This window comes from Streptomyces bugieae (assembly GCF_036352915.1).
Classification (GTDB): domain Bacteria; phylum Actinomycetota; class Actinomycetes; order Streptomycetales; family Streptomycetaceae; genus Streptomyces; species Streptomyces endophytica.
Genome location: NZ_JAZBJP010000011.1, coordinates 111,904 through 167,763, shown reverse-complemented (window position 1 = coordinate 167,763; position 55,860 = coordinate 111,904). Strand labels below are relative to the sequence as shown.

Genomic DNA, 55,860 nt, shown 5'->3' with positions numbered 1-55,860 from the left:
GGTCGATACCTAGGTTCTCCAGCATGCCGCCTCCTGATTGGGCATCCCATTCGGTCCAAGGCAAAAACTTTGCCATTCATGGGAACACGGCATCTGGCATGTGCCGTGGGCCGGTTGGCCGGTCAGGTACCCCTGAAAAGGCGTTGTGGCGGGGTGCGTCCGCGGGCCGGTCAGCCCCTGTCGTCCCGCGTGACCCTGCGCTCCCGCACCCGCAACGTGCCGTCCCTGCGTACCAGTACGTCCTCGCACACGCACATGAGATGCAACCGGGGCTGCCCGTTCCGCGGGGTGGCGATGATCTGCGCATAGCTGCGGACGAGCAGCTCGCCATCGGCGCCGACGTCGACCGCATGGGTGCCCAGCAGGTGTCGGTGCCGTTCCCCGGCCTCGGCCAGTTCTGCTGCCGCACGGCGTACACCGGCCGCCAACTGAGCCCGTCCCCGTATGGGTTCGGGCAGCGAGGGCGGCGCGAAGCTGCCGTCCTCGGTGAAGGTGGCTGCCCATGCCTCGGCCTCACCCGCGTCCAGGAGCTGCATGTGCCGTGCGTAGAACTGCTGGATCTCGGCGTAGGCGTCGGCCGACAGCGGTGTCGCCGCCGCGGCGCTCTCCGTGCCCTCCGGCGCTGTTGTCCCTGCCACTGCGCTCTCCTTCCGTCACTGGCCGCACCCTTCCACCGGGGAATCGAGAACGTCTGGAGCGCCCGCACGGCCGGAGAGTTCGAGTGAGCCTCCAATGCTTCTCCCGCGGCCCAGGCCAGGGTTCTCCCACGTCCTTCCCCAGAACGGCCGAAAAGCGGAGGTGGCGATGCGCCTCATCGATCTGTCCGCACCCGTGGATGCGTCAGGCTACGAGCCGGATCCCGTGACCCATCACGTCCTGACCCCGCGGCAGGGTGCCGTGCACATGAGCGAGGAGATGGCCCGGCACTTCGGGATCGACTTCGACCCCGACGACCTGCCGGACGGGGAGTTCCTGTCGCTCGACACACTCACCCTCAGCACCCACACGGGAACGCATGTCGACGCACCGTCCCACTACGGCACCCGGGCCTCCTACTCTGACTGTGCGCCGCGGAACATCGACGAGTTGCCGCTGGAGTGGTTCTTCCGGCCGGGGCTCCTGCTCGACGTGAGCGACGTGGGGACGGGGGTGATCGGTACGGCCCGGCTGGAGAAGGAGTTCGCCCGCATCGGCCGGACGCCCGCTCCGCTGGACATCGTGCTGCTCCGCACCGGAGCGACCCGCCACCTGGGGACGCAGAAGTACTTCACCGACTTCGCGGGGCTGGACGGGCCGGCGGTTCATCTGCTGCTCGACCTGGGCGTGCGGGTGATCGGAACGGACGCCTTCAGCCTGGACGCGCCGTTCGGCGACATCCTGGCGCGATACCGGAGGACGGGTGACCGCTCCGTGCTGTGGCCCGCGCATGTGGCAGGACGCGACCGCGAGTACTGCCAGATCGAGCGGCTGGCCCATCTGGAAGCGCTTCCCGCCCCTCACGGGTTCCGGGTCGCGTGTTTCCCGGTGAAGATCACCGGCGCCGGCGCGGGCTGGGCCCGGGCGGTCGGCATCATCGACGACTGACGGCGACGGGCCGGACAATCCAACTCGTAGGGCAGGGAGAGCCGATGTTCAGCGACGATCTCGCGACCGTCTACGAAATGATCTACCGGAGTCGCGGCAAGGACTGGTCCGCCGAGGCGCGGACCATGGCCCGCATCATCAAGTCCCGTTCCCCCGGCGCCGATTCGCTGCTCGACGTCGCCTGCGGCACCGGAGCCCATCTGGAGACGTTCCGTACGCTCTTCGGGCACGTGGCGGGCCTGGAGTTGGCCGATCCGATGCGGGAGCGGGCCGTCAAGCGGCTGCCGGGCGTGCCCGTGCACGCGGGGGACATGCGCGACTTCGCCCTGGGGCAGTCCTTCGACGCCGTGGTGTGCCTGTTCACCGCGATCGGTTATGCGGGCGGCCTGGAGGACATGCGGGCAGCGGTGCGGTGCATGGCCGGCCACCTGTCGCGGGGCGGTGTGCTGCTCGTGGAACCCTGGTGGTTCCCGGAGACGTTCCTCGACGGTTATGTCGCCGGGGACCTGGCGCGCGGCCCGGACCGTACGGTGGCCCGGGTCTCCCACTCCACACGGCAGGGCCGCACCACCCGCATGGAGGTGCGCTTCGTGGTGGGCAGCGCCCGGGGAATCACCGAATTCACCGAGATCGACGAACTCTCGCTCTTCACAGAGGAGGAGTACCTGGCGGCCTTCGCCGACGCGGGGTGCCGGGCCGAGTTCGTCAAAGGCGGCTCATGGGGCCGGGGACTGTTCATCGGTACCCGGGTCTGACCACCGGGCCGGCGGGTGCACGGGAGGACCGCGCGTGGTCGTCCCGTGCTCAGCCGGCCTCCGACAACTCGTCGGCCATCATCACCACGTACTTCCCGTACTCGGAGTTGGCGCTGCGTGCGCCCAGCCGGCGGCACTGCTCGGCATCGATGAACCCCCTGCGCAAGGCGATTTCCTCTATGCATGCGATGCGTACGCCCTGCCGTTTCTCGAGCGTCCAGATGTACTGACCCGCCGCCAGCAACGATTCCGGGGTTCCGGTGTCGAGCCAGGCGAAGCCGCGGCCCAGATCCACCAGTCGGGCAGTGCCCCGCTCCACATAGGCACGGTTCACATCGGTGATCTCCAATTCCCCACGTGCCGATGTCCGCAGGTTCTTGGCTATGTCGACCGCGTCGCTGTCGTAGAAGTACAGGCCGGTTATGGCACGGTTGGAGCGCGGCCTGGCCGGCTTCTCCTCGATGGACCGGAGCCTTCCGTGCGCATCAACCTCGCCGACGCCATAGCGTTCTGGATCCTGCACGGCATATCCGAACAGGACGCAGCCCTTGAAGTCCCGGCTCTCCCGGGCAAGGACGTCGGAGAACGAGTTGCCGTGGAAAATGTTGTCGCCGAGGATCAGCGCGACCTGGTCCCTGCCGATATGGTCGGCGCCGATGATCAGGGCCTCGGCGATGCCCCGCGGCTCATTCTGCTCCGCGTAGCTGATCCGCAGCCCGAGCTCCGAGCCGTCGCCGAGCAACCGGCGGAACGGGTCGAGGTCGGTCGGGGCGGTGATGACGAGGATGTCCCGGATTCCGGCCAGCATCAGCACGGACAACGGGTAATAGATCATGGGCTTGTCGCCCACCGGCAACAACTGTTTCGAAACGGCCCGGGTTACCGGATGAAGACGGGTGCCGGACCCGCCGGCCAGGATGATCCCCTTCATATTTCCCCACTTCCGAGAATGCGAATGACGACATACTAGGTCGGCCGGCGACGGCCGGGTAAGGGAGTTCAGGCCGGATTGACGGGATTTCGAGGAATTCGCGAGGCCACCGCAGTGTGATGCAACGTAACTTCCATCGACCACTGACCGATCCTCTGGGAGGCGGCCCGACAATGACCACTCGCGTATGGGACTATCTGGCGGAGTACGAAAAAGAACGTCCGGAAATCCTGGATGCGGTCGAGAAGGTGTTCAGCTCCGGGCGGCTCATACTCGGCGAAAGCGTCCGGGGATTCGAGGAGGAATTCGCCGCCTACCACGGCGTGCGGCACTGCGTGGGGGTCGACAACGGTACGAACGCGGTCAAGCTCGCGCTCCAGGCACTGGGGATCGGCCCCGGCGACGAGGTGATCACCGTTTCGAACACCGCGGCGCCCACCGTCGTCGCCATCGACGCGGTGGGAGCGGTCCCGGTCTTCGTCGACGTGAACGAAACCGACTTCCTGATGGACACCACACAGGTCGCGGCAGCCATCACACCGCGCACCCGCTGTCTGCTGCCGGTGCACCTGTACGGGCAATGCGTCGACATGGCACCCATGCGATCACTGGCGAACGAGCACGGCCTGAAGCTGCTGGAGGACTGCGCGCAGGCCCACGGCGCACGGCAGAACGGCCGGCTCGCCGGCACCTGGGGCGATGCCGCCGCCTACTCCTTCTACCCGACCAAGGTGCTCGGCGCCTACGGCGACGGGGGCGCCGTCCTCACCAACGACGACGGTGTCGACCGCGCCCTGCGCCGCCTGCGCTACTACGGCATGGAGGAGCGCTACTACGTGGTCGGGACGCCCGGTCACAACAGCCGCCTCGACGAGGTGCAGGCGGAGATCCTGCGTCGCAAACTCCCGCGACTGGCGAGCTACGTCGACGGCCGTCGCGCCATCGCCCGGCGCTACGAGGAAGGTCTCGCCGACACGGCACTCCGGCTCCCCGCCACCGTGCCGGGCAACGACCACGTCCATTACGTCTACGTGGTGCGTCATCCACGGCGCGACGAGATCATCGAGGCGCTCGCCGCCCAGGACATCTCACTGAACATCAGCTATCCGTGGCCGGTCCACACCATGTCCGGCTTCGCACGCTTCGCCTATCCGACGGGCTCGCTCCCGGTCACCGAGGGCCTGGCCCGGGAGATCTTCTCGCTGCCGATGTACCCGTCGTTGCCCGCCACGGTCCAGGGCAAGGTGATCGGCGCACTGCGCGAGGTGCTCAGCACGCTGTGAACACCGGGTCGGGTCCGCCGGAACCCCGTTGCGGGGACGTCCGGCGCACCCGACCGTGAAACCGTGTACCGGGGCCCTCACACACCCTCGCTGATGGTGCGGTTCACCAACGAGAGCAGTGCCCCGGGCGTCTTCGCCTCGGTCACCGTCTCGTCGCCGAGCCGCACCTGGTATTCCCGCTCGATGCGGGCCGCCGTCTCCAGCAGCGCGAGCGAGTCGTAGCCGAGTGCCGCGAACTCCGTATCCCCGATGTCGCCGCCGGCGTTCGCTCCTTCCTCCTCACCGGCGCACTCCCGCATGATCTCCATGAGTCGGTCCAGCGTCAGCGTTTCCATCGCTCCACCTCCGGTCTTGCCGCTCATCGGCGTTCTCGGCCCACGACCATCGCCGCATTGAACCCACCGTGGCCGCGGGCCAGTACGAGTGCGGCCGACAGCGTCGCCCGCCGCGGCCGCGTCACGAGGTCCAGTCGGTAATCGGGCAGCGGGCGCGTCACGTTCACGGTCGGCGGGATCACACCGTGCCGGATCGCCAGCAGGGCGGTGGCGACGTCGAGGGACGCACCGCCGGCGGCCAGCCGCCCGGTCATGGTCTTGGGCGCCGTGACGGGTACCGCGCACCCGCCGAAGACCTCGGCCAGCGTCTGCGCCTCGGCCCGGTCGAGGTCCGGCAGCCCGGCGGCGTCGGCGAACACCACATCGATGTCCCGCGCCTCGACACCGGCGTCCCGCAGTGCCAGTTCAGCGGCCCGGCGCAGCGTCGACGGGCCGGCGGAGCCGGGGGGCGGGTCGAAGGTGGCCGCATACCCGAGGAGCGCTCCGTACACCTCGGCGCCACGCGCCCGGGCGTCGTCGGCGGACTCCAGCACGAGCAGGGCGCCCCCCTCGCCGGGCACCTGCCCACAGGCCCCCGCGTCGAACGGCAAATAGGCCCGGTCGGGCGCCTGCGCGGTGCTCAGCCTGCCTCCCGTCTGCTGGGCGACCCATCCCCATGCGCAGAGCGAGCCGTCCACCCCACCGCCGATCATGGCCCGAGTGCCCTGGCGCACCTGGCGCCGGGCCTGGGCCAGTGCGTCGAGCCCGCCGGCCTGTTCGGTCACCAGCACGCCGCTGGGGCCGCGCAGGCCGTGGCGGATGGAGATCTGTCCGGTGTTGACGGCGTAGAACCAGGCGAATGACTGGTAGGCGCTGACGTGTTCCGGCCCCTTGCTCCACAGCTTCTCCAGCTCCCGGTGGCCGAAGTCGAAGCCGCCGGCCGAACTCGCCGTCACCACTCCCACACCGAACTCGGGGAGCGAGGGGACATCCAGGTCCGCGTTCTGCAGCGCCTGGTCCGCCGCCACGAGGGCGAGCCGGGTCATGTGGTCGGTCTGCGGTATCAGCCGGCTCGGCAGATGCTCCTCCGGTACAAACCCCGGAACCTCTGCCGCGAGCGTGCTGCGATAGGGCGTCGGATCGAAGCGGCTGACCCGGTCGATGGCGCAGGTCCCCCGCAGGGTGGCGGCCCAGTGCTCGTCCACGCCGATCCCGGTGGGAGCCACCACGCCCATCCCGGTCACCACCACCGTGGAGGTCACCCGGCCACCTCCCCGGCCCCGCACAGCACCATCGCGCTCTGGAAACCGCCGAATCCGCTGCCGATGGTGAGCACCGTGTCCAGCTCCTTCCGCCTGGCACGAAGCGGCACATAGTCCAGATCGCACTCCGGGTCCGGCTCATGCAGATTGGCGGTGGGAGGTATGAGGCCGTTGCGCATGGCGAGGGCGCAGGCGGCAATCTCCAACGATCCGATCGCGCCGAGCGAGTGACCGATCATCGACTTGATTCCGCTCACCGGAACCCGGTGCGCATGCTCGCCCAGGCTGCGTTTGAGCGCCGCCGTCTCGTGCCGGTCGTTCTGTTTGGTGCCGGAGCCGTGCGCATTGACGTAGTCGACGTCCGAGGGCGCCCGGTGCGCCTGCCGGAGAGCGGCGCGGATGGCCTCCGCCTGTTCCCTGCCGTCGGGGCGCAGCCCGGTCATGTGGAACGCGTTGGAGCGGGTTGCGAACCCGGCGACCTCCGCGTAGATGTGTGCGCCTCGCCGACAGGCATGGCGGAGTTCCTCCACGACGAACATCGCGGCACCCTCCCCCAGCACGAAGCCGTTCCTCGTCCGGTCGAACGGCCGGGAGGCGTGTGCGGGGTCGTCGTTGCGCGGGGTGGTCGCCTTGATGGCGTCGAAGCAGGCGACGGTGATGGGCGAGATCGGTGCGTCGGTCGCCCCGGTCACCATCACGTCCGCCGAACCTTCGCGCACCAGGTCCACGGCATGGCCCACGGCGTCCAGCCCGGAGGTGCAGCCGGTGGACACCGTGGCAACGGGCCCGTTGGCCGCGACGTCCCAGGCGACCTCGGCCGCGAAGCTGCTCGGCACAAAGGAGTTGAACAGGTGGGGGACGGCGTACTGCTCGTCCACCAACCGCAGACGACCGCCGTCGCTGACCACCACGTATTCCTCTTCGAGCGACATCGTGCTGCCCACGGCGGTGCCGATGACGACGCCGACCCGCGACCGGTCCAGCCGGTCGAGGTCGAGGCCGCTGTCGCCGAGGCTCTCGCGCGCACTGACCACGGCGAACTGTGCGGCCCGGTCCATCCGGCGGATCTGCTGGGCGGAGAGCCCTTCCCGCGTGGGGTCGAAGTCGCATTCCGCGGCGATCTGCGACCGAAAGGGGGAGGGGTCGAAGAAGCTGATCCGCCTGGTCGCCGTGCGCCCCTCGGACAGCAACTCCCAGTAGCGCTTGAGGCCGATGGCGTCCGGCGCGACCACTCCGATCCCGGTGATGACTGCCCGTCGCGTCATGGACGGTCCTGGCCCGCGCCATGATGCTGCCGTTCCGCCGCAAAGGCGAGCCGTGGCAGGTACAGTCCCGGTTCGCTCGTGGCCAGCTTGCGCATGGCGGCCACATGGTGGTCGAAATCGTCACCGACGGTCGCCCGCCGGAAGGCACCGACATCGCGCCATCGCGCGACATTGAGGAATGCGGTCTCTTCCTCCGCGTGCTGCAACAGAGTGCATTCGAGGAAACCGCTCTTCGCCCGCAGGAATGCGGCCGCCTGCTGAAAGGCCCGCTGGAACTCCCCCGGTTCTCCGTGCACGGTAAATCGATTGACGAAGGTGACTTCGGCGGTCCTGTCCATGCCCTGGTCGTTGGCCGGCACTCGCCACTCTCCCTTCCGCTTGCGTCCCGTCGCGGACACGACGCAAACACGCCGCCGTTCCAAGATCGAAACTAGGCCGCGGGCCTCGCGGCACGCTCTAGAACCGCTGGACGCGGAATTCAGCGGCCCGCCGGACGAACGGCCCCGGCGGAATGGGTGGGCCGGGCCGCTCCCCCGTACCCAGCATTCCTTGAGTCGATTCCGAACCGGTACCGAGACGCTCGACCCGACACCATGCGGTGCCGGGTCCCTTCGGGGCCGGCCGTCGGTGAACTCCCGAACGGAAGTGAGGTGGCAGTGTGGGTAGGGACAACCTGACCGAACGGCTCGTCCACGCCGGAACCGCGCCGGACGCCGAGATCGACGAGCTGATCGAGGCGACGGGCCTCGACACCGTCGTCCAGGCGCTCGTCGCGGAGATCGTCTTCCGCTGCGAGCGGCCCGAGAACGTCAAGCCGGTCAATGTGGCGCTGGAACTGACGCATGGACAGAAGCAGTCCCGGGTCGTCCTTCAGGCCCGGCGCGGGGAGCCCGTCCGGGTGCTCGACGATCCCGACCCGGTGATCTGGTCGCTCCTGCGCATCCGCGTCACGGACATGATCCGGCGTCTGTACGGGCGCACCTCGCACCGCCGCAACGGCGACTTCCACAACGCGTTTCTGCAGGAAGCACCGTCGCCCGAAAGCATGTTCTTCGAGCTTCCGGAGATCATGCGCTCGGCGGCCCTGGCGACCGGCACCGTGATCTCCGGATGTGCCTCGTACCAGGGAGAGTTGGGCGCCTTGTCGCTGCGCCACGACTCCGACAAATGGGCCAGCTTCCACTGGTACACCCCGCACTACGAGCGGCACTTCGCACCCTTCCGTGAGGAAGCCGTGCGGGTGCTGGAAATCGGCATCGGCGGTTACGACGAAGAGATCGGCGGCGGCTCGCTGAAGATGTGGAAGAGGTATTTCCACCGGGGGTTGATCGTGGGCCTCGACATCTTCGACAAGACCGAGCTGACCGAGCCGCGCCTCACCGCGCTGAAGGGCGATCAGAACGACCCCGAGTTCCTGGTCGCCATGGCCAGGGAACACGGCCCGTTCGACATCATCATCGACGACGGCAGCCATATGAACGAGCATGTTCACACCTCGTTCCACACGCTGTTCCCGCTCCTCCGGGACGGCGGTGTCTATGTGATCGAGGATCTGCAGACGTCCTACTTCCCGAGCTTCGGCGGCAGTTCCGGCCGGCAGGCCGCGCCGCACACCTCCGTCGGTCTGGTCAAGGGCCTGCTGGACGACCTGCACCACCAGGAGTTCGACCAGCCGGTTCAGGGTGCACTGAGCCCGACCCAGGCGGCGGTGACGGGAGTTCACGCCTACCACAACGTGGTCTTCATCGAGAAGGGCGTCAACGGGGAGGACGGGCTGCCCGCGTGGATGAACGAGGCCGCCTGGGAGGCGCTGGGAGCGACCGACACCTGATCCCGGCCGCTCGCCCCTCCCCCGCTCCCGGACCGAGGAGACATCCGTGCGCGTACTGCTGACCCTTTCCTCATGGCCGACGCACTACTCCGCGATGGTCCCGCTCGCCTGGGCGCTGCAAGCGGCCGGGCACGAGCTGCGGGTGCTGTGCGCGCCCTCGCAGTCCGGCCCGGTGAGCGCGGCGGGGCTCAATCCGACTCCGGTTCTCGACGGCATGGAGGTGGAGACGCGGCTGCGACTCCAGTACTACGCGGAGGCCCACAGCGGAATCTGGCCCTACCCGTGGCTGCCGCCTCACCCGCTCACCGGTGAACGTCTCCGCGCCCTGGAGGACTTCGACCTCGACCACTTCCGCCGGCACATCGCTCCCGGCCTGGCGGCGCGGACGGCCGCCGGCATGGACGAGGCCGTCCGCTGTGCCCGCGCCTGGCAGCCGCAGCTCGTCCTGCACGACCCGGCCTCCCTGGAAGGGCTGCTGGCGGCGCGGGTGATCGGGGTGCCGTCGGCGATGTGCCTGTGGGGCCCGGTCGGGACGCACGAACCGGAGCACATGCGGATCGTGCCCCCGGACGACAGTGCGTCGTTCCCTCGCTACGGCCTCGGCGAGATGCACCTCGACCTCATCGAGCATGTGGTGGATCCCTGCCCGTCCGCGCTGACGCCGCCCACCCGGGCGGCGCACCTGCCGGTCCGCTTCGTGCCGTACAACGGCAGCACGCCCGCTCCCGCCGTGCTGCCCGAGCCGCGGCAGGGGCGGCCCCGGGTGTGCGTGACCTGGTCGACCGCGCTCTCAAAGGTCTCCGGGCCCGACTCCTACCTGCTCCCGGCGGTGCTTGACGGTCTGGCGGACCTGGACTGTGACGTGCTGGTCACGGCCACCGCCCAGGACGTGGCCACGCTGGGCCGGACGCCGCCGTCGGTACGGGTCATGGAACACGTCCCCTTGCGGCTGCTGCTCCCCACCAGCAGCGTCGTGGTGCACCACGGCGGCAGCGGCAGCATCCTGACCGCACTGTGGGCGGGCGTTCCCCAGCTCCTCCTCACCTTCGCCGCCGAGCAGTCCGCGGCCGGCGAACGCACCGCGGCCGCCGGTGCCGGCATCCACCGGCTGGGCCACCTCGCCGAGCCGTCGGTGATCCGCGAGGACGTGCGCCGGCTGCTGGACGAAGGCTCCTACCGGCGCTCCGCCGCCGCCCTGCGCGAGGAGGTCCTGTCCCGGCCGACTCCTGCCGCGCTGGTCGCCGACCTGGAGGCGCTCGCCGGTGTGTGAGTCACCCCGCCCGCTCGACCGACAGTGCGTGACGGAACACGTCCAGCGGGTCCCACCGCTTCTTGGCCCGCTGGAGCCGTCGGTAGTTGTCCCCGTAGTACAGGGCGTGCCACGGCACCCCTGATGTGTTCCACTGCGGGTCCGCCAGGTCCGTGTCGGGGTAGTTGATGTAGGCGCCGCCGTTGCGGTCGTCGGGCACCGGAACTCCGCCGCTGTCGGAGAAGAGGTCCCGGTAGAAACCGCGGATCCAGGCCAACTGGCCGTCCCGGCCGCGCGGATCGCCCCAGCACGTCTCGTACACCGCGCTGAACAGTGCGTCGCGGTGCGGCATCGCGGTCGCTGTGGAAGGCACCGAGTTCATCCTTCCGCCGACCGACGTCAGCGTCACGGCCGTGCCCCAGCGTTCACCGCCGCTCTGGTTGAGGAAGCGCCAGATGACGTCGACCTGCCCGTCCGTCCAGGGCCTGCGGAGGAAGCCGGCCTTCGTCTTGAACTCCACCCTTTGCAGACTCTGGGGCACCGAGAGCGTGTTCCTCAGCCAGCTGACCGTGGACCTCTCGACGCGGGACGGTATGCCGAGGTCCTGGGTCAGTTCCTCGGCGTAGCGGTCGAGCAGACGGGCGGCCCCGGACCGACCGGCGTCCAGGGACGCGTTCACGGTGATCGGCCCGGCTTCACGGTGTCCCAATGTCAGCCCGCTGGCCAGGTCGGCGTAGGGCGAGTCACTGCCCGCGTGGCTTTGGTGCCACTGCCCGTATCTGCGCACGACGGCGCGGAACGCCTCCTGGGACATCTTGTCCCACTCCCAGGTGATGGCGACGTTGTGCAGGGCCCCGGGCGGACGGGGCAGCAGCGCGGCCGGGTCGGTACCGCGGGCGTGGGGGGACCGGAACCAATAGCGGGTGACGATCCCGAAATTGCCTCCGCCGCCGCCCGTGTGCGCCCACCACAGCTCTCTGTTGGGGTCGTCGACGGCGCCGGTGGCCGTCACCCGGTGGGCGCGCCCGGAGGCGTCCACGACGACGACCTCGACGGCGTGCAGATGGTCGACCGCCAGCCCGTACTGCCGCGACAGCGGCCCGTATCCGCCTCCCGTCACATGCCCGCCGACCCCGACGTCGGGGCACGCGCCACCGGGTACGGTCACGCCCCAGCCGAGGAACAACGTCCGGTAGAGCTGCCCGAGGGTGGCGCCCGACTCCACGGCGAAGGCACTCCGCCGCTCGTCGAAGCGCACCTCCGCCATCTCCGACACGTCCAGCAGTACCTGGACGGCCGGGTCGTCGACGAAGTTCTCGTAGCAGTGCCCCCCACTGCGCACCGCGATCCGCCGGCCGGCCCGTACCGCGTCCTGGACCACCCGCTCCGTCTGCTCGGCCGAGCCGACCACATGGATGACGCCGGGATGCCCGACGAACCGGCTGTTTCGACCTCGGCTCGCCAGATCCTGATAGCGGATGTCGCCTTCGACGACTTCGGCACCACCGAACGGAGAGTCGCATTCCACATTGGCGACCGTCGCCGCGTTTACCGGAAATGTCCCGCTACCCAGAAATAACCCGCCCACAGCGGCAGTTCCACCGACAAAGCCGCGCCGCGTCACCCCGTCCTTCATCATGTCCTCCCCCAAACGGCATGCTGTGAACTCATACGCCGGACAGCGTCAACAGCACCCCTCGGCACGGACTCAAATCTCGGTGGAGGGCGGGCCCGGGAAGGCCCTGGGCTCGGCACCCCTGGCAGCAAGCGGTCAGGACGAAAGCTGCCACACGGTACTAGTGACAAGCGCCGTTAACATTTGGCACCATTTAGGGGCCTATTCGCGACATCATTCCCTGATCGACACCCATCGAGATTCCTTCGATCAGCTGGCAGTTCAGCGCCACTCGGCACGGAAAGGTACGTCGAACCGAAACTACGGGGTGCATGGTAAGTGTCATCCGATTTAGCGTCGTTCCTGGAAGATCACGAAGACGGAATCCTGCATGCCTATCGCACAGCATTGAAGGCCACGGGCCATCCGGCGGCCGAGGATGCGGCGAAAGAAAAGCAACTCACCGTACATTCCCGTAGCGTAATTTCCGACGTCATCGGCGAGCTGCGCTTCTCCCCACCGCGGGGCGACTCCCCACCCGGCCGTCCCCACGACTCCGCGCCCGATCCGGGAACGGCGGAGCGCGAGCGGGGGCCCGAGGTCGTGCCCGCGGAAACCCTGATCTTCGACCTGGTGCTGCACAAGCTGGTCCAGCACGTCGCGCCCCACGGTGAACAGACCCACCACCTGGAGCACGCCGTACGCACCCTCTACCGGAGGCTCACCGACGACCTGCGCGCCGAATCCGCCGCCCGGTACGACAAGTTGCTCGCCGAGCTGTACGACGCCCAGACCGCCGAGCGGGCCCGGCTCGCGCGCGAGCTCCACGACCGTGCGGGCTACTGGCTGAGCGTGGCCCACCGCGGGATGGAGGAGCTGTGCTCCCCGGCCCCCGGTGCGCCGGCACCGCTCCCGGCGCGCGCCGCGGACGCGGTGGAAGGGGCGCACTCCGCCGTCCTCGAAGCCATGCACAGCCTGCGTGCCACCACCACGAGCCTTCGGCTGACCGAACCGGTGACCAGCCTGGAGACGGCGCTGGAGGCCGCATTGGCCGCGCTGTCCACGGAGGTCACCGTGCGGCTGCAGATGACCGGGGACGAAGCCTGGGCACCGCCCGACGTCAAGGACGAGATCTTCCTCATCGTGCGCGAGGCGGTCCGCAACGCCGTGGTGCACGGAAGCCCCGGGCTCGTCGTGGTCGGCGTACAGATCGCGCCGCACGAGCTGCGGGCCCACGTCGACGACGACGGCCGTGGTTTCGCGCACCAGGTCCGGCACAGCACCGACGGGGTCGGACTGGCGACCATGCAGGAACGGGCCGAAGCCCTCAACGGGCGGTGCACGGTGACCTCCGCGGTCGGCCGGGGGACCCGGGTGGAGATCTGCATCCCCCTCCAGGAGCAGACCGATGCATAACGGCAACGAACCGATATCCGTCCTGCTCGCGGACGATCACGCACTGCTGCGCGAGGGCGTCCGGGAGATGCTGGAGGCCCAGGACGACGTGACCGTCGTCGGGGAGGCCAGCGACAGCTGGAGCGCCGTGGAACTCGCCACCGAACTGCGCCCGCGCATCATGCTGCTGGACATCGAGATGCCGGGAGAGGACGCCGCCAGCACGATCACGCGGGTCCGGAAGCTGTCGCCGGGAACCGCCGTCATCATCCTGAGCATGTTCGAAGGACCGCAGCTGCTGCGCAGTCTGATGGCGACCGGCATCCGCGGCTACCTCCTCAAGAGCTCCACCCGGCAGGAGCTGGTCTCCGCCATCCGCAGCATCGCCGGCGACGACAAACGCGTGGTGCTCTCCGTCTCGCACGAGACCCTCGCGCTCGTGCAACGCCCCGGAGACATCGCGCTGTCCCCACGAGAGCGGGAAATCCTGCAGCTCACCGCGGAAGCCCTGAGCAACCGGCAGATAGCGGCCCGACTGCGACTGTCCGAGGCCACGGTGAAACGGAACCTGCGAAGCATCTTCACCAAGCTCGGTGCCGCCTCCCGTATCGACGCGGTCAACAAGGCCGTCAGCGCGTCCCTCATCGCCGTGAACGGCTCGGGTACGGCCGCGGACCCGCCGACGGCCGGCCCGGGATCCCCCGGCGCCTCTCTCCGGGACGGGCATCAGGGGAGTCACGAGGGGCTCCAGCAGTCCTCCAGCAATGGCGCCCGGCGGGCCCTCCGCTGCGCGGGGACGTCCCCTCCGGACGGCGGCTGACACCGGCGCAGCTCCCCTCGGGCCGCCGCCCGGCCAGGTGACCGGGCGGCGGACGGGCACAGCGCGACGGCCCGGACCGGATCCCACCGGATCACCGGGCCATCCCTTTCGATCGGCCTCGTGATCCTTCCGGATCCCGGCACCGGACTTTGGGCTTGGTGGTCTTGGCCGGGCCGGAATCAGCGAGTTAGTTTCAGCTCCGACTACAGCGATCGTTGAGCGGGGGAACACATGGATTTACGCGTCCTCGGCCCGGTGGAAATGATTCACGACGGACGCAATATTGTGCCGACGGCTCCCAAGCCTCGGCAGGTCATATCTCTTCTGCTGCTCCGCAGAAACACGGTGGTCCGCACCGAGGAGCTCATCGACGAACTGTGGGAGGGCGACGGCGGCCCACCCACCAGCGCCATGACCACGCTGCAGACCTACGTTTACAAGCTCCGCAAAATTCTGGTGGCGCACGAGGCGGGAAACGTACTGCGCACGAGACCTGGTGGATACCTGCTCGCAGTGCCGAACTCCGCACTCGACCTGTGCCGATTCGAGCAGGCGGCCTGCGAGGGGCAAGCGCTGCTGGAATCCGACCATCCGGCCCAAGCGTCCGAAAAGCTTGCGGGCGCGCTGGCGCTCTGGCGCGGCCAGGCACTGGCCGATGTGGTGCAGGGCGCGCTGTTGTCGTCGTACGCCACGCGGCTCGAGGAACTCCGCTCCCGTGCCCTGGAATTGCGCATCGAAGCGGACCTCCGGCTCGGCCAGCATCGGGAACTCATCAGCGAGTTGAAGGCGCTGGTGCTCACCAAACCGCTGCACGAACATCTGCACGCCTCGCTGATGATCGCGCTGCATCGCTCCGGCCGGCGGCACGAGGCCCTCGAAACGTACCGCACGCTGCGGCGCAACATGATCGACGAACTCGGCCTGGAGCCGGGTGCCGAACTCCAGGAAGTCCACCAGGCGTTGCTGTCCGACTCCGCCCTCCACCGCACCCCGGGACCCTCGGCGTTCGACCCCGTCGACCGGGAGCGCACGACCCTGCCACCGGTACCCGCTCCCGCCGCGTCCGACGAACCCTTGCCGCAGGCTCCCTCCCCGGTGCCCCTCGTGGCTCCTGAACACATCCCGTCCCAAATCCCCGCCGACACACCGGACTTCTGCGGCCGGCAGGGTGCGATCGAGGAATTGACCAGCCGGCTGGCCCCGCCGGAAACCGGTACGCAGCGCACCGCCACACCCATCGTGACGATCAGCGGATTGCCCGGGGTGGGAAAGACCGCGCTCGCCGTCCACCTCGCGCACCGTATCCGCGCACGATTCGACGGTGGTCAGCTCTACGCCCGGCTGGAGGGCTCCAGCACCGCCCCGCGCGACCCCGCCGACGTGCTCGACGGCTTTCTGCGCGCCCTGGGCATTGCGCCACGGCGGATCCCCGAGGGCCTGGAGGAACGCGGGGCGGCCCTTCGCTCCGCCACTGCGGGGCGGCGCGTGCTGCTGGTCCTGGACGACGTCGCGTCCTGGGCCGATGCGCGGGCACTGCTGCCCGGCGACGCCGGGTGTGCCGTCATCATCACCGGTCGGCGCAGGTTCCACGGACCGGCCGGATCCGCCGGTGTGGATCTCGACCCCATGGGACGGGCGGACAGCGTACGGCTGCTGACCCGGCTGGTGGGACCCGATCGCGCCCAACGCGAACAGCAGGCGATCGACCGGCTGGCCGCGCTGAGCGACGGTCTGCCGCTCGCCCTGCGCTGTCTCGGCGGACGGCTCGCCACCCTCCCGGAGCTCTCCGTCGCAGAGCTGGTGGACCAGCTGGCCGACGCCGAAGCACCACTGGAGCTGATGCGCATCGGCGACCTCGATGTGCGATCGGGCTTCGACACCGGCTACGCAGGTCTCAACCGGTTGCAGCAAGGGGTCTTCCGCCTGCTTGCCATGCTGCCTGCCGAGGGCTTCACCACGGAGGCGGCGAGTGAACTGCTCGGCTGGGAGCCGTCCGACGTGGCCCGGGTGCTCGACCGGCTCGCGGACGAACACCTGGTCAAGGCCGTGCGCCAAGCCGACGGCCACCTGGGCTACGCCTTCCCTCCGCTGGTGCTCGGTTACGCACGGGAGCGGCTGATGTCCGCACTGGCAGGTGGACAGCGGGCCCCGTGGACGGGGGACGGCCCGACCGCCGGTGAGCACCACCCCTGGAGCGGGAACCAGTTGACGATGGCCTGAGGAACGCCGTCCGCGACCGGAGCCGACCCTCGCCCGGGCGCGGCCCAGGGCGACATCCTCGGCACGGACGGCCGCCACGGAATCGCGGCTCGGAGGAGATCTGATGAGAGTGCTGTTCACCTCACCGCCGGCCAAGGCGCACCTCTACGCGCAGGTGCCGCTGGCCTGGGCACTGCGCACGGCCGGTCATGAGGTGGTGATGGCCAATCGGCCCAACATGGCGGCGGAGATCACCCGGACCGGGCTCACGGCAGTACCCGTAGGGCCGGCCTTCGACCCGAGCGCCTACATCCCCCGGGACGGCGAGGCGGAGAAACCGTCGCGCGCCACCGCTCCCTGGGCGTCGTGGGACCAGGACCTGGAATTCGCCGAACTGCGGCCCGAGCGGCTGACACACGACTACATGCAGGCCGTGCACGCCGCCTGGACCGTCATGTTCCAGGGTGTGTCGCCGCTGCCGCTCATCGATGATCTGGTCGGCTTCGCCCGCTGGTGGCGACCAGACCTGGTCATCTGGGACACCATGGCGTTCGCCGCTCCGGTGGCCGCCCGGGTCTGCGGCGCGGCGCACGCCCGCGCACTGTTCGGGCTCGACCTGATCGCCCACATGCGCTCCACCTACCTCCACGAGCAGGCCAGGCGGCCGCGGCAGCTGCGCGACGATCCCCTGGAGGACTGGCTGGAGCCGATTCTCGCGCAGTACGGCCACTCCTTCGACGAGGAAATGGTCGTGGGGCAGTGGACCATCGATCCGCTGCTCCCGTCGATGCGCCTCCCGGTACGCCACCCCTACATGTCGGTCCGCTACGTCCCGTACAACGGCCAGGCGGTCGTTCCGGACCTGCTGCGGAAGCCACCGGCCGGGCGCCGCGTGTGCCTGACGCTCGGGCTGACGGCACGGGAGGTGCTCAACGCCGACCGGGTCCCGGTCGACACCGTGCTCCAGGCGGTGGCCGGGCTCGACGCGGAGGTGATCGCGACCCTCAACGCCGATCAGCTGGCAACGATCTCCCGGGTGCCGGACAACGTACGCACGATCGACTTCGTGCCCATGAACGAACTCCTGCCGAGCTGTTCCGCCGTCATCCACCAAGGTGGCTTCGGCACCCTGCAGACCGCCGTGGCGCACGGCGTGCCCCAGGTCATCCTCCCGCCCCGGGCCGGCGACTGGGACAGCATGGTGTGGGCGCGCAAGGTCGAGGAGTCGGGAGCCGGCGTGTGTGTGCCGAGCACGGAGCGGGTCACTGCCCAGGAGCTGCGCGGCACACTGGACGCCGTACTGGAGCAGCCGTCGTTCCGGCGGGCGGCAGCCGGCCTACGGGCCGAGATGCTGGGTACGCCCTCTCCGCTCGATATCGTCCCCCTGATCGAGGAGAGGGTGGCCGCCCACCGGACCGATGCCCGGTGATCCCGCCTCAGGCCACCACGCGGCGGGTGAACGACCGCATCCCGAACCACCCCACCACCAGGGTCCCCACCACAAGCACGGTGACCGTGAGAGCGGCCGGCATGTGGGCGATCTGCGGGGTCAGTGCCGCGCGCAGGCCTTCGCTGAGATAGACCATCGGGTTGACCAGGACGAGGATCTGCAGCCACGCGATGCTGCTCATGGCACTCCATGAGTAATAGACGCAGCCCAGCATGGTCATGGGCAGCAGCACCACGGTGAAGAGCATCTGGACCTTCTCCGGGGAGATGAGCGTACCCATCAGCAGGCCGGTGGCGGCGGCCAGCAGGGATCCGGCCACCAACACGACAAGGAACAAGGGCCAGTTGGCGATCTCGATATCGGGCGCCTGCCCCTCCGCGTGGATGAACACCACGGCGGGCAGGACCAGCAACCCGCCCAACAGCCCCTGGAGCCCCGCTGCCAGCGTCTTCTGGATCCCCAGCAGCGGAATCGACAGGGGCGCGAGCGCCCGTTCAGTGATCGAGCGCTGCCAGGACAGCTCCATCATCAGGGGCATGACGGCCGCCATCATGGCCTGCATCACCACCGATGACCCGATCAGGCCGGGGACCAACACGGTGGAGTAGGTCGGGCCGTTTCCCCGCCCGGAGAACATCCCGCCGTCGGCGCTCCCCAATTTCGGCAGCACATAGGCGAACACGAAGACGAAGAACAGCGGCTGGCTCAGCACCCGGACGAAGGTGGAAGCAAAGTTCCGCCGCATCACCCGCAGTTCGCGAGCCATCATCGCGAGAAAGGTACGAGCGGTCGTGGGGCGAACGGCCAACTGATCGGTCAGGAGGGAAGAGGTGGTCATTCGCGGAACTCCCGTCCGGTGAGGCTGAGGAAGGCGGTCTCCAGACTGGGCTGGGTCCGGGTGATGTCGGTGATGCCCACCGAGGCGTCGTTGCCGATGGCGACGAGCTCTCCCATCAGCCCATCCGCGGACCGGGTGAACACCCGCGCCTGATTGCCGGTGGTCTCCACCCCTTGAACCCCTGGCCGGTCCTTGAGCCCGTGGACGCCCTCCGGTGCCGGCCCGTCGTAGGTCACCGTGACCACGGTGTCCGCCCCCGACGTCTCCTTCAGCCCGGCCACGGTGCCGCTGGCGAGGACCGCACCGTGGTCGATGATCGCCACCTGCTCACAGAGCTCTTCGGCCTCCTCCATGTAGTGCGTGGTGAGCAGGATCGTCTGCCCACCGGCCTGGAGCTCGCGCAGAACCTTCCACAGGTTGACGCGGGTGTGCGGGTCAAGGCCGGCGGTCGGCTCGTCCAGGAAGAGGACCTCGGGACGGTGTACCAGGGCCCGGCAGATCATGAGGCGCTTGGCCTGGCCGCCCGAGAGTTCGAAGGGATTGGCCTTGCGCCGGTCGGCCAGGTCGAACAGCTCCAGCAGGCTCTCGGCCCGGCGCCGCGCGTCCCGCTTCCCGAGTCCGAAGTACCGGCCGCGGAATTCCAGGTTCTCGATCGCCGTGAGGTCGCTGTCCAGCGAATTGTGCTGCGACACCATACCGATGAGTCGTTTGACGGCGACCGGCTGCCGGACGACGTCGTACCCGCAGACGGTGGCCGCTCCCGCCGTGGGAATGACCAAGGTGGTGAGCATGCCGATCGTCGTCGATTTACCCGCCCCGTTGGGCCCTAATAAACCGAAGAACTCGCCACGTGGCACGGTCAGATCGACACCGCGTACGGCGGACACCTCACCCCCCTTGCTCACATAGGTCTTTCGTAGGTTCGCCGTCCGGACAGCGAACTCAGATTCCGAAGGCACAACTTCCCCTTTCTCGACAACCGAACTCGTCGGACGCACTCAGGCGGAACAGGGGGAGGACAACTCGACGGCCGCCTCCCGGCCCCTGGAACGGCAGCGGGCGCCGCGCCCGACGGCCGTACGACGCATCCCGCCCGACGTCCAGCGTAGGACCGGGCTCGGACGGGCATCCGCAAAGGACCGGAGCCACGCCACTTTCCGCCCGAAGCCGGGGAAATGACGTCCTGTTTGTGACCTGAAAGGTTGGCGTCCCTTCCTATCCCGGGCAGGACGCAGGTGCCTGGATGCCACTCGTGGACGGCACGAGAACCGGTGGAACCGCGCACGAGGGCGGACCACGCCACGGTGCCGAGGTCACTCCATCCGGGCAGCGAACGCCGCGTAGGCACGCTCGTCGAAGAGCACGAACCGGACCTCTTCGACGGCCGTGTCCGCGGCCCGCACCGTTTCCACCGCGATCCGGGCGGCGTCCTCGATCGGCCATCCGTAGACGCCGGTGGAGATGGCCGGGAAGGCGACCGTGCGGGCGCCCAGTTCGTCGGCCACCCGGAGCGATTCACGGTGGCAGGAGGCCAGCAGGTCGCTGCGGTCCTCGGACGCGGAGTGGACCGGGCCGACGGTGTGGATGACCCAGCGGGCGGGCAGTCGGCCGGCGGTGGTGGCGACGGCCTGGCCGGTGGGCAGGCCGCGGCCGTAGTGGGAGGCGCGCAGGGCGCGGCACTCGGCCAGGATGTCCGGGCCGCCGCGCCGGTGGATGGCGCCGTCCACTCCCCCGCCGCCGAGCAGCGAGGAGTTGGCGGCGTTCACCACGGCGTCGACGGCCTGTTCGGTGATGTCGCCCTGGACGAGGGTGAGGCGGGGAGCGCGGGCTGCGGCGCGGTCGGAGCTCATGGGGCGAGCGTACGGCGCGGAGCCGCCCGGGTCAGCGACGGTTCGCGCGGAGGCGGCGCCAGACCGCCTTGGCGGCGTAGTGGCCCGACATGCCGTGGACGCCGGGGCCGGGCGGGGTGGCCTGGGAGCAGAGGAAGACCGCGGGGTGGGCGGTCTCGTAAGGGATGCGGGCGAGCTTGGGGCGGATGAGCAGGCGCAGGCCGGCCGCGGAGCCGGTGGCCGTGTCGCCGCCGACGTAATTGGCGTTGCGGGCGGCGATCTCCGGCGGACCGGCGACCGCCCGGGCCAGCACGAGGTCGCGGAAGCCGGGGGCGAAACGTTCGATCTGCCGCTCGACGAGCTCCGTGGCGTCGCCCTCCCAGCCGTTGGGGACGTGGCCGTACGCCCAGAAGACGTGCTTGCCCTCGGGGGCGCGGGTGTCGTCGATCAAGCTGGGCTGAGCGGTGATCAGGAACGGGACGGACGGGTCCTGGCCGTGGACGGCGGCGCTGAGCGCGGCGCCGATCTCGGCGCTGGTGGGGCCGATGTGGACGGTGCCGGCCCGGCGGGCGGCCGGGGCCGTCCACGGCACCGGCTCCGCCATGGCGTAATCGATCTTGAAGACGCTGGGGCCGTACGTGACGTCGCGGTAGGCGTTGCCCAAGCCGGCGATCCGGGCCAGCGCGGTCGGCGAGGTGTCGAAGACGTACGCGCGGGCCGGCGGCAGGTCGTCCAGCCGCTTGACCTCGAAGTCGGTGTGCACCACCCCGCCGTGCGCCCGCAGCAGCCCGGCCAGCGCGTCGGAGATGGCCTGCGAGCCGCCGCGCGCGACCGGCCAGCCGTTGGCGTGCGCGGCGAGCGCGAACATCAGGGCGATGCCGGAGGTCCCCAGCCCGCCGAGCGGCGAGATGGCGTGCGCCGCGAGGCCGGCCATCAGGGCGCGGGCCTTCTCGCCCTGGAAGCGGCGGTTGAGGAGGGTGACCGGCTGCGCGGCGACCAGGCCGAAGCGGGCGTAGGTCAGCGGGTCGGAGGGGACCCCGAGCCACTGCGTCCGCAGGAAGTCCTGGGCCATGGCGTCCCACCGGCCGATGAACGGCGCCACCAGCCGGCGGTACGCGCCGGCGTCGCGCGGGCCGAACGACATCGCGGTCTCGCCGACGGAGTGCGCGAGCACCGCGGCCGTACCGTCCGGGAACGGGTGCGCCATCGGCAGCTCGGGGTGCACCCATTCCAGGCCGTAGCGGTCCAGCGGCATCTTCGTGAAGGCCGGCGAGCCGGCACCGGTCGGGTGCACCGCCGAGCAGGGGTCGTGGCGGAAACCGGGGAGCGTCAGCTCCTCCGTACGGGCGCCGCCGCCGATGGTGTCGCGGGCCTCGAAGACCTCGACGGACATTCCCCGCCGGGCCAGTTCGACGGCCGCCGTCAGGCCGTTGGGTCCTGCCCCGATCACCACGGCATCGAGCATCCTCGGCACCTGCGCCACTCCCCTCACGTCCGACCCTCGTCGGTGAGGATCAGTTGGCGGCTGCCAGCAGTCCGAGGATACGCCGCGCGGTTTCGGCGTCACGGGCCGCGGTGAAGGGCAGCGCATTGCCGCCGGTTATCCGGAACGGCTGGCCGGTGACCGTACCGCTGGCGCCGCCCGCCTCGTGGACCAGCAGCAGCCCGGCGGCGTGGTCCCAGGCGTTCTCCCAGCTGAAGGCCGTGGCGTCGAGGTCCCCGCGGGCTATGTGCAGATACTCCAGGCCGGCCGAACCGCAGGGCCGGGGGGCGATCCCGCCGGTGTCGAGGGCGGCCAGCACCCGCTTCTGGTCGTTGTCGGTGAAGTCGTAGTGGGACGTCGCCACGTCCAGGATCGCGTCCGGGGCGGGGCTGCCGGTGCGCAGCGGGACGCCGTTCAGCTCGGCGCCGGCGCCGCGGCGGGCGACGGCCATCAGACCGAGCGCGGGGGCGTACGTCCAGGAGGCGAGCACCTCTCCGCGGTGGGCGAGCGCGACGAGGGTGGCGAAGCCGGGGTCGCCGTGGACGAACTGGCGGGTGCCGTCGACCGGGTCGACGATCCAGACGGGGGCGTCGCCGTGCAGGGCGTCGAGCACGCCCGGGTCGGCGTGCACCGCCTCCTCGCCGACCACCCGGGAGCCGGGCAGCAAGGCGGTCAGGGCGGCGGTCAGGTGCTCCTCGGCGCGGCGGTCGGCGATGGTGACGAGGTCGTGCGGGCCGTTCTTCTCGACGATGTCCTCGGCGGCGAGCTGCCGGAAGCGGGGCATGATCTCGTCGGCCGCGGCACGGCGGACGGCGGCGTCGACGGCGGCCAGGTCCAGCCCGGACAGGTCCGGCGAGAGGGTCATGGGGCCGCCCGCCGGATCGGCGACACCGGCGGCGCCGGCATCGGTGACATCGACATCGGTGACATCGGTGACGTTCGCGACGGCAGCGGCATCGGTGATGTTCGTGGTGTCTCCCGGTTCTTGGGTACGAAGTGCTTCGATCATGTGTCCATCGAACCACGAGCCACTGACACAGCAGCCGGCCGCAAGATGAACTCCGGGTGCCGCGGGGTGTACGACCAGGTGCTCAGCGCCCGACCGCGTACCCCTGCATCCCGCGCGGGTTCGCCGCCGCGGACAGCACCCCGGTCTCCGGGTCCCGCGCCACCGCGCACAGCCGCCCCTCGGACCAGGCGTCGCCGACCGTGACCAGATGCCCGCGCCGCCGCAGCGCCTCGACGGTCGCCGTGCCGATCCGGGATTCCACGGTCACGCTCCCCGGCCGCATCCCGCGCGGGAAGAAGGACCCCGGGAAGGAGTCGTTGTGCCAGTTCGGGGCGTCGATGGCGCCCTGCAGGTCGAGGCCGCCGCGGACCTCAGGGCGCAGCGCCACCGCCAGGAAGAAATGCAGCTGCCACTGGTCCTGCTGATCGCCGCCCGGTGTGCCGAAGGCCATCACCGGCACGCCGTCGCGCAGCGCCAGGGAGGGGGTGAGGGTGGTGCGGGGGCGGCGCCCCGGGGTGAGCGAGTTCGGCAGGCCCTCCTCCAGCCAGGCCATCTGCAACCGGGTGCCGAGCGGGAAGCCGAGGGCCGGGACGACGGGGTTGGACTGCAGCCAGCCGCCCGAAGGGGTGGCGGAGACGAGGTTGCCCCAGCGGTCGGCGACGTCGAGATGGCAGGTGTCGCCCCGGGTGGCGCCCCTGCGGTCCACCTCGGGCGCGACGTCCGCGGGCGCCCGGCCTCCTACGGTCGGCTCGCCCGCTCCCCTCACGGAGAGGCCGCTCACGGCCCCGGGAACCGCCGGCCCGCCGTACCCGTCCTCGCCGGCCGCCACCGCCGTCGCGTGCTTGCTGAGCCGCGGCGCACGGCCGTCCGGGCTGCCGGGCCGCAGCTCGTACGAGGCGTGCTCGCCGATGAGGGCCCGGCGGGCGGCGTTGTACCCGTCGCCGAGCAGGGTGCCGAGCGGCACCTCGTCCGCGTCGCCGTACCAGGCTTCCCGGTCCGCCATCGCCAGCTTGCAGCCCTCGATGAGCAGGTGGACGTACTCGGGGCTGCCGTACGCGGGCAACTCGTCCGGAAGCAGGGCGAGTTGCTGCAGGAAGGCGGGCCCCTGCGACCAGCCGCCCGCCTTGGCCACGGTCCAGCCGTTCCAGTCGTGGGTGACCGGCGCCTCGTACGTGGCGGAGAAGGCGGCCAGGTCGTCGCCGGTGAGGGTACCGGCGTGCCGTTCGCCGCTGGTGTCCATGGCCGGGCGGGCCGCGAAATCGGCCAGGGCCGCGCCGATGAAGCCCTCGCGCCAGATACGGCGGGCCGCCTCGATCTGCGCCTCGCGCCCGGCCGAGGCGGCCTCGGCCTCCGCGATGAGCCGCCGCCAGGTGGCGGCCAGCGGCCGGTTCCTGAGCAGACCGCCCGGGGCGGGCGCCTTACCACCGGGCAGGTAGATCTCGGCGGACGACGTCCACTCCGTCTCGAAGAGTTCCCGGACGGTTTCGACGGTGTGGCCGATCCGCTCGACGGCGGGGTGCCCGTGCTCGGCGTAGCCGAGGGCGTACCGCAGGACCTCGGCGAGCGATTTCGTGCCGTGGTCGCGGAGCAGCAGCATCCAGGCGTCGAAGGCCCCGGGGACGGCGGCGGCGAGCGGCCCGGTGCCCGGTACGAGCGCCAGCCCCAGCGAGGTGTAGTGCGCCACGCTCGCCCCGGCCGGTGCCGGTCCCTGCCCGCACAGCACGCGCACCGGCCCGCCGGCGGGCGCCAGCAGAATCGGCACCTCGCCCGCCGGCCCGTTCAGATGCGGCTCGACGACCTGCAGCACGAACCCGGCCGCCACCGCCGCGTCGAAGGCGTTGCCGCCGTCCTCCAGCACCGCCATCGCCGACTGCGAGGCCAGCCAGTGCGTGCTGGAGACCATTCCGAAGGTGCCCTGAAGGGTGGGCCGGGTGCTGAACACGTCGCCGCGACTCCTCTGCTCTCCCACGTCCCGCGGACCCGCTCCGCCCCTGCCCGGCCGGAGCCCGCCCGCACCCACGCCGCCGATCCGTACCCGCCCCACTCTCTCCCCATGCCGGCGCACGGAACAGCCCCGCCCCACCCTCAATTCCCTCGCCGACGGCCGGCCCCCTGCGTACCCTCGGCCCCATGAGCAGCGGTGGTGCAGGGGGCGAGGGCCGGGGGCGGCGGGTGTTGGTCGGGATCTTGAGCGGGGCGGGGATTTCCACGGATTCGGGGATTCCTGACTACCGGGGGCCGAACGGGCTCTGGCGGCGGAATCCGGAGGCCGAGAAGCTCGTGACGTACGACGCGTACATGGGCGATCCGGAGATCCGGCGGCGGTCGTGGCAGATGCGGCGGGAGAGTCCGGCGTTCCGGGCGAAGCCGAATGTGGCGCACGAGGCGGTGGCCCGGCTCGAACGGTCGGGGACGCCGGTGCGGGTGATCACGCAGAACGTGGACGGGCTGCACCAGCTCGCGGGGGTGCCCGAGCGCAAGGTGCTGGAGCTGCACGGCACGGTGCGGGCGGTGACCTGTACGCGGTGTCATGCGCGGTCCTCGATGGCGGACGCGCTGGCGCGGGTGACGGCGGGCGAGCCCGATCCGGACTGTCTGGTGTGCGGCGGGATCCTGAAGTCGGCGACGGTGATGTTCGGCGAGCGGCTCGATCCGCAGGTGCTGGGAACGGCGCTGGGCGTGGCCAAGGCCGCCGAGGTGTTCATCGCCGTCGGGACCACGCTCCAGGTCCAGCCGGCGGCCTCGCTCGCCGGGGTCGCGGCGGAGCACGGGGCGCGGCTGATCATCGTCAACGCCGAGCCGACGCCCTACGACCCGCTCGCGGACGAGGTCATCCGGGAGCCGATCGGGACGGCGCTACCCAGGTTGCTGGCGGGGCTGGCGGAGCCGGCGGGGTAAAGCAGCGGCGGAGCGAGGGCCGGGAGAGGAGTGGCTGTGCGGGGCGCGCATCACGGTGAGTACAAGGTGCCGGGCGGGAAGCTGGTGGTCGTCGACCTGGAGGTGGCCGACGGCACGCTGCGCCGGGTACGGGTGGCCGGGGACTTCTTCCTGGAGCCGGACGAGGCGCTGGACGCCATCAACGGGGCGTTGGAGGGCGCACCGGCCGACACCGACGCCCGCGGGCTCGCGGCCCGGATCGACGCGGCGCTGCCGGCCGGTGCGGTGCTGGTCGGGTTCAGCAGCGAGGCGGTGGGCATCGCGGTCCGGCGGGCGGTGGCGGACGCCGCCGACTGGACGGATTTCGGCTGGCAGATCATCCATGAGGGTCCGCAGTCGCCCGCGCTGCACATGGCGCTGGACGAGGTGCTGACCGATGAGGTCGCGGCGGGACGGCGGCCGCCGACGCTGCGGGTGTGGGAGTGGGACCGGCCGGCCGTGATCATCGGCAGCTTCCAGTCGCTGCGCAACGAGGTCGACGGAGCGGGCGCCGAGCGGCACGGGGTGACCGTGGTGCGGCGGATCAGCGGGGGCGGCGCGATGTTCGTCGAGCCGGGGAACACCATCACCTACTCGCTGTGTGTGCCGCAGTCGCTGGTGCAGGGGCTGACCTTCGCCGAGAGTTACGCGTATCTGGACGACTGGGTGCTGGCGGCGCTGGGCGACATGGGAGTCAGGGCCTGGTACAAGCCGCTGAACGACATCGCGACGGAGGCCGGGAAGATCGCCGGGGCCGCGCAGAAGCGCGTGGTGGCGGGGGCCGGCGCGGTGCTGCACCACGTGACGATGTCGTACGACATCGACGCGCAGAAGATGACCGAGGTGCTGCGGATCGGCAAGGAGAAGCTCTCCGACAAGGGCATCCGCAGCGCGAAGAAGCGGGTGGACCCCTTGCGGCGGCAGACCGGGCTGTCCCGCGCCGAGGTCATCACCCGGATGATCGCCTCCTTCCGGTCCCGCTACGGCGGGACGGACGGCACGGTCAGCGAGCAGGAGCTGGTCCGGGCGCGGGAGTTGGCGGAGGGGAAGTTCAGCTCGGCACGGTGGCTGGCACGGGTGCCCTGAGGCACGCCGCTACGACTCGGTGAACGCCGGGATGATGTCCGTCCCGTAGGCGTCGAGGGTGGCTTCCTTGGCGTCGTGCATGGCGTAGACGGCGAACTGGTCGACGCCCAGGGCCTTGAGCGCCCGGAGCTTCTCGCGGTGGGCGGCGGGCGGGCCGAGGAGGCAGAAGCGGTCGACGATGGTGTCGGGCACGAAGGCGGTGTCGGGGTTGTCGGCGCGGCCGTGGTGCGCGTAGTCGTAGCCCGTGCGGGCCTTGATGTAGTCGGTCAGTTCGTCGGGGACCATGCCGGAGTGCTCGCCGTAGCGGGCGACGAGGTCGGCGACGTGGTTGCCGACCATGCCGCCGAACCAGCGGCACTGCTCGCGGGCGTGGTCGAGGTCCTCGCCCACGTACGCGGGGGCGGCGACGCAGATCGTCACGGCGGCCGGGTCGCGGCCGGCGTCCACCGCGGCCTGGCGCACCGCCTTGATCATCCACTCGGTGAGGAAGGGGTCGGCGAGCTGGAGGATGAAGCCGTCGGCCAGCCGCCCCGCCATGGCCAGGGCCTTCGGGCCGTACGCGGCCATCCACACCGGGAGGCGGCCGCCCCGGATCCACGGGATGCGGACGCGGTGGCCGCCCCCCAGGTCCGCCTCGCGGCCCTCGGCCAGGTCGCGGATGATGCCGATCGATTCACCCAGCCGGGCCAGCGTGTTGGGCCGCCGGCCCGCCACCCGCATCGCGGAGTCGCCGCGCCCGATGCCACAGACGGTGCGGTTGCCGTACATCTCGTTGAGGGTGGCGAAGGTGGAGGCGGTGACCTCGGGGGCGCGGGTGGAGGGGTTGGTGACCATCGGGCCGACGATCAGTCGGTCGGTGTGTTCCAGGATGCGGCTGTAGAGCACGAACGGTTCCTGCCACAGGACGACCGAGTCGAAGGTCCAGCCGTAGCGGAAGCCGTTGCGCTCGGCGCGCCGCATCAGGGACACGACGGCGGAGGAGGGCGGGTCGGCCTGCAGGACAACTCCGAAGTCCACGGCGGCGCTCCTTAGATGAGGTACTGGCACGTGCCACGCGGGATGTACTGGCCGTGTCCCGCGTGTCCGGTGAACTCCCGGCGGTCAATGACGAGTTCGCCGCGCGAGAGGGCCGTCTCGACCCGTCCGGTGAGCTGCTTGCCCTCGTAGGCCGAGTAGTCGACGTTCATGTGGTGGGTCCGGGCGGAGACCGTCTGCTCGGCCGCGGGGTCGTAGATGACGAGGTCGGCGTCGGCGCCGGGGGCGATGGTGCCCTTCTTCGGGTAGCGGCCGAACATCCCGGCCGGGGTGGCGCAGGCGATCTCGATCCAGCGGCGGCGGCTGATCCGGCCCTCGACGACGCCCTGGTGGAGGAGGTCCATCCGGTTCTCGATGCCCGGCATACCGTTGGGGATCTTGGTGAAGTCGCCGCGGCCGAGTTCCTGCTGGCCCTTGAAGACGTGGACGACGTAGAGCAGGGCGCCGGCGACGCGGGCGAGCTGGATGGTGCGGTGGGTGGCGGTGAAGAGCTTGAAAAACGTGCAGCTGTGCCGCCGCGTGTCGTCTGGTGACCCACTCCTGTGGTGTCGAATCCTTTGGTGTCGGATTCGTTCCCCAGAGGCTCCGGCGGGGTGCACAGGCGCGGGTCGAAGGTGCCCGTGAGGTGGAGATCCGGCAGCTTGTAGAGCGGTGGGACAGGGGTACCTGCACAGTCGCCCCGTGCGCTTACCGCCCTCTCCCATGCCCCCATCTTGAGGTACACCAGGGCACGTTGGTAGATGGCCTGCGGGCGCTGCCCCTGTGTGATGCTCTCCGGTGTGTGATGCTCTCCGGCAGGTCCGCCCACGGCAAGCCGTGTCGAACCTTGTGCAGCGAAGCCGCGAAGGCGAGGCGCGGTGGAACAACTCTCGACTTCTTCGGCTCGGTCTTCCCGCTGCTGAGCCTCAAGGAGCCACTCCATGGTGCCGTCGTGCATCACACGGAGGTGCTGCTCCTTCTCCCTGATCTCGTCCTTCACCTCTGCGATAGCCGCTTGGAGGTCCGCTTCCGTTGCGGTGTCGTCGCCTTCATCGGCAGCCACCACAGCTGCGAGTACGACGAGCTTCTTCTTGCGCATGCGAGGGTTCTCTTCGATCTGGGAATCCAAATCAGCGATGCGCTCACGATACGCCTCGCCCCTGTTCGGGACGTCGCCCAGCCATTCTTCGGCGAGCCCCTTGAGCCCCTTGAGTTTCTCCTGGGCTCCGAGAATCTTCGTGATCTCCGCCCATACCGAGTCTTCGAGCGGTCCGACCAAGACCTCCTGGCAGCTGCACGGGTTCGCGGCGCGGTGACCGGTACAGCGATAGGTGGCTCGATCGCGAGTCTCACGGTACGTGCCCACAGAGTGGTGTCCGCGCAGCCCGTGGACACGGTGGGTCACTGTTGGCCGTCAGGGTCGGAGGCGGTGACGGGAGTGTTGTTGGCGTAGGCGTAGGCGTTGGACTGCTGGGGGTCGTCGGGGTCGAGGAGCGGGTCGACGGAGAGGAAGGTCCCTAAGGGTTGTCCCGTAACGTCATGCAGGACGGTGTCGCAGCCGGTTGTCGACCAGCTGTGGAATCAGCCAAGGTCGGTTGCCCATGCCGTCAGGGCGACAAAGTCTTCCGCGGTTAGGCCACGTCGTGGGTCGACCCGGTGCAGTAGGGCAGGACCGTCGTGGTGGTTCTTCACCCAGGTGCGGTCCGCCTCCGTGATTTCATCGTCCACCCAGGCGAACGCACGGCCTTTCGCCCACGCGACGATCTCAGGTGTCTTCCAGAAAACGCCGTCCCCGGGTTCGGGTCGCGGCGAGGGCCAGGGAATGAAGGGCAGCTCGGGCAAACCCAGGACTGGGGCGACGAAGGCGTTGGCTTCTTCCTCCCACGTCGTCGCCCATACGAGGTCGAAGGGAAGCGCGTCCAGCGCCGGGCCGTGATTCGGGTTGAGCCACACCCGCAGCGGCTTCACGGGCTTGTTCGGCAACCCCCACTCAGTCAGCCGGCGCCGCTCGGCGGTCTCCCAGCGAGGGGGCAGCAGGCGGTGCGTCTGATAGCCCTCGGGACGACGGTGCGGCTTCGCGGCATACGGGTTCAGCGGTCCGTCCACATCCACCAACAGCACTGGGCGCACCAGCTCAGCCCCCTCGGTCCGTATCGCACGGTACCGGCCGGTGACGAGGCCGCCCAGCGAAATTCAGGCAGGTACTGATCTGCGTAAGTCTGCGCTCCGGGGGTGGTGGGACGATCTCGATGTGGCAACAGTGATCACGGCGTCACAGCCGTCCTGGACAGGCCCGTTCACGGGGCTGAGCCCGCGTTGCTTCGGCAAGCTGGTGAACGCCCTGCGCCGTGAGTCGCGCTCGCCGGATAACCGGCTCGAGACGGCCACCCCGACGCCGACGTGTCGACTCCGTTGATCCTTACGGGACAGCCCTTAGACCGCTTTCGGCCACGGTGCAAGCACGAGAGGGGGCGATTACGGCTCAGCCGACATGGGACTGCAGCCGGCCGGGTGGGGAGACCGTCATTCGGCCGGATCGACCGGATGCTTGCCCTTCGCACGGGTGTAGTTCGCTGAGGAGGCGGCGTATGTAATGCCGCCAAGCGCGCTCAACAGCGAGAATTTGCCGCCCAGTTCACCGCGAACCAGCTCATAGAAGGTGCCGCACACAAGCACGAGCATCAGCACGTTCGCGGTTGTCGCCCCCGCCCTCCAGTTGATCAAACGGCGACGTTCGTCCTCGTCGTGCCCGCTGAGCTGTGCGGCGACGTCGCTGCGCTCCGCGGAAAAGGTGACGGCCAGCCCGTACCCGATGATGATCACCGGCAACACGATGGCCAGGGCGACCTCACCCCGCACTGCCATGATGACCGCCATCGCTGCACCCCCGACCAGGGTCACTGCGAGAACGGCCCACCGGTTCGCCGCGCGGCTGATGCTATGCATCGTCAACATGGAAGATCTCCTCAACGGTGAGTCCGAAGTGCCGGGCGATTCGTATGGCCAGCGGTAGCGACGGGTCGTAGCGGTCCTGCTCGATTGCGTTCACTGTCTGCCGGGAAACTCCCAGTGCCACACCCAGTGCTTGCTGGGAGAGGCCTCGGGCGGCGCGCAGGCGGCGAACCTCATTTCGCATGGATGTAAAGTAAGCTTTACATCTCCAACTGTCAAAGGTGACTTGCGTGTTCAGGTAACCGACATGCAACTGGGTGTTGGCCGGTCACTTTCAGGCAGCGGCTCAGGCCGGCCGTATGCCTGTCCTTGACGGGATGAGCGGCGCGTCGAGGCCGCTGGCTGCGCGACCCCGCGTGGCCTGGCCACGGCAGGTGCGGCCACGATGACCGAGTCGGCAACTGAGCCGTGTTGCGCATAGCCCCCAGCGGGACCGGAATGCTTGGACGATCGCCGCACTACCAGCCCCGGGTGCCGGGCGACAGCAACGAGAGCTGCCATTGATGAGCATGGCCAGTGACCTTTAGCAGGCCGATCCCACGGAAGAACTGTGAGGCCGCAGCCAGCCGGTGCACCGCTGCATAGATGCCATGGACTACATCGCCGTCGAAGAGCGGTTGCTGCGCAACCCTCCGCCGATACCTCCTGGCCTCATATTGCTCGACGCACAGCCCGGCGCGGGCCAAGTTCCCTGCGGCCGCCGGGCCGTTGGCCCTGTGCGCACAAGCGCCGCATCGGAGCGACTCAAGGATGCCTTGCACCTTCCCTCAGAGCTCGGCGGCGATGACGAGCAGGAGAAGCGACAGAAGGACGACTCCGTATCGGGCTGCCGACAGAGCCGTTCTGACATCCAGCCGTTGATCGCGGTGTGGTGCGGGACATCGGTGGATGCCAACGAGGGAGCCAACGGACAAAAGTGCGCTACCCAATGCCCACGCCAATGGCGGAACAGAGAGCCAGTCGCCGATGCGCTGCAAGAGGACAAGAAGCATGGCCCCGAAAGCGACACTGAAGCCGAAATATACGTAGTAGATCTTCCTTGAAAATCCACGCCAGGCTACGTAGAAGACTGGGCCTGCTGCCCCCACGCTGCACAGTACCGTCAGCGCTATTTGAAATAGGTCAGGCTCAGGTCCCTCCCTTTCGGGAGTAAGGCCCAGCAAACTTTTCCCGATAGCGTCGACAGGCTGATCCGTATTGGAGAGGATAACTACGCCCCGACGACCAGATCGGTCGAAACCCATATAGGAAGTGAATCCCCCGGTTGAGCCGTCGTGCCAGGTGATTTCTCGGCCCTGAGCATGGGTGGTGTACCAACCCAACCCGATCTTCCCAGCACCCGCGGCATCGAACCGTGGTACAGCCGCTTCGGCACCTGGAGCCGTGCCGTGCAGCTCGGCCAGTACGAGGCGTGCAAGATCTTCACTTGTCGACCAGATATCGCCGGCCGGTGTATAGCCTGATGCCAGCCAGTGTTGCATGACAGGGCCGGTGGCTCTATAACCCGTCGCACTGTTACGTGGCACAGCCGTGTCCGAGTGGACAAATCGAGTACTTCTCATTGTCAACGGCTCAAGCACGTACTGCCGTAGGAGCGCTTCATATTTCTTTCCTGCGACCCGAGCAGCCGTCTGGCCTGCAAGCGCCATACCAAGATTTGAGTACCGAAATCTTCCCGTTCCACTGGACGCAGCATTCCGCCCGGCCGTAAAGACGTCCTCTTCAGTCATCCCACGGTAGGGGTCCTGCCCCATAATTCGCAGCTCCGCGCCACGCATGAACATATGAAGGTTCGACGGCATCAGGTCGAGTCCGGCCCGATGGCTGGCCAGATCCCGGAGCGTGGCCGAGCCCAATGCAGGATCGCCAAAGCGCATGTCGGGCAGGAGCCGCTGCAGGGGCATGTCAAGGCGTAGGGCATTTCGGGAGGCGAGTTCTGCGAGCAGCATCCCCGTCATCGGCTTTCCGAGCGAGCCGGCCTCAAAAACTGTGGTCTTGTCGACATTGGGGTGCTCGGGGTTGCCTGATTCGCCCAGTCCCGCAAAACGAATCCGGTTGCGGTCGATGACGGCTACGGCGAGCCCCCTATATCCGTGGGCGTTGCCCGCCGCCGCGCGTACTTGATTGGCGAGCGTGCGGTCGCCGGTCGTCGCGCTGCTGAGAGTGGGCGGACGCGGTATGAAGAAGATCCAGGAGGCCAGCACGGCCATGACTGCAATGCACAACAGAAGGGGACCGCGACGCTGGTACCGCCATGTGCGTGCCAATGCTATGCCAGCCTGCCTGGAAGCCTTGCCTACCTCAGCCGGCATGAGCCGCTGGTTCAAGGTTGCCACGCTTACCGAATAGCTTTTGCGCCTGGTCGACAAGACGATGATAGTGCTCATCTCCCATGATGAGCAGCTCCAATGCAATCATAGTCGCCGAGAATGTAAGGAGCCCGCTCATGAAAACGGCTATTCCCAGATGCAGGAGAACTCCACAGGTGACAGCGAAGGGTCGCAAGGAGCGCTTCAACAGAAGGAATGCGAAGGCAATCTGGAAAAATACGGTCGCGTATGTCATCGCCACCACCAGGGTGGCGTGCTCGTAGACGAAGTGGTTGACGCCCGGCCACCCGAACTCGCCCACCCGGAGGATGTAATAGAGCGCGGTCCCGTTCTGCCAGCGTTCACCCTGAACCTTGTACATTCCCGAAACAAGGTAGATCGTGCACACCTGAAGAATGACGGCCAGTACGCCAGCGTGGTGCAGAAGCGATCCGATCCGGTACCGCATTGAGCCGGCATCCGGCTTCACTTGCTTCCGCCGGCGCGACCGGGCGTCGAGTGAGAAGCGGGAACCGGAATCAATGAACACGAAGAAGAAAAGCGCGATGGCGGTTGCGTTGTCGCCACCGTCCAGAAGCAGGGGATTCCTTTGCTGAAGGGACCACAGGAAGATGTAGTGCAGCACTGTCATCGCCCTGGTCTTCCATCCCAGCATGAACAGCAGGGCTATCACTGCGCCGGCGTGAAAAACCAGCTGGAACCATGTTTCGGACTTGCTGAGCGAGTACAGGGAGAGCGCGTCGTTGTCCGGTCCGGTGATGTTCTGCCAGGGCCACACTCCTTCCGGGCCCCACAGAAAGCTTCGGTGGAGATAGTCCCGCAGGTAGTAGTAGAGCCCGATGGCCCCCAACATAATTCTGGTGAGAGCTGCTCCAACAAGTGCATGGCGTCTGCCACTGAAGCTCTCAAGCCAGGAGTACGCCAGCGCCTTCATATTGGCCAGCACGGTGTTGCTCCTGGTTCCGATTCGGAGACCTTTTTCCGTCATCGTTCAACCTTTACCGGCTTCATCCACGCCAGGTCGTAGTAAGAAACCTTGCCCTTGGCGTCTCGTGCGTAGCGTTGCGAGAACCTGGGAAATATGTTGGTCACGATCCGCACCTGCACGTATTCGATGTCTGACCCCCACAACTTGCCGGCCTGAGCGGTCGCGAATGACTGGGCGAATCGGATCGCTGCGTCCCGGGAGTCTTTTTCGCCCTGACTGAGGGGAGGATTCTCAACTTCCTTCTTCCCTTTTCGCACCCCTTTACCTGGAGTGTCGGCGACCTGATTCTTCTTTCTCATCTTTTCGAGTTCAGGGTCGCGCCAGGTTTCGAGCAACTGCGGCAATCCGGAGGTGACGCGGAATCCTCTCGAAGGCCAGAGCCGCTCTCCATAGAGTTGCTGCAGGGACGGCGATGTCACATCAGTCCACTTCGTGGTAATTACCGAGCCGTCCGGCTGGCGCTTTTTAGCTCGCACAAGGACGCCATTGTCCCTATCTATAGGGTCGGGTGCAAACAGATGCCAATCCTGTACGAAATACGGCAACATGTAGGAAGTGATTTCCTCGCCATACTTCTCCTTGACCGGGTTGAACGGCATTTCATAAAGTGCCGTCATGCCGAAGTGAAAGGACAATGCCAGGGGGATGACAGCTCCGACTGCCAGCAGAATACGTCTCCTGGTTCTACTCCATTGCGCGAGCGGCGCACTTTCGGGACTCGTATCTTCCACCGTTCAAGGTGCCTTTCGGTCGAGGCTGTGCGGCGGGCCCGGCATACGGGCCCGCCGCACAGGACTAATTAAGGTGATCTTCTACCGTTAGTCGAAAGCGCGAGACATTCCAGACGCGCCGACCTCCGAAGGAGCAGGAATTCCGCCCCGCCGGAACATCTTCTCCTGAGCCTTTACAGGGTGATTCGCCGCATACTTCAGGCCTTCATAGGCGGCATTACCCACGACGCCCTGGGCAATGCCCTTGGCGAAACTGGCCCAGCCACAACGCGGTTCCACACGGCCTTCGCCGCCGACAACCTTCTCCGGCTTGGTGGACGCCTCCTGGAAGGCGACTGCAGTGGTTTCGGACTTGACGGAAGATTCCGCAGATGCGCTGGTCGCCGTAACGGCGGTGGCGCAAACGGCCACAGCGGCTCCCGCGATAACGAGCTTGACTCTGTTCATTTTTGTTCCCCTCTTTGAATGATGCACTTACGGTCAGGGGTTGAGAATTCATCCCCGTGGTCGTAAGCGGCGCTCATGACTTTATAAGAGGGAGCGATCTTGGCAAGTGTTCGAAATCACAAATCAATCGAAGTTCACGGCAAAAGCTCGTTAAAGTGCCGTGCTCATTCGCGATTTTATTTGAGCATTAATCCATCAACGAGTCGGCGCTGATTCTCCGGATAAGCGCTGACTGAATGAGGGATGATTTCGTGCGCTCAACGAAAGGTTCGTCGGCGATGCGCTGTAGCACCTGCTCGAAGTGCCTGGTTCCTGACACGGCGACATGCACCAGGGCGTCGGCATCCCCGGTGACAGTGGACGCAGATACCACTTCGGGATGGTTCGAAATTCCGCGTCGGATCATCTCGGGTGTCGTGTTGCGGTGGCAGTAGAGCTCGATGATCCCCTCGGTCTGCCGGCTGGCCGAGTTTGGATCGGTCCGGATGGTGAAGCCCAGGATCGCGCCTTCCGCGCACAGCTTGTCCACACGGCGCTTGATGGCTGGGGCGGAGCGGCCGACCTCGAGGCCGATGTCCGCATAGGATCGACGAGCATCCCCGGACAACGCCCGCACTATGCACTCGTCAATGTCGTTCTGCTTGCGCATGATTGGTGGGTTGTTATCCCGCTGCAGCCAGCCTGGAGCGACGTCTGCCGTACGCGAAATAGAAGGCGAGCCCCGCTGCCATCCACATCCCGAAGACCTTCCAGGTCACGGCGTCAAGGTCGAACATCCTCCAGATGCACAGGATGAAGCCAACGGCCGGGACGAAGGGGAACAGGGGGGCGCGAAAGGCGCGCGGCATATCGGGGCGGGTCCGCCGCAGGACGATCACAGCGACGTTGACGAGGGTGAAGGCAAACAGGGTGCCGATGCTCGTGGCCTCGGCGAGTTGCCCCAGAGGGACTGCTGCGGCGAGGAGGCCGCAGAAGAGCGACACGATCACCGTATTCGCGCGTAGGGCACCCGTGCGTGGGTGAACCCGGGCGAACGCCCTGGGGACCAAGCCGTCCCTCGACATCGCGAAGAGGATGCGGGTCTGTCCGTACAACACTGTCAGGACCACGCTTGCGATGGCTACGACAGCTCCGGCTGCCAGCAGCACGGCCCAGAAACTCTGGCCGGTGACGCTCTTCATGATCCCGGCAAGCGCGGCTTCAGAGCCCTTGAAGCCTTGCCAGGGCATCGCGCCTACAGCGGCCGCGGCCACGAGGCAGTACAGCAACGTGACGATCGCCAGGGAGAGCATGATGGCGCGTGGAAGGTCCCGTTGCGCGTTGCGTGCTTCCTCACCCGCCGTGGACGCGGCGTCGAAGCCGACGTACGAGAAGAAGAGCGTGGTGCTTGCGGCACTGACGCCGGCCATGCCAAGCGGCATGAACGGCGCATAGTTGCCGGCCCGGACGCCCAGGAAGGCCACGGCACAGAAGAGCGCGAGCGTCGCGATCTTCACGACGACCATGACGGTGTTCGCGCGGGCGCTTTCCTTCGCGCCGCCCAGCAGGAAGCCCATGGCGAGCAGCACAACCAGCAAGGCAGGAAGGTTGAAGTAGCCGCCGTCACCTGGCGATGAGGCCAGGGCCGCAGGGATCGTCACCCCAAGGGTTCCGTCCAGCAGCTCGTTCAGATACTGACCCCAGCCCACGGCTACGGCCGCGACCGACACCCCGTATTCGAGGATCAGGCACCATCCGCAGACCCAGGCGACGAGCTCCCCGAGGGTGACGTACGCGTACGAGTAGGAGGACCCGGACACCGGCACGGCGCCGGCCAGCTCCGCATAGGAGAGCGCCGAGAACAAGGCCGTGAGTCCCGCGATGACAAAGGAAATGACGACCGCAGGGCCTGCCTCGGGTACGGCTTGCCCGAGCACGACGAATATTCCGGTGCCCAGCGTCGCGCCGACGCTGAGCATCGTCAGTTGCCACACGCCCAACGAGCGGTGCAGCGAGCCCCCTTGGCCTTGGCCGCCTTCCGAGATGAGTTGTTCGACTTGCTTGCGCCGAAAGAGCGCAGAGCTTCTTGACGTAGTGGCCAGAGTGGTCAGCTCTGAACCTGGTTCTGACACGGAAGTGCCCCCGTTAACGCCGCGCCATCAAAGATCAACAGCGCTCAGCCTAAGAGCGTCCCGAGGGCGGCGTAACGCGCCTTCGTTGCAAACATGTGGCTGATCGTTGCGTCTCGCGAAGAATGAAGCATAATTGATGCAAATTTCAACATGATTCAACGTGGGCGTTTGGTGCGAAGTCGGGACGTATTGCGCATAAGGGCCCGATGGGCCCTGCTCCGCCTGCGCCGACCTGCGGCAACCGCAACAAGGGGCGTCCTGCCGGGTTCGCCTGCAGTGATGTGGACGTTTGTGAACGGACCTGGCTATCGCGTCGGCATCCCCGCGCTGCACGACGCTCATCCGGAGATCCCCTGGACCGGCTTCGCCGACTGGGCGCACGGCGCGTTCGTGGCGGCCCGCTGACGAAGCCACGGGGCTGCGGGCGCCATGGTGGTGGTTCTTCCGCTCGACGGTCGACCGCTGCCCGAGCCGAGCGCTCAGTCGAAGCGCAGGTCGGAGAGTTGCCTCTTGGACACCGTGGGGTCGTCCTCGGGCACAGGACGAGTTGCTCTGGCAGCCAGGATCGAGGCCATCTCCCGGCCTGCCCGGCGTATGCGCGCCGGCAGACCGTCCGTGTGCGCGTCGCTGCCTGCTCCCCAGTCCTCCGACGCCGCGTACACGCCGGTCGGGAGGACCATGGTCCGCAGGTAGACGAAGAGCGGGCGCAGCGCGTGTCCTGGTCGGCTTCTCGATGGGCACCGGTGAGGTCGCCCGCTACGTGTCCGCCTACGGCTCCGCCCGGGTCTCCAAGGTCGCTTTCCTGGCCTCGCTGGAACCCTGCCTGCTCAAGACGGACGACAACCCCGACGGGGTCGCCCCGAAGGAGTTCTTCGACGGCATCGTCGCGGCTGTCAAGGCGGACCGCTACGCGTATTACACGGCCTTCTACAAGGACTTCTACAACCTGGACGAGAACCTCGGTACCAAGATCAGCGAGGAAGCGGTCCGCAACAGCTGGAAGGTGTCGGCGGGTGGCGGTTTCTTCGGCGCCGCGGCCGCGCCGTCGACCTGGTACACCGATTTCCGGGCCGACATCCCGGCCATCGACGTGCCGGCCCTGATCCTGCACGGCACAGCCGACCGGATCCTGCCCATCGAGGGAACCGCGCGGCCGTTCCACAAGGCGCTCCCGTCCGCCGACTACGTGGAGATCGAGGGCGCCCCGCACGGCCTGCTGTGGACCCACGCGGAAGAGGTCAACACCGCGCTCCTCGCCTTCCTGGGGAAGTGACCCTGCCGCAGGCCCGCCCGACGGGCCTGCGGCCCGAGGCTGCGTGCCGCGCCTTCACAGGAGTGGCGGTCTCGCAATCATGTCTGTCCATCCATGACACCCCTGACGTGCGGCGCGCTGACAGGAGTGCCCCCGGGCGGGGTTATGGCGCCCATCCGCCCGGGGGAGGCAGCAGGCGCCTTTGTGCCGGCGCAGGCTCGGTATCCCCCGTAACCGGGTCTGCGCCCCCTGCATGCAATGCCCCGCAATGGCACGCGACGTGTTCGCCGACCATGCCGCCGAACCAGCGGCACTGCTCGCGCGCGTGAACGAGCGCGGCGGGCGAGGTGTCGTCGGTCAGGTACGCAGGTGCCGCATCAGGTCGACGACCGTCGACGCGGGCGGGTCCGTCCGCAGGACCAGTCCCAAATCCACGGTGGAGCCTCCTAGCTCAGGTACTGGCAGGTGGCGCGCGGCATGTACTGGCCATGGCCGGCACGCCCGACGAACTCCCGCTGCTCGATGACGAGTTCGCCGCGTGACAGAACCGTTTCCACCCGGCCCGTGACGCGCTTGCCCTCGTACGCCGAGTAGTCGACGTTCATGTGGTGCGTCGCTGCCGACATGACCTGCTCGGCGGTCGGGTCGTAGATGACCACGTCCGCGTCCGCGCCCGGCGCGATCGTGCCCTTCTTGCCGTACAGCCCGAACATGCGGGCCGGGCTGGCGCAGGCGATCTCGATCCAGCGGCGGCGGCTGATGTTCCCGTCCACGACCGCCTGGTGGAGCAGGTCCATACGGTTCTCCACTCCGGGCAGACCGTTGGGGATCTTGGAGAAGTCATCGCGGCCCAGCTCCTTTTGGCCCGCGAAACAGAACGGGCAGTGGTCGGTGGAGACCACTTGGAGGTCGTTGGTGCGCAGGGCTCGCCACAGAGCGGCCTGGTGCTCACGGGGCCGCAAAGGCGTGCTGCACACGTACTTCGCACCCTCGAAGTCGGGCTCGGCCAGGTTGTCGGTGGACAGGTACAGGTACTGCGGGCAGGTCTCCCCGAAGACCGGCAGCCCCATGTCCCTGGCCGTCGTCAGCTCCGCGACGGCCTCCTGAGCCGCCACATGCACCACGTACAAGGGGGAACCCGCGACCCGGGCGAGCTGGATCGTTCGGTGCGTCGCCTCCGCCTCCAGCAACGCCCTGCGCACCTCACCGTGGTACCGCGGCTCTGTGTCGCCCCGCTCCAGCGCCTGTCGCACCAGCACGTCGATCGCGATGCCGTTCTCCGCGTGCATCATGATCAGTCCGCCGTTGTCCGCGGCCTGCTGCATCGCCCGCAGAATCTGCCCGTCGTCGCTGTAGAAGACTCCCGGGTACGCGGTGAAGAGCTTGAACGAGCTCACTCCTTCACCCACGAGCCGGTCCATCTCCCTCAGCGTTGATTCGTTCACGTCGGAGAGAATCATGTGGAAGCCGTAGTCGATCGCGCACTGGGCGTCGGCCTTCGCGTGCCAGAGATCCAGCCCCTGCCGCAGCGACTGGCCGACCGACTGGATCGCGAAGTCGATGATCGTGGTGGTGCCGCCCCACGCGGCCGCCCGCGTCCCCGATTCGAACGTATCGGAAGCGGTCGTGCCGCCGAACGGCATTTGCATGTGCGTGTGGGCGTCGACACCGCCCGGGATGACGTACTTGCCGGAAGCGTCGATGACCCGCTCGGCGGTCCACTCCTGCGTTCCGGTGGAAGCGATGGCCACGATACGGCTGTCTTCGATCAAGACATCCGCGTGGATCTCTTCGGCGGACGTGATGACGAGGCCACCGGTGATCAGAGTGCGGGTCATCCTTCGCGCCTCCCTGCGCTCACCGGGCACTTCCGTGATCCCGGTGCGGTCGTCGAGTCGAACGTGGCCCCACGCGCCCGGAGCTGGCGGCGCAGTAAGGGCAAGGGTGGTGGAGCCGGTCGTGCCCCGGGCTCGTAGGTGCGAGTCGGGACCGGACGGCGAAGTCGACGAGGGTGGTGGTGCCGCCCCAGGCCGCCGCGCGGGTGCCGGTCTCGAAGGTGTCGGAGGAGGCCGTCCCGCCGAACGGGAAGTCCAGATGGGTATGGGCGTCGACACCGCCCGGGATGACGTACTTGCCGGTGGCGTCCGGCGTGCGGTCGGCGGTCGGACTGCCCTGGGCGGCGAGGGCGGCGATCCGCCCGTCCTCCACCAGGACATCGGCGTGGACCTCATCGGCGGCGGTGATCACCAGCCCGCCCCGGACGACCGTACGGCTCACCATGTCGGCTCCCTGCCTGTCTACCCGTGCCTGCCTGACGCCATGTCATGACCGGTCTACACCCGTAGATTCCGCTCGAGAAGGAGACACCGTAGAAGCATGTCACCATCCGTGGCAATACCGTGACGCTCGATCAGTGCGCCGGGTGCGTGTTGCGCCGGCGATCAGCCGGTCGGTTCACCACGGGCCGCGGCGGTCCCGGAGGGGTGCGGGACTGGCGCGATGGGCAGGTATCCGCCGACGCCGGCGGGCAACCCTCGCGAGCGGCACGACCTCATGGCGGACGACACAGAGAGGGCGGCAGGTCATGGAGCAGCGCACACCGTGGGAGTTCTCCGACGACCGAGGGCGCCTGGTGGTGGCCGGACAGCGGCCGGAACGGCTCGTGACGTACATACAGGCCGGAGCGACCCTGTGGGACCACGGCATACGCCCGGTGGGCCTGTTCGGGTCGCAGCACGACGGCACCGCCCCCGACCCCGCCAAGGGCGGTGAGCTGCCGCTGACTGAGATCCCCTACCTGGGCGCGGGCGCCGCGCTGCACCCCGACGCCCTGCTGGAGGCCGAGCCGGACCTCGTGGTGGCGGTGACGTACAACGGCGAGCAGCTCTACGGCCTGGAGCAGAAGACCGCGCTGGAGCTGGAGGCGCACGTACCGGTCGCCACCGTCGCGGTGGGCCCGGGCCGGAGCCTGGCCGAGGTCCGCGAACGGTTCGCGGCGCTGGCCGGCTCCCTCGGACGCGGCGAACCGCAGGGCCTGGCACGGGAGTTGGACGCCGCGGAGGACGCCCTGCGGCAGGCGGCCGGCGGCCCGTCCCGGCCCCGGGTCCTGGCCCTGTCACCCGCCGGCCCCGACCGCGTGCATCTGGCCCGCCCCAGCTCCTGGCCGGACCTGCGGGCACTCGCCGAGCACGGCGTGAACCTGGTGGAGCCGCCCGCCGGCGCGGGCATCAACTGGTCCACGGTCGGCTGGGCGGAGGCGGCCGGGCTGACCCCCGACATCCTCCTCATCGACGTCCGGGCCAACGCGACCCGCCCCGAGGCACTGCGCGCCGACGCGCACTGGCGCGCGCTGGAGACACACGTACGCCTCCTCCCGTGGAACCCGGAGGCACCGTGCAGCCGCCGCGCGCACAGCCGCTTCTTCTCCCAACTGGCGGTGACCCTGCGGGCCGTTTGACTCCCACGTACCCGTCTGTCCCGCCGCGGGTCTTGCTCACCGTTGCGCGCTTTGCGGCGCCCCCACGTACCTGTCTGCGGCGCCGCGGGGCGTCTCGCCGTTGCGCCTGGCGGCGGGCGTTTGTGTGTCGGGTGCGGTGCCGGCCCTCCAGACTTCGTCCTCCGGTCCAGCCCCTCCCGTGAGTGGGAGTTTCCAAGCTGGTTGGGGGCGGGCGTAATCCGTTGCCTGCGGGCGCGTGGGCACTACGTGCACCCCCACCGTCCTTCACTTCCCCTCTCACGGGAGGGGACGGGCCGGAGGGGCCGGTTGTGTGGACGTAAAGCGTCAGCAGTCCACACAACCGGCCCCGGAGGCCCGTCACCGCACCCGACACCCACCCAGCCCGCCGCAGGCGCAACGGCGAGCGAGCCCCGCGGCGGGACAGCCAAGTACGTGGGGGGCGCCGCAAAGCGCGCAACGACGAGCAACAACCACGGCGGGACAGCCAAAAACGTGGGGCGTCAAACAGCCCGTAGCGCCGCCGCGAGGGCTTCCGCCCCCGCCTCCGCCTCCGCCACCGTCAAAGACATCGGCGGGGCGATCCGCAGCGCCGCGCCGCCCTGGCCGCCCTTGCCGACCAGGAGGCCGCGTTCGCGGGCGGCCTCCAGGACCTGGGTGGCGGCTTCCGGGGACGGGACGTCCGTGCCGGGGTGGACCAGCTCGACGCCGATCATCAGGCCCCGGCCGCGTACCTCACGGACCACGTCGAGGCCGGCCGCGACCGCCCGTAGGCGCTCGATGAGCAGGCCGCCGACCCGTCGGGCGTTGCCCTGGAGGTCGTGTTCGAGGAGGTAGGTGAGGTTGGCCAGGCCGGCGGCCATCGTGACGGGGCTGCCGCCGAAGGTGGAGATGGAGTTGGCGGGCATCGCGTTCATGACGTCGGCGCGGGCCACCACCCCGCCGATGGACATGCCGTTGCCGATGCCCTTGGCGAACGTGAGCAGGTCCGGCGGGCCGTTGTCCGCGTGGGCCTGCCAGCCCCAGAAGTGGTCGCCGGTGCGGCCCCAGCCGGTCTGCACCTCGTCGCTGATCCAGAGGATGCCGTGCCGGTCGAGGACCTCGCGGAAGGCGGCGTAGAGGCCGTCCGGCGGCAGGGTGAAGCCGCCGACGCCCTGGACCGGTTCGGCGATCAGCGCGGCGACGCCGCCGGCCGCCTGCTGGAGCATGTCCTCCAGGTCGGCGACGCAGGCCGCGATGTACGCCCGGTCGTCCAGGCCGGCGTACGGGCCGCGGCTGCGCACCCCGCCGTGGACGTAGAGCGTCTGGAGGGGCGAGAGGCTGGTCGGCGACCAGCTGGTGTTCCCGGTGACGCCGACGGTCGAGAAGGACCGGCCGTGGTAGCTGTTGCGCATCGCCAGGATCTGGTTGGAGCGGCGGTGATTGGTGGCCAGCAGGAGGGCCGCGTCGTTGGCCTCGGTCCCCGAGGTGGTGAAGAAGACCCGGGCGTCGGGGATGCCGGAGAGCGCCGCGATCCGCTCGGCCAGCTCGATCATGGGCCGGGAGAGGTAGAGCGTCGAGGTGTGGATGATGCGGCCGGCCTGTTCGCCGACGGCCTTGGTGACCTCGGGCAGCGCGTGGGCCGTCATGGTGGTGAGGATGCCGCCGAAGAAGTCGAGGTAGCGGTTGCCCTCGGCGTCCCAGACGTACCGGCCCTCGCCGTGGGTGAGCTCCAGGGGCCGCTCGTAGTAGAGGCTGAGCCAGGAGGGCAGCACGGCCTGGTGGCGGGCGTGCAGCTCCGCCGCGTCATGGGGGTGGTGGGTCACGGCTGCACCAGCCCGTCGTAGGCGTCGGGGCGGCGGTCGCGGTAGAACGCCCACTGCTGGCGGACCTCGTCGATCAGCGCGAAGTCCAGGTCGCGGACGACCAGTTCCTCCTTGGAGTCGCTGGCGACCTCGCCGACGAACTGGCCGCGGGGGTCGACGAAGTAGCTGGTGCCGTAGAAGTCGTTGTCGCCGTACTCCTCGACGCCGACCCGGTTGATCGCCGCGATGAAGTACTCGTTGGCGACCGCGGCCGCGGGCTGCTCCAGCTTCCACAGGTAGGCGGACAGGCCGCGGGAGGTGGCGGAGGGGTTGTAGACCAGCTGGGCGCCGTTCAGGCCCAGCTGCCTCCAGCCCTCCGGGAAGTGGCGGTCGTAGCAGATGTAGACCCCGACCTTGCCGACGGCGGTGTCGAAGACCGGCCAGCCGGTGTTGCCCGGTTTGAAGTAGTACTTCTCCCAGAATCCCTTGACCTGCGGGATGTGGTGCTTGCGGTAGCTGCCCAGGACCGTGCCGTCGGCGTCGATGACGGCTGCGGTGTTGTAGTAGAAGCCGGACTGCTCGACCTCGAAGACCGGGACGACGATGACCATGCCGGTTTCGCGGGCGAGTTCCCGCATGCGCCGTACGGTCGGGCCGTCGGGCACCGGCTCGGCCCAGCGGTAGTGCTCCGGCTCCTGGACCTGGCAGAAGTACGGAGCGTTGAAGACCTCCTGGAAGCCGATCACCTTCGCGCCCTGCGCGGCCGCCGCCCTGGCGTATTCCTCGTGCTTCGCGATCATCGATTCGGTGTCGCCGGTCCAGGTCGCCTGGACCAGTGCGGCACGCACAACATCGGCCATGAGCTGCTCCCTCGTCCGTAAGTCAGCCTGCAGCCCACGCGGGATCTACGCGTGTGGAGGTGACCGTAGGCCCCGCCATGGGCGCTGGCAAGACCATCTCCAGCGTGGCGCGTCCGCGGCGGAACGGCGATTTCGACAGGCAATCTTGCAAGTTTGCCTGTCGATCTCGTACGGTGGCGGCATGCCGGACAAAGAACAGGAGCGGCTCGCGACGGACCTGCGGGCGGCCCTCTCCCAGCTGATGCGCCATCTGCGTGTGGCTTCGTCGGACGGCGAGTTCACGCCCTCCCAGCGCGCCGCGCTCTCCCGGATCGAGACCGACGGTCCGGCCACGATCGCGGCGCTGGCCCGCGCCGAGCTGGTGCGGCCGCAGTCGATGCGGCTGACCGTCGGCGCGCTGGAGGAGCGGGGCATCCTCGCCCGCAGCCCGCATCCGACGGACGGCCGTCAGGTGGTCTTCTCGCTCACCGAGGAGGGCCGCCGGCTGATCCACGCGGTACGCCAGGCCAAGCACAACTGGCTCGCCGTGGCGATCGCCGACCGGCTGACCCCCGAGGAGCAGCAGACCCTGACCGAGGCGACCGGGCTGATACGGCGGCTGACGCAGGAATGACCGATTCCGCGTCCAGGGAAGGGGCCGGCGCCCGCGCGGCGGACGCCTCGCCGGCCCGCTCCGCCCGGCCCGCGCGCCCCGACGACCGGGCCTTCGGCGCGCGGCTGATGGCGCCGCTGCTGCTCGGCTCGCTGCTCAATCCCGTCAACTCGACGATGATCGCCACCTCGTTGGTGGCCATCGGCCGGGACTTCCGCGTCGGCGCCGCGGACACCGCCTGGCTGGTCTCCGCGCTCTACCTCTCCAGCGCGGTGGGCCAGCCCTGCATGGGGCGGCTGGCCGACCGGATCGGGCCGCGCCGGGTGTTCCTCGCCGGAACGCTCACCGTCTGCGCGGCGGGGCTCATCGGGGCGCTGGCGACCGGCTTCACCCTGCTGGTCGTCTCCCGGGCCGTGCTCGGCATCGGTACCGCGGCGGCCTATCCCGCCGCGATGGCCCTGCTGCGCGCCGAGTCCCGCCGGCTGGGCCGGCCCACGCCCCGGTACGTCCTGGGCCGGCTGTCGCTGGCCGCACTGGGCAGCGCGGCGGTCGGGCCCACGCTCGGCGGGCTACTGGTCGCGACGGCGGGCTGGCGCGCGGTGTTCGCGGTCAACGTCCCGCTGGCGCTGCTGGCCGGGGCGGGGGCGCTGGCCTGGCTGCCGGGGGACGGCCGGCGCGGTGGTGCACGTGATGGTGAACGGGGCGGTGGACGGAGCGCCGCCGTCGGGAGCGCCGGGTCCGGCGGCGGTTCGCTCGACCCGCTGGGCATCGGGCTGTTCGCCGGCGCGCTGACCTGCGCGATGTTCTTCCTGCTGCGGTTGCGGGACCCGCAGTGGCTGCTGCTGGCGCCGACCGCCGTGCTGGGCGCCGTCCTGGTGTGGTGGCAGTTGCGCCATCCGGAGCCGTTCATCGATCTGCGGATGCTCGCCCGCAACCGCCCGCTGGTGCTGACGTATCTGCGGCAGGGCCTGACGTACCTGGTCATCTACTGCGTGCTCTACGGCTTCAGCCAGTGGCTGGAGGAGGCGCACGGCTACTCGTCCTTCCACGCCGGACTGGTCATGCTGCCGATGTCCGGCGCGGCCGCCCTCTGCTCGATCGTGGGCGCCCGGACGAAGGGCATCCGCGCGCCGCTGACCGTCGCCGCGGGCTGTCTCACCGCCGGCAGCGCGGTCTTCTCGCTGCTCCACGGGACCAGTCCGCTGCTGGTGCTGCTGTGCGCGGGGGCGCTCTTCGGCATCCCGCAGGGCCTGGCCTCGACCGGCAACCAGGCGGCGGTCTACGCCCAGGCCCCGGCCGACGGCGTGGGCGCGGCGGCCGGGCTGCAGCGCACCGCCCAGTACCTCGGCGCGATCACCGCCTCCAGCCTGATCGGGCTGCTCTACGGGCAGCAGGCCGCGGACCCCGGGCTGCACCGGATCGCCCTGATCGGCGTCGTCCTGGGCCTGTTGCTGATCGTCCTGACCGCCGCCGACCGGACGCTGCGCCGCGGCGGCACCACCCCGACCGACGGCTAGATCCGGCCACCGGTCACTCGTCTCACCCGTGCCACACCAACCTCACCGATGTCCTCAACCCCTCTACGTACAAGGAGTGTTCATGTCCGTCACCACCCTCGACCCGCAGACCGCCCTGGTCCTGATCGACCTGCAGAAGGGGATCACCGGGCTGCCCGTCGTCCCGGTGCCCGCCGCCGACGTCGTCGGGCGGGCCGCCCGGCTGGCCGCCGCGTTCCGCGCCCGGGACCTGCCGGTCGTCCTGGTGAACGTCACCGGCGGCGCACCCGGCCGTACGGAGTTCCCGTCGGGTGGCGGCACGCCGCCGGCCGACTGGGCGGAGCTGGTGCCCGAACTGGACCGGCAGCCCGGCGACCTGACCGTCAGCAAGCGGCGGTGGGGCGCCTTCCACGGCACCGGGCTGGACCGGGAGCTGCGCGACCGCGGGGTGACCCAGATCGTGCTGGCCGGCATCGCCACCAGCATCGGCGTGGAGTCCACCGCCCGCGCCGCGCACGAGCACGGCTACCACGTCACCCTGGTCACCGACGCCATGGCGGACCTGGACGAGGCGGCGCACCGCAACAGCCTGGAGAAGGTCTTCCCGCGGCTGGGCGAGACCGGCACCACCGAGGCGGTCCTCACTCTCCTCGGCTGACCACGGCGCCGTCGACCCGGGCCGGGTGGGCGGGCGGCCGGTGCTCGTACCAGCGGAGTTCGGCTTCGAGCTGGGCGGCCAGCGAGATCAGGCGCGGTTCGCCGTGGGCCGGGCCGAGGAGCTGGGCGCCCAGCGGCAGGCCGTCCGCGCTGAACCCGGCCGGCACGCTCACGCCCGGCCAGCCGAGGACGTTCCACGGCCAGGCGTACGGGCAGGCCGCGATCATGGCCTGATCCGTGCGCCAGCCGCTCATCTTGGCGAGGGTGCCGATGCGCGGCGGCGGGGTCGCGGTGGTGGGAGTGAGCAGGACGTCGTAGGGGCCGAACAGGGCGCCGACGCGCTGCTGTTGGCGCCTCTCGGCGGCGCGGGCGCGGCGCAGCACGGGCCCGCTCAGCAGCCGGCCCAGCCGCGCCGACCCCCGCGTCCGGCGGTCCAGCAGGGAGCGGTCGGGGACCCGGGCGGCCCACTCCCCCACCCCGACCGTGGCCCGCGGGACGAAGGCCAGCCCCACCAGCCCGTAGTCCGGCTCGGCCTCCTCGACGAAGTGGCCGAGCCGGACCAGGGTGCGGGCCACGTCGGTGACCGCGGCCCGGACGTCGGGGTGCAGTGGTTTGCGGGTGAAGGTGGTGGCCGCCTTCCAGGACAGCGCGATCCGCAGCCGGCCCGGGTCGCGGCGGACCGCTTCGTGGGCCGCGATGGCGGGCGGGCGGTGCAGGTCGCCGGCGTGGTTGCCGGCGGCCACGTCCAGCAGCAGCGCCGCGTCCTCGACCGTACGGGCGAGCGGGCCGATGCCGGTGATCCCCTGGAACGCCTCGGGGTCCGGCCAGGTGGAGATGCGGCCGCGCTGGGGTTTGATGCCGACCAGGTGGGACCAGGCGGCGGGGATCCTTACCGAGCCGGCGCCGTCGGTGCCGAGGGCCGCGGCCACCAGGCCGGCGGCGACCGCGGCGGCCGAGCCGCCGGAGGATCCGCCCGGGGTGTGCGCGAGGTTCCAGGGGTTGCAGGTGTTGCCGAAGGCCGGGCCCTCGGTGAACGGCCACTGGCCCAGTTCGCAGGCGTTGGTCTTGCCGACGATGACCGCGCCGGCCGCGCGCAGCCGCCGGACCACCTCCGAGTCGCGCTCCTTCGGCGGGAATTCACCGGCGCAGCCGAACGCGGTGGGCTCGCCGGCCACGTCGGTGTCGTCCTTGACGGCGACCGGCACGCCGAGCAGCGGCAGCCGCTCGCCGGCGGCGAGTCTGCGGTCGGCCTCGGCGGCCTCCGTGAGCGCCGCCTCCGGGCGTACCCGCCGGAAGGCGTTGACGGTGCCCTGGGTGGCCTCGATGCGCTCCAGCGAGCGCCGGACCAGCGCGGTGGAGGTCACGCTGCCGGCGGCCAGCGCCCGGGACTGCTCGGCGAGCCCCTCCAGTTCCCCGGCCGCGGTCCCGGTGCGCCGGGCCGGGGCCCCGGTCGCACTGTCCTGGCTCTCGTCAACGCTCACGCTGCGTGCCCTCCCTGGGACCGCTCATTCGAACGAACGGTCCCAGGAGGCTAATCGGCGCCGCCGCGCCCATCAACGACGCCGCGCGGGACGGTACATCGACGACACACGGACGGCACACAGCGGCCGCGGGACGGCGGTGGCGTGACGTTCCGGACATCCGGCGGACATCCCGGGCGGTGGTGTACGACGGGCCGACGGCGGGCCGGCGGAGCCGCTTTCCGCGGGCGTCCGGTGCCCCGCCCTCGAACACGCGGGCGGGCAGCCGCTACGCTCCCCGGCCATGGATGACACCCTGCTGCTCCTGACCGTGGCGGCCGCGGCCCTCGTCGTGGGGCTGGTGGCGGGCTGGGCCGGCCAAGCGGCCGCGGCGCGCCGGAAGCTGGCCCGCGAACAGAGCTTCTTCGGGCTGCCGGGCGGTTCGGAGTGCGTGCTGGTCACCCACCGCGACAGCTCCTCGCCGCACTGGTCGATCCCGCGCCATGACGCGCTGGCGCTGCTGGGGCTGGCCGCGGTGGTCGAGAACTGCGGTGCGCACCCGGAGGTGGCCCCGCACGACACCGGGCTCCAGGGGTTCGGGGCGCGCACCGAGTTCTGCGTCGGCGACCCCACCGCGCACCGCCGGCTGGCGGCCCATGTGGCCAGTCTGCTGCCGGGGGTCGCGGTGCACCCGGGCGACGAGTCCGGGGCCGGCCGCGGCACCTTCACCATCGGCGGTACGGCGTACCGGATGGAGCCGGGGGCGGTGGAGTACGTGCTGCTGGCCCGGCTGACGGCGGGCGAGGGCGGCCGTCCGGTGTTCCTGGCGGCCGGGCAGCGTCCGGTCACCCACCGGGCCGCGGTCCGCCATCTCGTCCGCAACCGGGCCCGGCTGGCGCGCCGGCACGGTGCCGACGGCCAGTTCTGCCTGCTGCTGAAGGTGGTCAACTCGCAGGCGTACGGGCCGGACGTGGTCGAGCTGGTCGCGGACGTCACCAAGGCCGCGACCGCGCCGGCGGAGCCGAAGGGGCATCGGGCGGCGGTCTGAGCGCGGTGCCGCGGCGGGCTTGAGAGCGGTGCCGCGGCGGGCCTGAGAGCGGTGCTTTTGCCGGGATATGTCCGGCTGATCTGCGAAGCTCGTCGGCATGATCGCATCTCTCCGTTCGCCCCTCCTGCACTGGACGACGGTGGTGCCGGTGCTGGCGGCGGTGCTGCTGGTCCTGACGTGGGGGCGGTCGCTCCCGCCCCCACTGATCGGGCTGGTGTCGTACTTCCTGGCCGGGGCGGTGCTGTCCGCGGTGCACCACGCGGAGGTGATCGCGCACCGGGTGGGCGAGCCGTTCGGGTCGCTGGTGCTGGCGGTCGCGGTGACCGTCATCGAGGTGGCGCTGATCGTCACGTTGATGGCGGACGGCGGGGAGAAGAGCGCCGCGCTGGCCCGGGACACCGTCTTCGCGGCGGTGATGATCACCTGCAACGGGATCGTCGGGCTGTGTCTGCTGGTCGGCGCGCTCAAGCGGAAGGTGGCCGTCTTCAACGCCGAGGGGACCGGGGCCGCGTTGGCGTCGGTCGCGACGGTGGCCGGGCTGAGCCTGGTGCTGCCGACGTTCACCACGTCCACGCCGGGCCCGCGGTTCTCCACCCCGCAGCTGGTCTTCGCGGCGCTGGCCGCGCTGGTGCTCTACGGCCTGTTCGTGACCACCCAGACGGTCCGGCACCGGGACTACTTCCTGCCGGTGACCTCGTCCGGCGAGGTGATCGACACCGAGGACCATGCCGACCCGCCGACCGCGCGGGCCGCGCTGCTCAGCCTGGGGCTGCTGGCGCTGGCGCTGATCGCGGTGGTCGGGCTGGCCAAGGGGGTGTCGCCGGCCATCGAGTCCGGGGTGGCCGCGGCCGGTCTTCCGTCGTCGGTCGTGGGCATCGTGATCGCGCTGCTGGTGCTGCTGCCGGAGACCATCGCGGCGGTCCGCGCGGCCCGCCGCGACCGCGTGCAGACCAGTCTGAACCTCGGTCTCGGCTCGGCGATGGCCAGCATCGGCCTGACCATCCCCGCGGTCGCGCTGGCCACGATCTGGCTGCCGGTGCCGCTGGTCCTGGGCCTGGGGGCCAGCCATATGGTGCTGCTCGCGCTGACCGTGATCGTGGGAACCCTGACGGTGATCCCCGGCCGGGCCACCCCGCTGCAGGGCGGCATCCACCTCACCCTGCTGGCCGCGTACATCGTGCTGGCGGTCAGCCCGTAGGCCCGTCGGGCGCCCCGCGTTCGGTGGTACCGCGCCCGCATCGAGCCGTGAGCCACGCGGACCGCAGGCGCGAGGCGGCGGCCGGCTTCGACCCCGTCACCGAACGATCACAAAAAGGTACCAATGGGTGAGAACGGTCACTTCGCAGCGCGTTGCTCTCCCCTATGGTTTACCGTTCAATTGGAAGCGGCGCCGAGCGCCCTCCCCCAAGCTGCCCCGGCCGAATTCCCCCGTTCGGCCGGGGCTTCCCCGTTCCCGGGCTCACCTCAGATGCGAGGCACCGTTCACGTCCAGTACGGCCCCCGAGGACCAGACCGCCTCCGGTGAGGCGAGGTAGTGGACGGCCGACGCCACGTCCAGGGGCGCGGCGACCCGCCCGAACGGACTCTGCTGCCGCACCTCCTCCGTCAGCCGGTCCGCGACCCGCTCGGTGGTCACGAAGCCCGGCGCCACCGACGCCACCGCGATCCCGTACGGCGCGAGGTGCACCGCCAGCGACTGGCCCATCGCGTGCAGCGCCGCCTTCGTCGCGCCGTACGCCGGATGGTCCGGCTCGCCGCGGAACGCGCCGCGCGAGCCGATGTTGACGATCCGGCCCTCCACCTCGCGCTCGATCATGTTCCGCGCCGCGCAGTAGCTCACGTGCGCCGCACCGAGCAGGTTGACGTCCACGATCCGCCGCCAGGCCCGCTGCCAGTCCTCGAACGGGGTGCGGTCCAGCGGGTGCGGCTCGTTCGCCGCGGCGTTGTTGACCAGCACGTCGACGCCGCCCAGCCCCTCCACGGCGGCCGCGACCACCGCCTCGGCCCCCTCCGGCGTGCTCACGTCCCCGTGCACCAGCACGTGTCCGCTCCCCGCGAGCCCGGCGAAGGCCTCCTCCGCCGCCTCGCGCCGGGTCGCGTAATGCAGCGCGACCCGGTCCCCGTCCGCGGCGAACCGCTCGGCAACCGCCCGCCCGATCCCCCGCGAGGCCCCCGTGACCAGCACTCCCCGACTCATCGGCACCCCTCCGTCGCTTCCGTCGCTCGCTCGGTCCACGCCTCTCGGCATACCGCAAACGATCTTAGGGAACAGGGCGGGGGCCGGCTGCGCCCGGGGGCACCCGCACCTCGGGGCGACATCCCTGCCGTGGGGGCCCCGTACAGTCACCCCATGCCGTTCGATCACAACGACCACTACCACCGACTGCTGTTACGGCAGCTGCCCCCGGGCTGTCGTACGGCCCTCGACGTGGGGTGCGGCACCGGGCGGTTCGCGCGGCGGCTGGCGGCGCGGGGCATCGACGTCCATGCGGTCGATCCGTCGGCCGAGGCGCTCGACCGGGCCCGCGCGGCGACCGCGGGAACGCCCGGCGGACCGCCGGTGCGCTACCAGCAGGCGGACGCGGCCCGGCTCCAACTCCCGCCGGGGCACTACGACTTCATCTCCTGCCTGGCGAGCCTGCACCACATGCCCTTCGAGACGGTGAGCACACTGCGGGCGTCGCTCGCGCCCGGTGGTGTGCTGGCCGTCCTCGGTTGCTATCCGGAGCGGACGACGGCCGACTACGCCTGGAGCCTGGCCGCCGTACCGGCGAACGCCGCCGCCCGGCTCGCGGTCGGCGCGGCGGAGGCGCTCCGGCCGTCCGGCGCGGCGGACCCGGTACGGGCGCCGACCGCCCCGCCGACCGTGCCGCTCTCCCGGATCCGTCGGCAGGCCGCGGAGCTGCTCCCCGGGTGCCGCATCCGCCGGCTGCTCTTCTGGCGCTATCTGCTGGTCTTCCGGCGGCCCGACGACTGATCCGGCCGGCGGACGAGGGCCCCGCTCAGGCGGTCCGGCGTCGTTCTGCGAACCCCTGCCCGTCGGCCGATGATCGAACCATGGCCCCCACCACCGGGCGCGGCCCGGCCCCGTACCCCGTGATCGAGCCGATGCTGGCCTCGGTCGGGCCGCTGCCCGCCCCGCACGAGGAGGCGGCCTGGGCGTTCGAGGCCAAATGGGACGGCGCGCGGTGCATCGTCAACACCGCGGGCGACGGCACGATCCGGCTGGTCACCCGGGCGGGCAACGACGCCACGACCACGTATCCGGAGCTGGCGCCGCTCGGGGAGCAGCTGCGGGGCCGGATCGCGGTGCTGGACGGCGAGGTCGTGGTCCTCGATCCGCGCGGCCGGCCGGACTTCGGGCTGCTGCAGCGCCGGATGGGCGTGGTGAATCCGCGCCGCACCGCCCGGCTGGCCATGGAGCACCCGGTCCACCTGGTCCTGTTCGACCTCATGTTTCTGGAGGGGCCGCTGCTGGGCGCGCCGTACTTCGAGCGGCGCACCGCACTGGCCGGGCTGGGACTGCGCGGCCCCAACTGGTCGGTGCCCGGCTTCGTGGAGGGTCACGGTCAGCAGGCCTGGGAGGCCTCGCTGCAGGGCGGCCTCGAAGGCGTGGTGGCCAAGCGGCTCACCTCCGTGTACCTGCCCGGGGTCCGGTCACCCGAGTGGCGCAAGACCAAGCATCTGGAGACCCTCGACGTGGTCATCGGCGGCTGGCTGGAGGGGCACGGCACGCTGGCCGGACTGCCCGGTTCCGTGCTCGCGGGGGTGGCGGAACCGTCCGGGCTGCGGTACGTCGGTTCGGTCGGCTCGGGGCTGTCCGAACGGGAGCGCCGCGAACTGGCGCAGTACCTGGGGGTGATCCCGCTCGACCGCTCCCCGTTCGTCAACCCGGTGGACGCGTCGGACGCCCACTGGGCCGAGCCCCGGCTCGTCGCCGAGATCGCCTTCAGCGGCTGGACCTCGGCCGGCCGCCTGCGCCACCCGATCTGGCACCGACTGCGGCCGGACCTGACCCACTTGGGGTGAGGCGGGGGGAGAGAGGGGCGGGGGCACGAGGTGGGGCGGGGTGGGGCGGGATGGGGGGTGGGGCAGGGACGGCTGCCCCGTAACGCCCACTACGGACGGCGGAACTCCGTCACGGACGGCAGGAGGCGCCCGTCACGGACGGCAGAAGGCCACCGTCACCGACGACAAGTGGCGCCCCTCACGGACGGCAGAAGGCCACCGTCACCGACGACAAGAGGCGCCCGTCACGGACGGCAGAAGGACGCCTCGGTGATCGAGCCGCCGGCGTTCTCGTCGTCCGAGCCGAGGACGCCCTTGTGGGACTTCGGCAGACAGGCCAGCGCCTCTATCTTGTGCCCGGAGAAGGTGGCGAGCCGCTTCGGTGCGTCGGACACCTTCAGCCGGACGGCGCCGTGCTTGCCGACGGAGAGGTGCCCGGCGGCGTAGAGCGCGGAGTCGAACGGCCCGTCGTCGCCCGGATCCGAGGTGGACGACACGGTGAGCGCGCCGTCGGCGGAGAGCTTCACGTCGGAGATCTGCCGGACGTCCTTCTTGGGGTACGGTGCCCGGAATTTCGCGGAATCCCGGGAACCGAATGCATTGGTGGCCGAGTTCCATTCCGCCGCGGTGAGCTTCCCGGGGTGATCATCGCTTCCCCGGTCCGCCCAGACCGCGGCTATTTTCCGGTGCCCGACGGCGGCCAGCGCAAATCCTTCGTAGTTTCCGTCAGACGAAACACCGGGCAGCCGGAAGGTACGCAGTACCTGGACGGTGGTGTTCTCGCGGCGAATGCGGTACGCCGTTCCGTCGCTCGCCAGGGCCACGTACTCATGGGCCCGGCCCGGTACGGCGTCGATCGCCTCGAGGTCGACGGGCAGGGTGCCGCGCCAGGTCACGGGGGTCACCCGGGGTGCCGCGCCGGGACGGTAGGCGACCGCGACCAGGCGGTTCTCGCCGGGCTTCTTGTTGTCGCGGACGGCGAGGGTGTCCACCGTGTCGCCGTGCCGGCCGTCGACCACGATGCCGCTGAGACCGGCCGTGATGCCGTCCCCGACGCGCTGCCAGCCCTGCGCCGCGCCGGCGGTCGCGGACGGTGTCAGGAGTGCGGCGCCCACCAGGGCGACGCTGAATGCTTTCTTGATCATCGGGCGATGGTAGGCAGTGCCCCGGGTCGCTGAACAGGTCCGGTAGGACACCTCTCTCACATTCCATCCCGCATTTTTCAGGAATTCCACCGCAAGGCACCCGACCTTTCGTGAGCGCGCGGCTTGGTGCAAGGAACGCGACCTGCGGCAAGGGGCGCGAAATGCGGAATTCCGGCGCGGCCGCGGACGCGGGTGCGGGTGCGGCCGCGGGTGCGGGTGCGGCCGCGGGTGCGGGTGCGGGTGCCCACCGGAATCACCGCACGGGCCCCGGATCCCCGCCATGAGGTCCGGGCCCGGAGGGCACACGATGGAGAACACGAGGGGCACGCAATGGCCCGGGGGTCCGCGCCACCGCAGACGGAAGGAGCCGACGATGCCCGGCAACGGCAGGGGAAGTGGCAACGACAGCGGGAACGG

At 69.7% G+C, this 55,860-nt stretch carries 53 protein-coding genes and 5 pseudogenes (2 of these 58 cut by a window edge); 24 read left to right on the top strand and 34 right to left on the bottom strand.

The window, feature by feature from the left end:
- Together V2J85_RS20035 and V2J85_RS20030 are read right to left on the bottom strand one after the other, a co-directional pair.
- Positions 1–25, bottom strand: partial view of a helix-turn-helix transcriptional regulator gene (locus V2J85_RS20035; RefSeq protein ID WP_261954881.1) — the start only. The gene continues 1,031 nt to the left of window position 1, outside the view; only the first 25 of its 1,056 coding nucleotides appear in the window; its start codon is at positions 23–25; its stop codon lies off the left edge, out of view.
- 145 nt (positions 26–170) lie between these two features.
- Positions 171–638 (bottom strand): nuclear transport factor 2 family protein, encoded by a 468-nt coding sequence (locus V2J85_RS20030; RefSeq protein WP_419836809.1) that lies wholly within the window; start codon positions 636–638, stop codon positions 171–173.
- A gap of 166 nt (positions 639–804) precedes the next feature.
- Here V2J85_RS20030 and V2J85_RS20025 point away from each other — a divergent pair, with 166 nt between their 5' ends.
- Positions 805–1,584 (top strand): cyclase family protein, encoded by a 780-nt coding sequence (locus V2J85_RS20025; RefSeq protein WP_261954882.1) that lies wholly within the window; start codon positions 805–807, stop codon positions 1,582–1,584.
- 44 nt (positions 1,585–1,628) lie between these two features.
- Positions 1,629–2,339 (top strand): class I SAM-dependent methyltransferase, encoded by a 711-nt coding sequence (locus tag V2J85_RS20020; RefSeq protein ID WP_261954883.1) that lies wholly within the window; start codon positions 1,629–1,631, stop codon positions 2,337–2,339.
- Between the two features lie 49 nt (positions 2,340–2,388).
- On the opposite strand, the gene rfbA is transcribed toward V2J85_RS20020, so the two are convergent.
- Positions 2,389–3,270: a glucose-1-phosphate thymidylyltransferase RfbA gene (gene rfbA / locus V2J85_RS20015; RefSeq protein WP_330822369.1), complete on the bottom strand. Its 882-nt coding sequence runs from the start codon at positions 3,268–3,270 to the stop codon at positions 2,389–2,391.
- A 173-nt stretch (positions 3,271–3,443) separates the two neighbouring features.
- On the opposite strand from rfbA, the gene V2J85_RS20010 reads away from it, so the two are divergent.
- Positions 3,444–4,553 (top strand): DegT/DnrJ/EryC1/StrS family aminotransferase, encoded by a 1,110-nt coding sequence (locus V2J85_RS20010; RefSeq protein WP_261954885.1) that lies wholly within the window; start codon positions 3,444–3,446, stop codon positions 4,551–4,553.
- A gap of 77 nt (positions 4,554–4,630) precedes the next feature.
- On the opposite strand, the gene V2J85_RS20005 is transcribed toward V2J85_RS20010, so the two are convergent.
- From V2J85_RS20005 to V2J85_RS19990, 4 genes are read right to left on the bottom strand one after another with little or no spacing between them, the layout of a single operon-like run.
- On the bottom strand, positions 4,631–4,888 hold the full coding sequence (locus tag V2J85_RS20005; RefSeq protein WP_330822368.1) for an acyl carrier protein: 258 nt from the start codon (positions 4,886–4,888) through the stop codon (positions 4,631–4,633).
- Positions 4,889–4,911: 23 nt separating this feature from the next.
- On the bottom strand, positions 4,912–6,129 hold the full coding sequence (locus V2J85_RS20000; protein WP_261954887.1) for a ketosynthase chain-length factor: 1,218 nt from the start codon (positions 6,127–6,129) through the stop codon (positions 4,912–4,914).
- Positions 6,126–7,394: a beta-ketoacyl-[acyl-carrier-protein] synthase family protein gene (locus tag V2J85_RS19995; protein WP_330822367.1), complete on the bottom strand. Its 1,269-nt coding sequence runs from the start codon at positions 7,392–7,394 to the stop codon at positions 6,126–6,128. Before V2J85_RS19995 ends, V2J85_RS20000 begins: the two co-directional genes overlap by 4 nt.
- The gene (locus V2J85_RS19990) at positions 7,391–7,753 is read right to left on the bottom strand and encodes an antibiotic biosynthesis monooxygenase family protein (RefSeq protein ID WP_261954889.1); all 363 of its coding nucleotides are present in this window, start codon (positions 7,751–7,753) and stop codon (positions 7,391–7,393) included. Before V2J85_RS19990 ends, V2J85_RS19995 begins: the two co-directional genes overlap by 4 nt.
- Positions 7,754–8,052: 299 nt before the next feature.
- Here V2J85_RS19990 and V2J85_RS19985 point away from each other — a divergent pair, with 299 nt between their 5' ends.
- Positions 8,053–9,225 carry a class I SAM-dependent methyltransferase gene (locus V2J85_RS19985; protein ID WP_261954890.1) on the top strand — a complete coding sequence of 391 codons (1,173 nt, stop codon included), beginning with the start codon at positions 8,053–8,055 and terminating at the stop codon, positions 9,223–9,225.
- Between the two features lie 46 nt (positions 9,226–9,271).
- Entirely contained in the window at positions 9,272–10,495 is a 1,224-nt protein-coding gene (locus V2J85_RS19980) for a nucleotide disphospho-sugar-binding domain-containing protein (protein ID WP_330822366.1), read from the top strand.
- A gap of 1 nt (position 10,496) precedes the next feature.
- Here V2J85_RS19980 and V2J85_RS19975 read toward each other — a convergent pair whose 3' ends face one another.
- Positions 10,497–12,002 (bottom strand): FAD-binding oxidoreductase, encoded by a 1,506-nt coding sequence (locus V2J85_RS19975; protein ID WP_261954892.1) that lies wholly within the window; start codon positions 12,000–12,002, stop codon positions 10,497–10,499.
- A 690-nt stretch (positions 12,003–12,692) separates the two neighbouring features.
- On the opposite strand from V2J85_RS19975, the gene V2J85_RS19970 reads away from it, so the two are divergent.
- From V2J85_RS19970 to V2J85_RS19955, 4 genes are all read left to right on the top strand, one after another.
- A complete protein-coding gene (locus tag V2J85_RS19970) occupies positions 12,693–13,505 on the top strand; it encodes a sensor histidine kinase (RefSeq protein ID WP_261954893.1) in 813 nt (270 codons plus the stop codon).
- On the top strand, positions 13,498–14,304 hold the full coding sequence (locus tag V2J85_RS19965; protein ID WP_261954894.1) for a response regulator transcription factor: 807 nt from the start codon (positions 13,498–13,500) through the stop codon (positions 14,302–14,304). Before V2J85_RS19970 ends, V2J85_RS19965 begins: the two co-directional genes overlap by 8 nt.
- A gap of 231 nt (positions 14,305–14,535) precedes the next feature.
- Entirely contained in the window at positions 14,536–16,524 is a 1,989-nt protein-coding gene (locus V2J85_RS19960) for an AfsR/SARP family transcriptional regulator (protein WP_330822363.1), read from the top strand.
- A gap of 103 nt (positions 16,525–16,627) precedes the next feature.
- Complete coding sequence (locus tag V2J85_RS19955) at positions 16,628–17,932, top strand: activator-dependent family glycosyltransferase (RefSeq protein WP_330822361.1); 1,305 nt, start codon at positions 16,628–16,630, stop codon at positions 17,930–17,932.
- Positions 17,933–17,939: 7 nt separating this feature from the next.
- Here the strand turns inward: V2J85_RS19955 and V2J85_RS19950 are convergent, their stop codons facing one another.
- The 6 genes from V2J85_RS19950 to V2J85_RS19925 form a co-directional block, all read right to left on the bottom strand.
- Positions 17,940–18,791 (bottom strand): ABC transporter permease, encoded by an 852-nt coding sequence (locus V2J85_RS19950; protein WP_261954896.1) that lies wholly within the window; start codon positions 18,789–18,791, stop codon positions 17,940–17,942.
- Positions 18,788–19,696 carry an ABC transporter ATP-binding protein gene (locus V2J85_RS19945; protein ID WP_261954897.1) on the bottom strand — a complete coding sequence of 303 codons (909 nt, stop codon included), beginning with the start codon at positions 19,694–19,696 and terminating at the stop codon, positions 18,788–18,790. Before V2J85_RS19945 ends, V2J85_RS19950 begins: the two co-directional genes overlap by 4 nt.
- 408 nt (positions 19,697–20,104) lie before the next feature.
- Complete coding sequence (locus tag V2J85_RS19940) at positions 20,105–20,641, bottom strand: O-acetyl-ADP-ribose deacetylase (protein ID WP_330822358.1); 537 nt, start codon at positions 20,639–20,641, stop codon at positions 20,105–20,107.
- Positions 20,642–20,672: 31 nt separating this feature from the next.
- Positions 20,673–22,094 (bottom strand): phytoene desaturase family protein, encoded by a 1,422-nt coding sequence (locus V2J85_RS19935; protein ID WP_261954899.1) that lies wholly within the window; start codon positions 22,092–22,094, stop codon positions 20,673–20,675.
- Between the two features lie 40 nt (positions 22,095–22,134).
- On the bottom strand, positions 22,135–22,968 hold the full coding sequence (locus V2J85_RS19930; RefSeq protein WP_410011352.1) for an inositol monophosphatase family protein: 834 nt from the start codon (positions 22,966–22,968) through the stop codon (positions 22,135–22,137).
- Between the two features lie 226 nt (positions 22,969–23,194).
- Complete coding sequence (locus tag V2J85_RS19925; protein WP_330822356.1) at positions 23,195–25,054, bottom strand: gamma-glutamyltransferase family protein; 1,860 nt, start codon at positions 25,052–25,054, stop codon at positions 23,195–23,197.
- Between the two features lie 188 nt (positions 25,055–25,242).
- Between V2J85_RS19925 and V2J85_RS19920 the strand changes: the two genes are divergently transcribed.
- Together V2J85_RS19920 and V2J85_RS19915 are read left to right on the top strand one after the other, a co-directional pair.
- Positions 25,243–26,010, top strand: coding sequence for an SIR2 family NAD-dependent protein deacylase (locus V2J85_RS19920; protein ID WP_330822355.1), 768 nt, complete (start codon positions 25,243–25,245; stop codon positions 26,008–26,010).
- Positions 26,011–26,046: 36 nt separating this feature from the next.
- Entirely contained in the window at positions 26,047–27,114 is a 1,068-nt protein-coding gene (locus V2J85_RS19915) for a lipoate-protein ligase LplAB (protein ID WP_330822354.1), read from the top strand.
- 9 nt (positions 27,115–27,123) lie between these two features.
- Here the strand turns inward: V2J85_RS19915 and V2J85_RS19910 are convergent, their stop codons facing one another.
- A complete protein-coding gene (locus V2J85_RS19910) occupies positions 27,124–28,131 on the bottom strand; it encodes a TIGR03842 family LLM class F420-dependent oxidoreductase (RefSeq protein ID WP_261954904.1) in 1,008 nt (335 codons plus the stop codon).
- 11 nt (positions 28,132–28,142) lie between these two features.
- Positions 28,143–28,568, bottom strand: a pseudogene (locus V2J85_RS19905) (amidohydrolase family protein); the annotation flags it as partial.
- Here V2J85_RS19905 and V2J85_RS19900 point away from each other — a divergent pair.
- Positions 28,479–28,682 carry a hypothetical protein gene (locus V2J85_RS19900; RefSeq protein WP_330822383.1) on the top strand — a complete coding sequence of 68 codons (204 nt, stop codon included), beginning with the start codon at positions 28,479–28,481 and terminating at the stop codon, positions 28,680–28,682. The pseudogene V2J85_RS19905 and the gene V2J85_RS19900 sit on opposite strands and share 90 nt — an antisense overlap.
- A gap of 248 nt (positions 28,683–28,930) precedes the next feature.
- On the top strand, positions 28,931–29,581 hold the full coding sequence (locus V2J85_RS19895) for a hypothetical protein (protein WP_330822353.1): 651 nt from the start codon (positions 28,931–28,933) through the stop codon (positions 29,579–29,581).
- 128 nt (positions 29,582–29,709) lie between these two features.
- Here V2J85_RS19895 and V2J85_RS19890 read toward each other — a convergent pair whose 3' ends face one another.
- The gene (locus tag V2J85_RS19890; protein ID WP_315975490.1) at positions 29,710–30,261 is read right to left on the bottom strand and encodes an HAD domain-containing protein; all 552 of its coding nucleotides are present in this window, start codon (positions 30,259–30,261) and stop codon (positions 29,710–29,712) included.
- Positions 30,262–30,379: 118 nt separating this feature from the next.
- Between V2J85_RS19890 and V2J85_RS19885 the strand changes: the two are divergent.
- Positions 30,380–30,481, top strand: a pseudogene (locus V2J85_RS19885) (IS5/IS1182 family transposase); the annotation flags it as partial.
- 170 nt (positions 30,482–30,651) lie between these two features.
- On the opposite strand, the gene V2J85_RS19880 reads toward V2J85_RS19885, so the two are convergent.
- The 9 genes from V2J85_RS19880 to V2J85_RS19840 form a co-directional block, all read right to left on the bottom strand.
- Positions 30,652–31,083 carry a hypothetical protein gene (locus V2J85_RS19880; RefSeq protein WP_261954907.1) on the bottom strand — a complete coding sequence of 144 codons (432 nt, stop codon included), beginning with the start codon at positions 31,081–31,083 and terminating at the stop codon, positions 30,652–30,654.
- Positions 31,067–31,264 carry a helix-turn-helix transcriptional regulator gene (locus V2J85_RS19875; protein WP_261954908.1) on the bottom strand — a complete coding sequence of 66 codons (198 nt, stop codon included), beginning with the start codon at positions 31,262–31,264 and terminating at the stop codon, positions 31,067–31,069. The genes V2J85_RS19880 and V2J85_RS19875 overlap by 17 nt, the downstream gene beginning before the upstream one ends.
- Before the next feature lie 583 nt (positions 31,265–31,847).
- Positions 31,848–33,290 (bottom strand): serine hydrolase domain-containing protein, encoded by a 1,443-nt coding sequence (locus V2J85_RS19870; protein WP_330822352.1) that lies wholly within the window; start codon positions 33,288–33,290, stop codon positions 31,848–31,850.
- A gap of 91 nt (positions 33,291–33,381) precedes the next feature.
- Positions 33,382–34,356, bottom strand: a complete 975-nt coding sequence (locus V2J85_RS19865) for an HTTM domain-containing protein (RefSeq protein WP_261954910.1) — start codon at positions 34,354–34,356, stop codon at positions 33,382–33,384.
- Between the two features lie 38 nt (positions 34,357–34,394).
- Positions 34,395–35,129 (bottom strand): DUF5819 family protein, encoded by a 735-nt coding sequence (locus V2J85_RS19860; protein WP_330822351.1) that lies wholly within the window; start codon positions 35,127–35,129, stop codon positions 34,395–34,397.
- A gap of 87 nt (positions 35,130–35,216) precedes the next feature.
- Positions 35,217–35,576: a hypothetical protein gene (locus V2J85_RS19855; protein ID WP_261954912.1), complete on the bottom strand. Its 360-nt coding sequence runs from the start codon at positions 35,574–35,576 to the stop codon at positions 35,217–35,219.
- Positions 35,577–35,763: 187 nt separating this feature from the next.
- Positions 35,764–36,225, bottom strand: coding sequence for an Lrp/AsnC family transcriptional regulator (locus V2J85_RS19850; RefSeq protein ID WP_330822350.1), 462 nt, complete (start codon positions 36,223–36,225; stop codon positions 35,764–35,766).
- Between the two features lie 13 nt (positions 36,226–36,238).
- On the bottom strand, positions 36,239–37,666 hold the full coding sequence (locus V2J85_RS19845) for an amino acid permease (RefSeq protein ID WP_330822381.1): 1,428 nt from the start codon (positions 37,664–37,666) through the stop codon (positions 36,239–36,241).
- Positions 37,667–38,166: 500 nt separating this feature from the next.
- Positions 38,167–38,367, bottom strand: a complete 201-nt coding sequence (locus V2J85_RS19840; protein WP_315975505.1) for an NADPH-dependent FMN reductase family protein — start codon at positions 38,365–38,367, stop codon at positions 38,167–38,169.
- A 35-nt stretch (positions 38,368–38,402) separates the two neighbouring features.
- On the opposite strand from V2J85_RS19840, the pseudogene V2J85_RS19835 reads away from it, so the two are divergent.
- Positions 38,403–38,960: pseudogene (locus tag V2J85_RS19835) on the top strand (alpha/beta hydrolase); the annotation flags it as partial.
- A gap of 253 nt (positions 38,961–39,213) precedes the next feature.
- Here the strand turns inward: V2J85_RS19835 and V2J85_RS19830 are convergent.
- From V2J85_RS19830 to V2J85_RS19820, 3 genes and pseudogenes are all read right to left on the bottom strand, one after another.
- Positions 39,214–39,330, bottom strand: a pseudogene (locus V2J85_RS19830) (TIGR03842 family LLM class F420-dependent oxidoreductase); the annotation flags it as partial.
- A gap of 55 nt (positions 39,331–39,385) precedes the next feature.
- Positions 39,386–40,777 (bottom strand): dihydropyrimidinase, encoded by a 1,392-nt coding sequence (gene hydA, locus V2J85_RS19825; RefSeq protein WP_330822349.1) that lies wholly within the window; start codon positions 40,775–40,777, stop codon positions 39,386–39,388.
- Positions 40,778–40,922: 145 nt separating this feature from the next.
- A pseudogene (locus V2J85_RS19820) lies at positions 40,923–41,219 on the bottom strand (dihydropyrimidinase); the annotation flags it as partial.
- Between the two features lie 304 nt (positions 41,220–41,523).
- Here V2J85_RS19820 and V2J85_RS19815 point away from each other — a divergent pair.
- Entirely contained in the window at positions 41,524–42,396 is an 873-nt protein-coding gene (locus V2J85_RS19815; RefSeq protein WP_330822348.1) for a substrate-binding domain-containing protein, read from the top strand.
- A gap of 500 nt (positions 42,397–42,896) precedes the next feature.
- On the opposite strand, the gene V2J85_RS19810 is transcribed toward V2J85_RS19815, so the two are convergent.
- Positions 42,897–44,198: an aspartate aminotransferase family protein gene (locus tag V2J85_RS19810; RefSeq protein WP_261954915.1), complete on the bottom strand. Its 1,302-nt coding sequence runs from the start codon at positions 44,196–44,198 to the stop codon at positions 42,897–42,899.
- Complete coding sequence (locus V2J85_RS19805; protein ID WP_261954916.1) at positions 44,195–45,037, bottom strand: nitrilase-related carbon-nitrogen hydrolase; 843 nt, start codon at positions 45,035–45,037, stop codon at positions 44,195–44,197. Before V2J85_RS19805 ends, V2J85_RS19810 begins: the two co-directional genes overlap by 4 nt.
- Positions 45,038–45,218: 181 nt before the next feature.
- On the opposite strand from V2J85_RS19805, the gene V2J85_RS19800 reads away from it, so the two are divergent.
- The 3 genes from V2J85_RS19800 (at position 45,219) to V2J85_RS19790 (ending at position 47,783) form a co-directional block, all read left to right on the top strand.
- Positions 45,219–45,650 carry a MarR family winged helix-turn-helix transcriptional regulator gene (locus V2J85_RS19800; RefSeq protein ID WP_261954917.1) on the top strand — a complete coding sequence of 144 codons (432 nt, stop codon included), beginning with the start codon at positions 45,219–45,221 and terminating at the stop codon, positions 45,648–45,650.
- Complete coding sequence (locus V2J85_RS19795) at positions 45,647–47,146, top strand: MFS transporter (RefSeq protein WP_330822347.1); 1,500 nt, start codon at positions 45,647–45,649, stop codon at positions 47,144–47,146. Before V2J85_RS19800 ends, V2J85_RS19795 begins: the two co-directional genes overlap by 4 nt.
- 82 nt (positions 47,147–47,228) lie before the next feature.
- On the top strand, positions 47,229–47,783 hold the full coding sequence (locus V2J85_RS19790; RefSeq protein WP_330822346.1) for an isochorismatase family protein: 555 nt from the start codon (positions 47,229–47,231) through the stop codon (positions 47,781–47,783).
- Here the strand turns inward: V2J85_RS19790 and V2J85_RS19785 are convergent.
- Positions 47,767–49,263 (bottom strand): amidase, encoded by a 1,497-nt coding sequence (locus V2J85_RS19785; protein WP_261954920.1) that lies wholly within the window; start codon positions 49,261–49,263, stop codon positions 47,767–47,769. The genes V2J85_RS19790 and V2J85_RS19785 overlap by 17 nt on opposite strands.
- Positions 49,264–49,546: 283 nt before the next feature.
- Here V2J85_RS19785 and V2J85_RS19780 point away from each other — a divergent pair, with 283 nt between their 5' ends.
- Positions 49,547–50,290, top strand: coding sequence for a hypothetical protein (locus tag V2J85_RS19780; protein ID WP_261954921.1), 744 nt, complete (start codon positions 49,547–49,549; stop codon positions 50,288–50,290).
- A gap of 97 nt (positions 50,291–50,387) precedes the next feature.
- The gene (locus tag V2J85_RS19775; protein WP_330822345.1) at positions 50,388–51,488 is read left to right on the top strand and encodes a calcium:cation antiporter; all 1,101 of its coding nucleotides are present in this window, start codon (positions 50,388–50,390) and stop codon (positions 51,486–51,488) included.
- Between the two features lie 261 nt (positions 51,489–51,749).
- Here the strand turns inward: V2J85_RS19775 and V2J85_RS19770 are convergent, their stop codons facing one another.
- Positions 51,750–52,487 (bottom strand): SDR family NAD(P)-dependent oxidoreductase, encoded by a 738-nt coding sequence (locus tag V2J85_RS19770; protein WP_261954923.1) that lies wholly within the window; start codon positions 52,485–52,487, stop codon positions 51,750–51,752.
- Between the two features lie 153 nt (positions 52,488–52,640).
- Here V2J85_RS19770 and V2J85_RS19765 point away from each other — a divergent pair, with 153 nt between their 5' ends.
- Both V2J85_RS19765 and ligD read left to right on the top strand, forming a co-directional pair.
- Entirely contained in the window at positions 52,641–53,267 is a 627-nt protein-coding gene (locus V2J85_RS19765; protein ID WP_330822344.1) for a class I SAM-dependent methyltransferase, read from the top strand.
- An 80-nt stretch (positions 53,268–53,347) separates the two neighbouring features.
- The gene (gene ligD, locus V2J85_RS19760; protein ID WP_261954925.1) at positions 53,348–54,319 is read left to right on the top strand and encodes a non-homologous end-joining DNA ligase; all 972 of its coding nucleotides are present in this window, start codon (positions 53,348–53,350) and stop codon (positions 54,317–54,319) included.
- A 224-nt stretch (positions 54,320–54,543) separates the two neighbouring features.
- Here the strand turns inward: ligD and V2J85_RS19755 are convergent, their stop codons facing one another.
- Positions 54,544–55,443: a hypothetical protein gene (locus tag V2J85_RS19755; RefSeq protein WP_330822342.1), complete on the bottom strand. Its 900-nt coding sequence runs from the start codon at positions 55,441–55,443 to the stop codon at positions 54,544–54,546.
- Between the two features lie 373 nt (positions 55,444–55,816).
- On the opposite strand from V2J85_RS19755, the gene V2J85_RS19750 reads away from it, so the two are divergent.
- Positions 55,817–55,860, top strand: partial view of a glutathione S-transferase family protein gene (locus V2J85_RS19750; RefSeq protein WP_330822341.1) — the 5' end (the start) only. Its footprint extends 1,075 nt past the window's final position; the window shows 44 of its 1,119 coding nt (coding positions 1–44); the start codon lies at positions 55,817–55,819; its stop codon lies off the right edge, out of view.

Excerpts from the sequence above, each read along its gene's own strand:
- V2J85_RS20010 (WP_261954885.1), top strand. The coding sequence starts at position 3,444 with ATGACCACTCGCGTATGGGACTATCTGGCGGAGTACGAAAAAGAACGT.
- V2J85_RS19770 (WP_261954923.1), bottom strand. The coding sequence starts at position 52,487 with ATGAGTCGGGGAGTGCTGGTCACGGGGGCCTCGCGGGGGATCGGGCGG.
- V2J85_RS19800 (WP_261954917.1), top strand. The coding sequence starts at position 45,219 with ATGCCGGACAAAGAACAGGAGCGGCTCGCGACGGACCTGCGGGCGGCC.
- V2J85_RS20005 (WP_330822368.1), bottom strand. The coding sequence starts at position 4,888 with ATGGAAACGCTGACGCTGGACCGACTCATGGAGATCATGCGGGAGTGC.
- V2J85_RS19780 (WP_261954921.1), top strand. The coding sequence starts at position 49,547 with ATGGATGACACCCTGCTGCTCCTGACCGTGGCGGCCGCGGCCCTCGTC.
- V2J85_RS19870 (WP_330822352.1), bottom strand. The coding sequence starts at position 33,290 with ATGGCCGTGCTGGCCTCCTGGATCTTCTTCATACCGCGTCCGCCCACT.
- V2J85_RS19755 (WP_330822342.1), bottom strand. The coding sequence starts at position 55,443 with ATGATCAAGAAAGCATTCAGCGTCGCCCTGGTGGGCGCCGCACTCCTG.
- V2J85_RS19840 (WP_315975505.1), bottom strand. The coding sequence starts at position 38,367 with ATGGTCCTCCCGACCGGCGTGTACGCGGCGTCGGAGGACTGGGGAGCA.
- V2J85_RS19950 (WP_261954896.1), bottom strand. The coding sequence starts at position 18,791 with ATGACCACCTCTTCCCTCCTGACCGATCAGTTGGCCGTTCGCCCCACG.
- V2J85_RS19805 (WP_261954916.1), bottom strand. The coding sequence starts at position 45,037 with ATGGCCGATGTTGTGCGTGCCGCACTGGTCCAGGCGACCTGGACCGGC.
- ligD (WP_261954925.1), top strand. The coding sequence starts at position 53,348 with ATGGCCCCCACCACCGGGCGCGGCCCGGCCCCGTACCCCGTGATCGAG.
- V2J85_RS19875 (WP_261954908.1), bottom strand. The coding sequence starts at position 31,264 with ATGCGAAATGAGGTTCGCCGCCTGCGCGCCGCCCGAGGCCTCTCCCAG.
- V2J85_RS19965 (WP_261954894.1), top strand. The coding sequence starts at position 13,498 with ATGCATAACGGCAACGAACCGATATCCGTCCTGCTCGCGGACGATCAC.
- V2J85_RS19960 (WP_330822363.1), top strand. The coding sequence starts at position 14,536 with ATGGATTTACGCGTCCTCGGCCCGGTGGAAATGATTCACGACGGACGC.
- V2J85_RS20020 (WP_261954883.1), top strand. The coding sequence starts at position 1,629 with ATGTTCAGCGACGATCTCGCGACCGTCTACGAAATGATCTACCGGAGT.
- V2J85_RS19920 (WP_330822355.1), top strand. The coding sequence starts at position 25,243 with ATGAGCAGCGGTGGTGCAGGGGGCGAGGGCCGGGGGCGGCGGGTGTTG.
- V2J85_RS19790 (WP_330822346.1), top strand. The coding sequence starts at position 47,229 with ATGTCCGTCACCACCCTCGACCCGCAGACCGCCCTGGTCCTGATCGAC.
- V2J85_RS19765 (WP_330822344.1), top strand. The coding sequence starts at position 52,641 with ATGCCGTTCGATCACAACGACCACTACCACCGACTGCTGTTACGGCAG.
- V2J85_RS19795 (WP_330822347.1), top strand. The coding sequence starts at position 45,647 with ATGACCGATTCCGCGTCCAGGGAAGGGGCCGGCGCCCGCGCGGCGGAC.
- V2J85_RS19855 (WP_261954912.1), bottom strand. The coding sequence starts at position 35,576 with ATGAACAGAGTCAAGCTCGTTATCGCGGGAGCCGCTGTGGCCGTTTGC.
- V2J85_RS19880 (WP_261954907.1), bottom strand. The coding sequence starts at position 31,083 with ATGTTGACGATGCATAGCATCAGCCGCGCGGCGAACCGGTGGGCCGTT.
- V2J85_RS19995 (WP_330822367.1), bottom strand. The coding sequence starts at position 7,394 with ATGACGCGACGGGCAGTCATCACCGGGATCGGAGTGGTCGCGCCGGAC.
- V2J85_RS19775 (WP_330822345.1), top strand. The coding sequence starts at position 50,388 with ATGATCGCATCTCTCCGTTCGCCCCTCCTGCACTGGACGACGGTGGTG.
- V2J85_RS20025 (WP_261954882.1), top strand. The coding sequence starts at position 805 with ATGCGCCTCATCGATCTGTCCGCACCCGTGGATGCGTCAGGCTACGAG.
- V2J85_RS19930 (WP_410011352.1), bottom strand. The coding sequence starts at position 22,968 with ATGACCCTCTCGCCGGACCTGTCCGGGCTGGACCTGGCCGCCGTCGAC.
- V2J85_RS19850 (WP_330822350.1), bottom strand. The coding sequence starts at position 36,225 with ATGCGCAAGCAGAACGACATTGACGAGTGCATAGTGCGGGCGTTGTCC.
- V2J85_RS19940 (WP_330822358.1), bottom strand. The coding sequence starts at position 20,641 with ATGAGCTCCGACCGCGCCGCAGCCCGCGCTCCCCGCCTCACCCTCGTC.
- V2J85_RS19815 (WP_330822348.1), top strand. The coding sequence starts at position 41,524 with ATGGAGCAGCGCACACCGTGGGAGTTCTCCGACGACCGAGGGCGCCTG.
- hydA (WP_330822349.1), bottom strand. The coding sequence starts at position 40,777 with ATGACCCGCACTCTGATCACCGGTGGCCTCGTCATCACGTCCGCCGAA.
- V2J85_RS19955 (WP_330822361.1), top strand. The coding sequence starts at position 16,628 with ATGAGAGTGCTGTTCACCTCACCGCCGGCCAAGGCGCACCTCTACGCG.
- rfbA (WP_330822369.1), bottom strand. The coding sequence starts at position 3,270 with ATGAAGGGGATCATCCTGGCCGGCGGGTCCGGCACCCGTCTTCATCCG.